Origin of the sequence: Solibacillus silvestris (assembly GCF_051967575.1) — a bacterium.
GTDB classification, from domain to species: Bacteria; Bacillota; Bacilli; order Bacillales_A; family Planococcaceae; genus Solibacillus; species Solibacillus silvestris_B.
Genome location: NZ_JBQCJW010000023.1, coordinates 1 through 52,791 on the forward strand (window position 1 = coordinate 1; position 52,791 = coordinate 52,791).

52 protein-coding genes, 2 pseudogenes and 2 riboswitches are annotated in these 52,791 nt (G+C 39.9%); of the genes and pseudogenes, 27 read left to right on the top strand and 27 right to left on the bottom strand.

What is annotated here, in order from left to right:
* Window positions 1-141: 141 nt before the first annotated feature.
* From ACTHOQ_RS13275 to ACTHOQ_RS13310, 8 genes are all read right to left on the bottom strand, one after another.
* Window positions 142-846 (bottom strand): amino acid ABC transporter permease, encoded by a 705-nt coding sequence (locus ACTHOQ_RS13275; protein ID WP_440496630.1) that lies wholly within the window; start codon window positions 844-846, stop codon window positions 142-144.
* Window positions 847-856: 10 nt separating this feature from the next.
* The gene (locus tag ACTHOQ_RS13280; protein ID WP_440496631.1) at window positions 857-1,555 is read right to left on the bottom strand and encodes an amino acid ABC transporter permease; all 699 of its coding nucleotides are present in this window, start codon (window positions 1,553-1,555) and stop codon (window positions 857-859) included.
* A gap of 17 nt (window positions 1,556-1,572) precedes the next feature.
* Window positions 1,573-2,382, bottom strand: coding sequence for a transporter substrate-binding domain-containing protein (locus ACTHOQ_RS13285; protein ID WP_440496632.1), 810 nt, complete (start codon window positions 2,380-2,382; stop codon window positions 1,573-1,575).
* Window positions 2,382-2,645: a glutaredoxin family protein gene (locus tag ACTHOQ_RS13290; protein ID WP_440496633.1), complete on the bottom strand. Its 264-nt coding sequence runs from the start codon at window positions 2,643-2,645 to the stop codon at window positions 2,382-2,384. Before ACTHOQ_RS13290 ends, ACTHOQ_RS13285 begins: the two co-directional genes overlap by 1 nt.
* A gap of 12 nt (window positions 2,646-2,657) precedes the next feature.
* A complete protein-coding gene (locus ACTHOQ_RS13295; protein WP_440496634.1) occupies window positions 2,658-3,650 on the bottom strand; it encodes an LLM class flavin-dependent oxidoreductase in 993 nt (330 codons plus the stop codon).
* Window positions 3,651-3,662: 12 nt separating this feature from the next.
* On the bottom strand, window positions 3,663-4,415 hold the full coding sequence (locus ACTHOQ_RS13300; protein WP_440496635.1) for an amino acid ABC transporter ATP-binding protein: 753 nt from the start codon (window positions 4,413-4,415) through the stop codon (window positions 3,663-3,665).
* Between the two features lie 22 nt (window positions 4,416-4,437).
* Entirely contained in the window at window positions 4,438-5,766 is a 1,329-nt protein-coding gene (locus ACTHOQ_RS13305; RefSeq protein ID WP_440496680.1) for an LLM class flavin-dependent oxidoreductase, read from the bottom strand.
* A gap of 712 nt (window positions 5,767-6,478) precedes the next feature.
* The gene (locus ACTHOQ_RS13310; protein WP_440496636.1) at window positions 6,479-6,736 is read right to left on the bottom strand and encodes a LysR family transcriptional regulator; all 258 of its coding nucleotides are present in this window, start codon (window positions 6,734-6,736) and stop codon (window positions 6,479-6,481) included.
* A 186-nt stretch (window positions 6,737-6,922) separates the two neighbouring features.
* On the opposite strand from ACTHOQ_RS13310, the gene ACTHOQ_RS13315 reads away from it, so the two are divergent.
* The 3 genes from ACTHOQ_RS13315 to ACTHOQ_RS13325 all read left to right on the top strand — a co-directional run bounded on the left by ACTHOQ_RS13315 (window position 6,923) and on the right by ACTHOQ_RS13325 (window position 9,599).
* Entirely contained in the window at window positions 6,923-7,186 is a 264-nt protein-coding gene (locus ACTHOQ_RS13315) for a hypothetical protein (protein ID WP_440496637.1), read from the top strand.
* Complete coding sequence (locus ACTHOQ_RS13320; RefSeq protein ID WP_440496638.1) at window positions 7,183-8,388, top strand: RtcB family protein; 1,206 nt, start codon at window positions 7,183-7,185, stop codon at window positions 8,386-8,388. The genes ACTHOQ_RS13315 and ACTHOQ_RS13320 overlap by 4 nt, the downstream gene beginning before the upstream one ends.
* Before the next feature lie 170 nt (window positions 8,389-8,558).
* Window positions 8,559-9,599: a nitric oxide synthase oxygenase gene (locus ACTHOQ_RS13325; protein WP_440496639.1), complete on the top strand. Its 1,041-nt coding sequence runs from the start codon at window positions 8,559-8,561 to the stop codon at window positions 9,597-9,599.
* A gap of 46 nt (window positions 9,600-9,645) precedes the next feature.
* Here ACTHOQ_RS13325 and ACTHOQ_RS13330 read toward each other — a convergent pair whose 3' ends face one another.
* Window positions 9,646-10,200 carry a restriction endonuclease gene (locus tag ACTHOQ_RS13330; RefSeq protein WP_440496640.1) on the bottom strand — a complete coding sequence of 185 codons (555 nt, stop codon included), beginning with the start codon at window positions 10,198-10,200 and terminating at the stop codon, window positions 9,646-9,648.
* A gap of 62 nt (window positions 10,201-10,262) precedes the next feature.
* On the bottom strand, window positions 10,263-11,462 hold the full coding sequence (locus ACTHOQ_RS13335; RefSeq protein WP_440496641.1) for a CynX/NimT family MFS transporter: 1,200 nt from the start codon (window positions 11,460-11,462) through the stop codon (window positions 10,263-10,265).
* 142 nt (window positions 11,463-11,604) lie between these two features.
* Window positions 11,605-11,785: riboswitch (Lysine riboswitch) on the top strand.
* Between the two features lie 93 nt (window positions 11,786-11,878).
* On the opposite strand from ACTHOQ_RS13335, the gene ACTHOQ_RS13340 reads away from it, so the two are divergent.
* The 5 genes from ACTHOQ_RS13340 to ACTHOQ_RS13360 all read left to right on the top strand — a co-directional run bounded on the left by ACTHOQ_RS13340 (window position 11,879) and on the right by ACTHOQ_RS13360 (window position 17,348).
* Window positions 11,879-13,336 (top strand): amino acid permease, encoded by a 1,458-nt coding sequence (locus tag ACTHOQ_RS13340; RefSeq protein WP_440496642.1) that lies wholly within the window; start codon window positions 11,879-11,881, stop codon window positions 13,334-13,336.
* A gap of 203 nt (window positions 13,337-13,539) precedes the next feature.
* Window positions 13,540-14,094, top strand: coding sequence for an HD domain-containing protein (locus tag ACTHOQ_RS13345; protein ID WP_440496643.1), 555 nt, complete (start codon window positions 13,540-13,542; stop codon window positions 14,092-14,094).
* Between the two features lie 45 nt (window positions 14,095-14,139).
* The gene (locus ACTHOQ_RS13350; protein ID WP_440496644.1) at window positions 14,140-14,823 is read left to right on the top strand and encodes an RNA 2'-phosphotransferase; all 684 of its coding nucleotides are present in this window, start codon (window positions 14,140-14,142) and stop codon (window positions 14,821-14,823) included.
* 230 nt (window positions 14,824-15,053) lie between these two features.
* A riboswitch (purine riboswitch) is annotated at window positions 15,054-15,155 on the top strand.
* Window positions 15,156-15,388: 233 nt separating this feature from the next.
* On the top strand, window positions 15,389-15,961 hold the full coding sequence (locus ACTHOQ_RS13355) for a xanthine phosphoribosyltransferase (protein ID WP_440496645.1): 573 nt from the start codon (window positions 15,389-15,391) through the stop codon (window positions 15,959-15,961).
* A gap of 73 nt (window positions 15,962-16,034) precedes the next feature.
* Window positions 16,035-17,348 (top strand): nucleobase:cation symporter-2 family protein, encoded by a 1,314-nt coding sequence (locus tag ACTHOQ_RS13360; protein WP_440496646.1) that lies wholly within the window; start codon window positions 16,035-16,037, stop codon window positions 17,346-17,348.
* Between the two features lie 156 nt (window positions 17,349-17,504).
* On the opposite strand, the gene ACTHOQ_RS13365 is transcribed toward ACTHOQ_RS13360, so the two are convergent.
* A complete protein-coding gene (locus ACTHOQ_RS13365) occupies window positions 17,505-17,786 on the bottom strand; it encodes a hypothetical protein (RefSeq protein ID WP_440496647.1) in 282 nt (93 codons plus the stop codon).
* 360 nt (window positions 17,787-18,146) lie between these two features.
* Here ACTHOQ_RS13365 and ACTHOQ_RS13370 point away from each other — a divergent pair, with 360 nt between their 5' ends.
* On the top strand, window positions 18,147-18,755 hold the full coding sequence (locus tag ACTHOQ_RS13370; protein WP_440496648.1) for a hypothetical protein: 609 nt from the start codon (window positions 18,147-18,149) through the stop codon (window positions 18,753-18,755).
* A 508-nt stretch (window positions 18,756-19,263) separates the two neighbouring features.
* Here the strand turns inward: ACTHOQ_RS13370 and ACTHOQ_RS13375 are convergent.
* Genes ACTHOQ_RS13375 through ACTHOQ_RS13385 form a run of 3 tightly spaced genes read right to left on the bottom strand, consistent with a single transcriptional unit; the run spans window position 19,264 to window position 22,104 of the window.
* Window positions 19,264-21,024, bottom strand: a complete 1,761-nt coding sequence (locus tag ACTHOQ_RS13375; RefSeq protein WP_440496649.1) for a hypothetical protein — start codon at window positions 21,022-21,024, stop codon at window positions 19,264-19,266.
* 23 nt (window positions 21,025-21,047) lie between these two features.
* The gene (locus tag ACTHOQ_RS13380) at window positions 21,048-21,653 is read right to left on the bottom strand and encodes a PulJ/GspJ family protein (protein WP_440496650.1); all 606 of its coding nucleotides are present in this window, start codon (window positions 21,651-21,653) and stop codon (window positions 21,048-21,050) included.
* The gene (locus tag ACTHOQ_RS13385) at window positions 21,646-22,104 is read right to left on the bottom strand and encodes a prepilin-type N-terminal cleavage/methylation domain-containing protein (protein WP_440496651.1); all 459 of its coding nucleotides are present in this window, start codon (window positions 22,102-22,104) and stop codon (window positions 21,646-21,648) included. The genes ACTHOQ_RS13380 and ACTHOQ_RS13385 overlap by 8 nt, the downstream gene beginning before the upstream one ends.
* 409 nt (window positions 22,105-22,513) lie before the next feature.
* On the opposite strand from ACTHOQ_RS13385, the gene ACTHOQ_RS13390 reads away from it, so the two are divergent.
* From ACTHOQ_RS13390 to ACTHOQ_RS13430, 9 genes are all read left to right on the top strand, one after another.
* On the top strand, window positions 22,514-23,953 hold the full coding sequence (locus ACTHOQ_RS13390) for a VanW family protein (protein WP_440496652.1): 1,440 nt from the start codon (window positions 22,514-22,516) through the stop codon (window positions 23,951-23,953).
* Between the two features lie 16 nt (window positions 23,954-23,969).
* Window positions 23,970-25,634 carry a GspE/PulE family protein gene (locus ACTHOQ_RS13395; RefSeq protein WP_440496653.1) on the top strand — a complete coding sequence of 555 codons (1,665 nt, stop codon included), beginning with the start codon at window positions 23,970-23,972 and terminating at the stop codon, window positions 25,632-25,634.
* 13 nt (window positions 25,635-25,647) lie between these two features.
* Entirely contained in the window at window positions 25,648-26,694 is a 1,047-nt protein-coding gene (locus ACTHOQ_RS13400) for a type IV pilus twitching motility protein PilT (RefSeq protein WP_440496654.1), read from the top strand.
* The gene (locus ACTHOQ_RS13405; protein WP_440496655.1) at window positions 26,691-27,899 is read left to right on the top strand and encodes a type II secretion system F family protein; all 1,209 of its coding nucleotides are present in this window, start codon (window positions 26,691-26,693) and stop codon (window positions 27,897-27,899) included. Before ACTHOQ_RS13400 ends, ACTHOQ_RS13405 begins: the two co-directional genes overlap by 4 nt.
* A gap of 114 nt (window positions 27,900-28,013) precedes the next feature.
* Window positions 28,014-28,472, top strand: coding sequence for a type II secretion system protein (locus ACTHOQ_RS13410; RefSeq protein ID WP_440496656.1), 459 nt, complete (start codon window positions 28,014-28,016; stop codon window positions 28,470-28,472).
* 120 nt (window positions 28,473-28,592) lie between these two features.
* Window positions 28,593-29,570, top strand: a complete 978-nt coding sequence (pilM, locus tag ACTHOQ_RS13415; RefSeq protein WP_440496657.1) for a type IV pilus biogenesis protein PilM — start codon at window positions 28,593-28,595, stop codon at window positions 29,568-29,570.
* Window positions 29,567-30,160: a PilN domain-containing protein gene (locus tag ACTHOQ_RS13420; protein ID WP_440496658.1), complete on the top strand. Its 594-nt coding sequence runs from the start codon at window positions 29,567-29,569 to the stop codon at window positions 30,158-30,160. Before pilM ends, ACTHOQ_RS13420 begins: the two co-directional genes overlap by 4 nt.
* Complete coding sequence (locus tag ACTHOQ_RS13425; RefSeq protein ID WP_440496659.1) at window positions 30,157-30,999, top strand: potassium transporter; 843 nt, start codon at window positions 30,157-30,159, stop codon at window positions 30,997-30,999. Before ACTHOQ_RS13420 ends, ACTHOQ_RS13425 begins: the two co-directional genes overlap by 4 nt.
* Before the next feature lie 27 nt (window positions 31,000-31,026).
* On the top strand, window positions 31,027-31,782 hold the full coding sequence (locus ACTHOQ_RS13430) for a prepilin peptidase (protein WP_440496660.1): 756 nt from the start codon (window positions 31,027-31,029) through the stop codon (window positions 31,780-31,782).
* Between the two features lie 64 nt (window positions 31,783-31,846).
* On the opposite strand, the gene ACTHOQ_RS13435 is transcribed toward ACTHOQ_RS13430, so the two are convergent.
* From ACTHOQ_RS13435 to ACTHOQ_RS13480, 10 genes are all read right to left on the bottom strand, one after another.
* Window positions 31,847-32,071 carry a hypothetical protein gene (locus tag ACTHOQ_RS13435; protein WP_440496661.1) on the bottom strand — a complete coding sequence of 75 codons (225 nt, stop codon included), beginning with the start codon at window positions 32,069-32,071 and terminating at the stop codon, window positions 31,847-31,849.
* A gap of 88 nt (window positions 32,072-32,159) precedes the next feature.
* On the bottom strand, window positions 32,160-33,551 hold the full coding sequence (fumC, locus tag ACTHOQ_RS13440) for a class II fumarate hydratase (protein WP_440496662.1): 1,392 nt from the start codon (window positions 33,549-33,551) through the stop codon (window positions 32,160-32,162).
* Between the two features lie 407 nt (window positions 33,552-33,958).
* Window positions 33,959-34,270, bottom strand: coding sequence for a hypothetical protein (locus tag ACTHOQ_RS13445; protein WP_440496663.1), 312 nt, complete (start codon window positions 34,268-34,270; stop codon window positions 33,959-33,961).
* A gap of 109 nt (window positions 34,271-34,379) precedes the next feature.
* The gene (locus tag ACTHOQ_RS13450; RefSeq protein ID WP_440496664.1) at window positions 34,380-34,937 is read right to left on the bottom strand and encodes an SLOG family protein; all 558 of its coding nucleotides are present in this window, start codon (window positions 34,935-34,937) and stop codon (window positions 34,380-34,382) included.
* 99 nt (window positions 34,938-35,036) lie between these two features.
* The gene (locus ACTHOQ_RS13455) at window positions 35,037-36,233 is read right to left on the bottom strand and encodes an ornithine--oxo-acid transaminase (RefSeq protein WP_440496665.1); all 1,197 of its coding nucleotides are present in this window, start codon (window positions 36,231-36,233) and stop codon (window positions 35,037-35,039) included.
* A 69-nt stretch (window positions 36,234-36,302) separates the two neighbouring features.
* A complete protein-coding gene (locus ACTHOQ_RS13460; protein WP_440496666.1) occupies window positions 36,303-37,466 on the bottom strand; it encodes an MFS transporter in 1,164 nt (387 codons plus the stop codon).
* A 212-nt stretch (window positions 37,467-37,678) separates the two neighbouring features.
* Window positions 37,679-38,512, bottom strand: a complete 834-nt coding sequence (locus ACTHOQ_RS13465) for a MerR family transcriptional regulator (RefSeq protein WP_440496667.1) — start codon at window positions 38,510-38,512, stop codon at window positions 37,679-37,681.
* 298 nt (window positions 38,513-38,810) lie between these two features.
* Entirely contained in the window at window positions 38,811-39,998 is a 1,188-nt protein-coding gene (locus ACTHOQ_RS13470; protein ID WP_440496668.1) for a YbfB/YjiJ family MFS transporter, read from the bottom strand.
* Between the two features lie 97 nt (window positions 39,999-40,095).
* A complete protein-coding gene (locus ACTHOQ_RS13475; protein WP_440496669.1) occupies window positions 40,096-40,533 on the bottom strand; it encodes a hypothetical protein in 438 nt (145 codons plus the stop codon).
* A 103-nt stretch (window positions 40,534-40,636) separates the two neighbouring features.
* Window positions 40,637-41,911 (bottom strand): L-lactate MFS transporter, encoded by a 1,275-nt coding sequence (locus ACTHOQ_RS13480; RefSeq protein WP_440496670.1) that lies wholly within the window; start codon window positions 41,909-41,911, stop codon window positions 40,637-40,639.
* 807 nt (window positions 41,912-42,718) lie between these two features.
* Here ACTHOQ_RS13480 and ACTHOQ_RS13485 point away from each other — a divergent pair.
* From ACTHOQ_RS13485 to ACTHOQ_RS13520, 8 genes and pseudogenes are all read left to right on the top strand, one after another.
* Window positions 42,719-43,330, top strand: a complete 612-nt coding sequence (locus tag ACTHOQ_RS13485; protein ID WP_440496671.1) for a flavin reductase family protein — start codon at window positions 42,719-42,721, stop codon at window positions 43,328-43,330.
* A 19-nt stretch (window positions 43,331-43,349) separates the two neighbouring features.
* On the top strand, window positions 43,350-44,459 hold the full coding sequence (locus tag ACTHOQ_RS13490; RefSeq protein ID WP_440496681.1) for a mandelate racemase/muconate lactonizing enzyme family protein: 1,110 nt from the start codon (window positions 43,350-43,352) through the stop codon (window positions 44,457-44,459).
* Window positions 44,460-45,137 (top strand): GNAT family N-acetyltransferase, encoded by a 678-nt coding sequence (locus tag ACTHOQ_RS13495; protein WP_440496672.1) that lies wholly within the window; start codon window positions 44,460-44,462, stop codon window positions 45,135-45,137.
* 469 nt (window positions 45,138-45,606) lie between these two features.
* A complete protein-coding gene (locus tag ACTHOQ_RS13500) occupies window positions 45,607-45,789 on the top strand; it encodes an amino acid transporter (protein ID WP_440496673.1) in 183 nt (60 codons plus the stop codon).
* Between the two features lie 218 nt (window positions 45,790-46,007).
* The gene (locus ACTHOQ_RS13505) at window positions 46,008-46,148 is read left to right on the top strand and encodes a bacterial transcriptional activator domain-containing protein (protein ID WP_440496674.1); all 141 of its coding nucleotides are present in this window, start codon (window positions 46,008-46,010) and stop codon (window positions 46,146-46,148) included.
* Between the two features lie 407 nt (window positions 46,149-46,555).
* Window positions 46,556-46,954 (top strand): annotated as a pseudogene (locus tag ACTHOQ_RS13510) (ATP-binding cassette domain-containing protein); the annotation flags it as partial.
* A complete protein-coding gene (locus ACTHOQ_RS13515) occupies window positions 46,947-47,468 on the top strand; it encodes an ATP-binding cassette domain-containing protein (protein WP_440496675.1) in 522 nt (173 codons plus the stop codon). The pseudogene ACTHOQ_RS13510 and the gene ACTHOQ_RS13515, both read left to right, overlap by 8 nt.
* Before the next feature lie 13 nt (window positions 47,469-47,481).
* Window positions 47,482-47,826, top strand: a pseudogene (locus ACTHOQ_RS13520) (ABC transporter permease subunit); the annotation flags it as partial.
* 436 nt (window positions 47,827-48,262) lie between these two features.
* On the opposite strand, the gene ACTHOQ_RS13525 reads toward ACTHOQ_RS13520, so the two are convergent.
* Window positions 48,263-49,204, bottom strand: coding sequence for a carbohydrate kinase family protein (locus ACTHOQ_RS13525; protein WP_440496676.1), 942 nt, complete (start codon window positions 49,202-49,204; stop codon window positions 48,263-48,265).
* Window positions 49,205-49,462: 258 nt separating this feature from the next.
* The gene (locus ACTHOQ_RS13530) at window positions 49,463-50,800 is read right to left on the bottom strand and encodes a hydroxysqualene dehydroxylase (protein WP_440496677.1); all 1,338 of its coding nucleotides are present in this window, start codon (window positions 50,798-50,800) and stop codon (window positions 49,463-49,465) included.
* Between the two features lie 258 nt (window positions 50,801-51,058).
* On the opposite strand from ACTHOQ_RS13530, the gene ACTHOQ_RS13535 reads away from it, so the two are divergent.
* Window positions 51,059-51,991: a hypothetical protein gene (locus ACTHOQ_RS13535; protein ID WP_440496678.1), complete on the top strand. Its 933-nt coding sequence runs from the start codon at window positions 51,059-51,061 to the stop codon at window positions 51,989-51,991.
* 167 nt (window positions 51,992-52,158) lie between these two features.
* Here ACTHOQ_RS13535 and ACTHOQ_RS13540 read toward each other — a convergent pair whose 3' ends face one another.
* Window positions 52,159-52,644 (bottom strand): peptide ABC transporter substrate-binding protein, encoded by a 486-nt coding sequence (locus ACTHOQ_RS13540; RefSeq protein WP_440496679.1) that lies wholly within the window; start codon window positions 52,642-52,644, stop codon window positions 52,159-52,161.
* Between the last annotated feature and the right edge of the window lie 147 nt (window positions 52,645-52,791).

The following is a 52,791-nucleotide window of genomic DNA, read 5'->3' on the forward strand; positions in this document are numbered from 1 at the left end:
GAAAAAGAGAATCCCCCTGAAAAGCCGTTGTCACGACTTTTCTGGGGGATTTTGTAATTGGGTATGAATAATCTAGGCTGAATTATATTAAATAAAGAAATTTGCAGGCAAATGCGATCAAAAAGTATCCAAAGACCAGTTTTATGCATTTTGTACAACACCGCTGCGAACATGCTTTGTGACCTTTTGCTCGATTTTTGCGGAAATAAGTTCAATTAAAATAGAAATCAACCAATATATAATCGCTGCCGCAATGAAAGCTTCCAAAAACTTCAGGTTACTGGCCGCAATAATATTGGCGGTACCCGTTATTTCAGTCACGGAAATTAAAAATGCAATCGATGTTGCATGCAAAAAGGCGGTGCATATATTTGTTAAATTAGGAATGGCGGCAACAATTGCCTGCGGGAAAATAATGCGTGCAAACACTTGACTCATCGTCATGCCGATTGATTGAGCCGCTTCAATTTGTCCTTTAGAAACGCTTAATATGCCGCTGCGTATAATTTCAGATAAAAATGCGCCTGCGTTCAATGTTAAGGCGATTAAAACAAAAACATACAGCGGAATGGCATTGAGCGAAAAGCTGAACAATTCCTGCGCCAAACTTGTGAAACCAAAATAAATAATAAAAATATGCATTATGACAGGGGTCCCGCGGTAAAAAGAAACATAAAAATTCGCGCATGCTTTTAAAATTTTAACATCACTCATCCGGATAAAGGCAATGAGCAGACCGATGACAAATCCCAATACAATCGGCGTAAATGCTAGAGATAGTGTAAAAGGAATGACTTTGCTCAGTTCTTTTAGGGCGTGCATAATAAAGGTAAAGTCCAGTTGCATCGTATTCCTCCTATATCGCCTCTTTTACGAGATAGCGATTCAAATAACGTTCAATAAATTTAAACCCATACTCAAGCAGTAAAACAATGACATAATAAATAATGGCCAGTGCCACATAGACTTCAAGCGCATTCATCGTCGCTGTAATTAATGTCTCACCGCGGCCCATCATATCCATTACACCAATGGAAAAGGCGAGCGAAGTATCCTTTAACGAACTGATAGAAGTGCTCGCAATATTCGGAAAAGCGACACGCAATGCTTGCGGAAACATAATACGGGAGAATGTTTGCCAGCCTGTCATGCCAATCGATTGAGCCGCCTCTGCCTGCCCATAGTCAACCGATTGGATGGCAGCCCGGAAGATTTCCGCGAAAGCAGCAGCATTGCTGAGGGTGTAAGTAATGACGACAAAAATGAAAGCATCCATTCTTGTTATATCAATACCGAACAATCCAACGATAAACGGAAGCCCATAAAAAATTAAAAATAGCTGGATTAAAATCGGGGTCCCCCGAATAAAGGAAATATAGAGTGTCGCGATTTGCTTAAGCAAAGGGATTTTATACAGACGCGGAACGGCAATGATGATGCCAGCAATCAGCCCGAAAAAAATCGACAACACTAATATTTCGATTGTTATGTGTAAATAGCTTACGAGTTTAGGGAGGGCTTCAAACACATAGCCAAAATCGAAAAAGTCCGACATCCATCATTGCCTCCTTTTTATAATTCAACAGAAAAATCGGCTCCGAGCCATTTTGTGCTTAATTCTTTAACAGTCCCATCGCCAATCAGCTCTACTAATATTTCGTCGATATCCGCTGCTAATTGTTCATCTTGCTTGTTCAGCATAAAGAAGATTTCCGAGAAGATCAGCGGGTCGCCTACTAATTTCAGCTGCGCATCAGACTCGCGATTAAATATATCCACTGAAAACGGGAATTGGAAAATGGCTTGGATACGATCCGTTTTTAATTGATTCAGCATATCGGGTGTCGACGTAATATACGTAAGCTTTGTATCCATATTATTTTTCGCCACATAATCCTCAACAAACAGTGCCGCATTGCTTGTCGGTGCAAGTCCGACTGCTTTTCCTTCTAAATCATCAATGGATTGAATATCGGTATTTTTCTCATTGACCACAACATGTGTCGGCACCGCATTGTAAGGCTGTGAGTTGAATAAAAACTTCTCTTCGCGCTCCGGATTTTTCGCCATATTATGCGCGATCAAATCGATTTTTTTTGTTTCTAAACTAAGCAGTAAATTGGAAAAGTCCATTACCTCAAAATCAAATTCATATTGCGGCAAGCGCTGATCGATTTCCTTTAAGAGCTCGATGTCATAGCCCGTTAAGTTGCCATCTTCATCATAAAAGCAAATATTAATAAACTGTGATCCAGTTCCGATAACAATTTTTTCGGCATCCGCATTATTATTCGCCTCTGTTGAAGCGATATCGGCATCGGTACCGCATGCCGACAATAAAGCGCCAGCCAATAAAATGGATGAAAGAAATCGCTTTTTCATTAAGCTTTCACCTCTTGATATGCTTTCAATGCTTTTTCTAAATGCTCAATTCCAAGCTCTGTAACACCGATGTAAGAATTATTCTGCCCGATTTCGACAACCGGCACATAACGGATTCCGTATTTAATATCTAAAATATCACGGTAGGAATCGTTGTTTGTAACATCGACTACGCGGTAATCAATTTGCTTTTGCTGCAAATACGTTTTGACTTCCTCACAATAAGAACAACCTTCTTTAGACCAAACAATGATTTGTGTCATTTCATTTTCCTCCTATACCGTCACTGCTGCAAGCAAGTTTTTGGGGCTAAGCAGCTCATACGATGCGCGACGGGCTTCATGGTTTTTAATCGGTGTATGGAAAACGAATTCCGTAACACCTAATGCATAATAATCGTCCAATGCTTTTTTGATTTGCTCAGGTGTGCCGCTTAAAATATTCGCTTCATAACGTTTCACTTCATACGATTCTCCGGATTGGTGCCCGAACTCTTCAGCTGCTTCTTTTGTATGAAGCGTTAATGTACGACCGCTTTCCAAATGCACTTTATAAATTTCATGTCCTGCCGCATAAGCATGGGCTGTCGCTTCGTCCTTTGCCGCAATAACAGCAAAAGCAACGCCAAATCGGCCATCCGGTGCATGCTTTTTATAAGCGGCAATCGCATCAAGCAGTATTTGCCTGTCGCTGTTGATAAATTGTGCAAATATATACGTAAAGCCAAGTTTGCCGGCATATTCCGCGCTCGAAACACTGCCGCCGAGCAAAATAATCTCCGGCCTGATTTCTGAAGCAGGGGTTACTTCCAGCTTTGCAAACGAATCGTCCTCTGGAAGACTGTTTTCAATAAAGCCTTTCAGTAAACGAAGACGTTCATTGAAATCATCGTTCACTCCAGCGGTACCATATTGTAAAGCCTTTGTTGCTAAAGGAAGTCCGCCGGGTGCCTTTCCGACACCTAAATCCACACGGTCCCCGGCAAGGTTGGTCAAAACGTTGAAATTCTCGGCCACTTTATAAGGGCTATAGTGGGAAAGCATTACCCCACCGGACCCGACGCGGATTCGGTTTGTCTTTGCAAGAATATAGCCGACGAGCACTTCCGGGGATGAACTCGCCACTTCATGTGAGTGATGATGTTCGGAAACCCAAAACCGTTTATAGCCAAGCTGTTCAGCAAGCTCCACTGTTCGTTGAAGGGTTTGTGCGTTTGACGCATCTTCTATAATAGGTGCCTGATCTAAAATAGATAGGTGATATCCCATTTTTCTCTCTCCTTAAATATCAAATGTAAGCTCTGGTGTCAGGCGTTTCAAAAATTGTTTCGTCCGCTCATGTTTCGGTGCATTAAAAATGATGTGTGGTTCTGCTTCCTCTAAAATAACGCCGCCATCCATAAAAACAATGCGATTGGATACTTCCCGGGCAAAATTCATTTCGTGTGTGACAATAATCATCGTAATTCCGGATTTTGCAATTTTTCGGATAACATCAAGCACTTCGCCGACAAGTTCTGGGTCTAAAGCGGATGTCGGCTCATCAAATAAAATCACTTCAGGATTTAACGCCAATGCTCTTGCAATGCCGACACGCTGCTGTTGCCCTCCGGAAAGAGCGCTGGGATAAACATTCGCTTTCTGCTCGAGACCGACTTTTTTCAATAGCTCAAGTGCAATCTCTTTTGCTTCTTTCGCTGATTTTTTTTGAACGATGAGCAAGCCTTCCGTAATATTTTGCAAAACCGTTTTATGCTGAAACAGGTTATAGCTTTGGAAAACCATGGCTGTTTTTTTTCGCAGCGCAATAATATCCTTTTTTGACGCATTTTTCGCATCAACTGATAAACGGTCAATTGAAATAGTTCCTTCATTTGCTTTTTCCAAAAAGTTGATGCAGCGAAGCAATGTCGTTTTGCCTGAGCCACTAGGACCGAGAATGGAAATAATATCACCCTTGTTCACTTCAAGGTGAATGCCTTTTAGAACGTCCAATTTGCCGAAGCTCTTCTGAAGATTTTCTAGCTTGATCATTCAGTGGCTCCTCCTTTCATCGTTAAATAAGCTGTTTCGTATAGCGATTTTCCTTAATAGGCAAGCCTAGGTTTTCGCGTAAAGTCGAAGCAGGATATTGCTCACGGTAGTATCCTTTCTGCTGGAGAATCGGCACCACTTTTTCAACAAAATTTTTTAACGTGTTTGGTGCAACGGTCGTAATAATAAAGCCATCTGCGGCATCTGCTTCAATCCAGCGAATAATCTCGTTTGCAATATGATCAGGTGTCCCGATAAAGCTCGTGCGTGGTGTCGCTTCACGAAGGGCAACTTCACGCAATGACAGTTTTTCGTCCTTCGCATATTGTTTAATGCGATCGGTGAATGCCTGGAAACTGTTACGCCCTATCTCGCCTAATTCAGGGAATGGGGCATTAATATTGTACTGACTGAAGTCATGATGATCGAAATAGCGTCCCAAATAAGCAAGTGCTTTCTCATCCGATACAAGCTCGGCAACTTCCCAGTAACGCTTTTCTGCTTCTTCTATCGTCTCACCGATAATAGGGGAAATGCCCGGGAACAGTTTTAATTGTTCGGAATTGCGACCTGCTTCCAGAGCAGCCTTCGTTAATTTTTGTTTGAAAGCCTTACTTTCTTCAATTGAACTCGGTGCTGAAAATACTGCATCGGCGTCTCTTGCGGCCAGCTCGATCCCTGCAGGAGATGATCCTGCCTGGAAAATAACTGGTTGCCCTTGCCGTGAACGCTGGATATTTAACGGTCCCCGTACATTGAAGTATTTTCCTTTATAATCAAGCACATGGAGCTTATCTTTATCGAAAAACAAATCTTTTTCAATATTTGCGATAAATGCGTCATCTTCCCAGGAATCCCAAAGCCCTTTGACCACATCCAAATATTCCTTTGCAATTTCATAGCGCTCTGCATGTGACGGATGATCCTCAATTTTCTTGCTGAAATTCAATGCGGTACTTTCAAGAGGAGTCGTTACGACATTCCAGCCTGCACGCCCATTGCTGATTAAATCTAGGGAAGCAAGCTGTCGCGCTACATTAAAGGGCTCACTATAAGAAGTGGAAATAGTTCCTACTAAGCCAACATTTTTTGTAGCGGCAGCAAGCGCAGATAAAATCGTTACAGGTTCAAAGCGATTTAAAAAGTGCGGGATTGATTTTTCATTAATGAAAAGCCCATCTGCAATAAAAACAACATCAAACTTACCTTGCTCTGCCAATTGAGCCTGCTCTGTGTAAAATTGCAAATCCACACTTTGCTTTGGATTGACTTCAGGATGTCGCCAGCTTGAAATATTGCCGCCTACTCCATGGATCATTGCACCGAAATGTACTTGCTTTTTCTTCACTATTCCCATCTCCTTTAATTCCTATTGATTTACTATTCTTTTTGGTGAATGAATCGTAACATTATTCTGATAATTAATACAAGAGGGCTGCTGATAGGAAATTTCTATTAGGGAAAAGAGGGGCTTGTGGGATGTTGGGGAATTTTGTTCATTAAAATTTTTAGGGGAAAAAGACTCTTTCTGTTCAATGTGAAAAGAGAGATTTTTATTACGTTTCTAATAAAAGCCCCTCTCACGAATTGAATAAAATTTGCATTTTCCTGATAGAGGTTCATTTTGGCTCGAAATTAAGTAATGAGGGGAAAAATAAGCGGAGATTTTCCGCTTATTTGCGCAATAGGGCTCGTTTCGGGGGAAATAAGGGGAGATTTTCCGGTTATCCAAAGAAAAATCATCCATTTTTATGTTTTTCGGATCAATAGGCGGAATTTCTCCGTCTATTTAGGCTGTTTTCTATTCTATTTTTTTTATAAGGGGAATTTTTCCGTCTATTTATTGTTGGGGGTACTTAAACAGATTTCCCGACCGTTAACAGCAGATCCCCCTTCATTTCAAACTAAGAGAATCTGCCTTTATTTATCGTTGCTGTTTTGCCGCTCCGCTTAAAATAAAATAAGCCTAGATTTCCCCGAAATTTTCAGGGCCTTTGTGTATCCCAAGCGCTTTTTCGCAACAAAAAAACACCATTTGAAAAAATGGTGTCCACGGGATTTATTTAAATTGATTGAATATTCACTTGACTGTTTCGGTAAATATCGACGATTTCTCGGGCATAGGGTAGAAAATACTGTCCTTCTTTCGATAAATTCAACTGACGTCCATTGCGAATGAATAATTTTACGTTCAAACTTTCCTCAAGTGATTTAATGCGTGCTGAAATGGTAGGCTGTGATAAAAATAGTACATTTGCAGCTTTATGTACGCTTTTATACTCTACAACGTATATAAATGATTCAATATAATCAATATTCACATTTTACCACCTCTTTTTATTAAGATTATAAGAATAGTAGGTTTAATTGCAAGCGAAATTAAATAGTTTTGAAGTATTAGCTATCTCCCTTTATTTAATATTCCTGTTTGGAGAAATTTTATGAAACTTATTTTCACTCCATTGCGTAAATAATGGGAATTATTCAATCAAAGAGGGAGGTATTGGATGAAACGCAAAATTTTGTTCGCATTAATCGGTGCACTTCTTTTACATATTCTCTATTTCGCGGCACAAATTTTATTCGGAATTATGCAAACGCTATTGTATCGGCCTCAATTTGCGCCAAATGTTGAGGTGCTGCAATCTGAAATTACATTCGGTGTTATTACGCGCGAGTCGCCGATGCTGTTATTCGGAAGCTATTTAGTCGTCGCACTCTTATTATTTGGTCTATTGATATTAAAAAAAGAAAGGCGTGAACATACTTGATCGAAATTAATGGGAAATATACAAACGCCAAAATTTATACGAATACACCACAAGAGACGGCAATGCGGCAAATTGAGGAGCTTGTCAATCAGTCATTCATGGAAGGGACGAAAGTGCGCATTATGCCGGATTACCATGCGGGAAAAGGTTGTGTCATCGGGACAACGATTCAGCTGAATAATCGTGCCGTGCCGAATTTAGTCGGTGTTGATGTCGGCTGTGGGGTACTCGTTTCCGAAATTGGCACAGGGACAATTGATTTTAATGAGCTGGACCGGGCAATCCGACGCTTCGTCCCAAGTGGAAATGCTATTCACGAAGAGGCTCCAAAAATGCGCCAAGCGGACCTTTTTAACAATGAAAACTTCATAGCGCATGGCTTGCAGAATGATTATACAAATCGCTCTCTTGGCACATTAGGGGGAGGAAATCATTTTATCGAGCTTGCAATAGATGATGAGGGTGTTCATTATTTGCTGATCCATACAGGTTCGCGCTATGTAGGGGCAAAGGTTGCAAACTGGCATCAAAAACGTGCGTTTGAATCTATGCAGCGCGAGGATTTAGCGGAAAAAATTGAAATGCTAAAGGAAGCGGGGCATCACCAAGAAATCCAACCGATGATCCAAGCATATAAGCAGGAAAATCCGAAGGTGCCAAAGGATTTAGCGTATTTGGAAGGCGATTTGTTCAATGATTATATTAGCGATATGAAACTGGCCCAGCGGTTTGCGCATGAAAATCGCCAGCATATCGCCCAAACAATTGCGGGGCAGATGAAATGGGAATATACAACGCAATTCGACTCTGTGCACAACTATATAGATACGGATGCGATGATTTTGCGAAAAGGAGCAGTGCGTGCATCAAAGGATGAAAAGCTAGTCATTCCAATGAATATGCGGGATGGTTCGCTCATATGCATCGGCAAGGGGAATACCGACTGGAATGAATCCGCCCCACATGGAGCAGGCCGTATTTATTCGCGGACGGCAGCGATGAAGAATCTGTCGATGGATGATTTTAAAGAAACGATGCAAGGGATATGGACGACTTCTGTAAGTGAAGAAACGCTCGACGAAGCCCCAATGGCATATAAGCCGATGCAGGAAATCATCGGGCAAATCGGGGAAACGGTCACAATTCAAAAGCATATTACGCCCGTCTATAATTTCAAAGCGAGCGATAAATGGAAGAAATAATGGACCAAAGAAATGCATAAATAAATTTGCATATTTTTTTGTTTTGAAAGAAGCATTACTTTTTGAACAATTTTAGTCATGTATGAAATATACATGTTTGATTTCTGCCTCATTTTATTGAGATTCGTTTAAAACCGGCGCAAAATGAAGGGAGAAGGGGGCTACACTTCATGCATAAGCAAGAATTAAACGAATTTCTGCATTTATATAAACAAGAAATGAAGCAAAGTGAACAATGGCTCGAAAACCGTCTGCATGAAGCAGCAGAGCCTTCGTTTTCGTTAACGACGGAAGAATTAACTTACGGCGCACGTGTCGCATGGCGCAATAGCAATAAATGCATTGGACGCTTGTTTTGGAATAGTTTAACGGTATTTGATCAGCGGCATTTACTGAATGAGCATGAAATTTTCGAAGCGCTCGTCAAACATATTGACTATGCAACAAATAACGGGAAAATACGGCCGGCCATTACATTATTTGATCCGGGCCGTGTCCGAATATGGAACCATCAGCTTATTCGCTATGCAGGCTATGAAACGGCAAAAGGCATTGTAGGGGATTCAGATTCAGTGGGATTTACGAAAGTGTGTGAAACGCTTGGCTGGCAAGGCGCGCACACAAATTATGACGTATTGCCGCTCGTTATCCAAGTGGATGACCGGGAGCCACTTTATTTTGACCTTCCAAAAGAAAGTGTGCTTGAAGTACCGATTATCCATCCGGTTTATGATTTTTCGGGGCTCAATATGAAATGGTATGCAGTGCCGATCATTTCGAGTATGCGTTTTAATGTGGCGGGCGTTGATTTTCAAGCAGCACCGTTTAATGGCTGGTATATGGGGACAGAAATCGGCGCTCGTAATTTAGCGGATACATATCGCTACAATTTTTTACCGAAAGTTGCGGAAATAGTAGGGTTAAATACAACGTTTAACGCATCGCTATGGAAAGACCGTGCACTTGTAGAATTGAATATTGCGGTGCTGCATTCTTATAAAAACGCGGGTGTAAGCATTGTTGATCATCATACAGCAGCCCAGCAGTTTCAGCTTTTCCAGCAGCAAGAGCGAGCAAACAGCCGTGATGTCACAGGAAACTGGGTATGGCTTGTGCCTCCATTGTCGCCCGCAACGGCAGAACTTTATCACGAGCCGATCGCGAACACGATTAAAAAGCCAAACTATTTTTATCAAAATGGACCATATTGAATAAAAGGATTATGTTCAAAGCTAAAATGACTTTGAACATAATCCTTTATCTTTTATTCAGCATAATTTGAATCAGTTCATCACGATCGATTAAATACACATCATTAATGTCGGCCAGTTTTTCGGCTTGGCGCGTAAAATGACTATTGGTCACAACCCATGCTTCTGTTGCATCATACATTTTCACCGCACCGATAATTTCCTGCACAGCTTTTACCCCGACCGTGCTCGAATACCGTTTTGCCTGGACTGCAATGACATCTTTTCCATCCTTTAAAATGAGGTCAGCCCCATAATCGCCACTCGTTGCAGTATAGCGGATTTTATAGCCGCGGCGTTTAAATAATTCGCCTAAAAACTTTTCAAAATCCTCACCGCTCATTTTATCCACTTCCCGAATGCCGGATTTTCGTAGCTTGCTCGTCTTGCGTGACTTCAGCCATATTTTAAAAGCGATATATAGCACGAAATAAGCGGCGATTCCGATTCCGATCCCTTCCAATGTTCTCATCGCATAAAAGCCTGCAGCACCAGCGATTGTGATGAAAAATAACGGAATGACCGGCAACCGTTTTTTATTTCGTTTTCTCTTTTTGCGCAATAGTTCTGTACTCCTTTAATTTACTCATAATGATTATATCATAAAAGGGTACATATGTTTGGTTATATTGTCCGATTGTTTGAGCCCATAAACGAAGTTAAAAATAACAGAATCGAAATTGCGATAAACAATAGAAGCGGTATGGACCAGCTTTCCGTCAAATCGTGCACATAGCCGAATAGTACGGGTCCGATTGCTGCAACGAAATAGCCGACTGACTGCGCGAAACCTGAAAGTTCAGCCGCATCATAAGCAGATTCAGTACGCAATGAAAAGAGCATGAGCACTAAGCCAAATGAAGCGCCGCCTGCAAAACCTAAAAAAATCATCCATAAAATTGCAAGGCTTGTCCATTCCATGAAAATCCCGGCGAAGCCAATTAAGTAGCAAAACGTAAAGAAAAATACGATAGGACGCTGTGAAACGAGCTTTTCTGCGAGAATCGGAATAATAAAGGTCATCGGGATCTGCGAAAACTGCATAACAGATACCATCCAGCCGGCACTTGCCGCATCCAATCCCTGACTAATAAAAATTTCAGGAAGCCATGTAGAGGTGCAGTAGAATAAAAAAGACTGGAAGCCCATTGCGCCCGCAACCGCCCAAGCGAGGGGCACTTTCCACATCTGCTTTTTCTCTGCCTGGGCAGAAGCAGGGCTAAGCGCGATTTTCGGTTGTTTTAAAATCGGCAGCCAAAAGATTAATGTAACAATGCCTAACACTAGGGAAAAGCCTAAAGCGACTTGCCAACCTGAATTTGTAGCCATCGGATAGCTGAAGCCTGCAGCAAAACCCGAAGAAATATTCATCGATACCGAATAAATCCCTGTTAATAACCCGATATGTAATGGAAATTTCCATTTAAAAAAACTTGGAATAAGCACATTGCCAAAGGCGATTGCCACCCCGATTAAAATTGTTCCAACAATCAGCAAGGATGTCAGGCCTATCGAGCGCAGTATAATGCCGACGCAAAGTAAAATGACCGAGTAAAATAATGTCCACTCCATTCCGAATTTGCGGGCAATGCGCGGTGCGAAAGGTGATACGACAGCAAAGGCAAGCAAAGGAATAGTCGTTAAAAAACCTGCCAATCCGTTCGAAATGCCAAGTCCATCCCTAATAAAGGAAATAATCGGCCCAACAACGGTAATTGGTGTCCGTAAAGTTGTGGCGAATAGGAAAATGGCAATTATAAAAAAGAGAAGCGATTTATTGGATAGTATTTTTTTGCTGTTTGGTATTTGTTGTTTAGCGTCCATTATAAACTCCTTTATATTTAGTTTTAATGTCATAATAGTTGGAATAGTCGAAAGAAAAGGGAAAAGGGAAAGGCATTGCGATCAAAAAATTGTTATGTTAGACTATGAGACATTATTGAATTTAATAAAATTACCTCATATTGCATGAGGTAGAGGTCGCAACCGTTAAAACTAGTATAGCAGAGATTGAGAAGAATCGATGAAGCTTTATGAAAGGAATGGTTGCCGAAGTGTTATTCTGCTTCTAAAGAATAATGCTGGGGCTGTCTCCGATAAGGAACAGAACTGTCACATGTGTGAGCATGTGTTGAGCTATCTTTCAAGTTTGATGGGGTGTTATATAAGCCGTCACATTAACTTGTGGCGGCTTTTCGTTGTTTTTAGCACCATCAGAAGCGATTTAAAGGAGAATTTAAATGAGTGAAATAAAAATAGATCAGCCCGGCTCTAAAAATGAGCTGAAAAGAGGGCTGAAAAGTCGCCATGTAACAATGATTTCGTTAGGCGGCACGATTGGTACAGGTTTATTTTTGGCATCAGGGGGAGCCATCGCACAAGCAGGTCCAGGTGGAGCACTGCTGGCTTATGCATTAATCGGGGTTATGGTGTACTTTTTAATGACATCATTAGGAGAAATGGCTGCTTATATGCCGACATCCGGTTCATTTAGTACGTATGCAGCGAAATTTGTCGACCCGGCGCTTGGCTTTGCATTAGGATGGAATTATTGGTACAACTGGGCAATTACAATTGCGGCTGAAATCGCAGCCGTATCGTTGATTATGAAATATTGGTTCCCGGAAAGCTCGTCGATTTTGTGGACCGTTTTATTTATCGCAGTCGTGCTGACATTTAATTTAGCGTCTGTGAAAGCTTTTGGTGAAGCGGAATACTGGTTTGCTATGATTAAAGTTGCTACAGTAATTGTTTTCATCATTGTCAGCTTTTTAATGATTTTCGGAATTTTAGGAGGAAATGATCCAGTTGGCTTCAAAAACTTTTTTGAAGGTGATGCACCATTCAATGGGGGCTTCCTGGCGATGTTCGGTATTTTTTTAGCTGCTGGTTTTTCATTTCAAGGAACGGAAATGCTTGGGGTGACAGCCGGCGAAACAGATGACCCGGGCAAAAACATTCCAAAGGCGGTACGTTCGGTGTTTTGGCGTATTTTGCTGTTTTATATTTTCGCAATCGGGGCAATCGGTTTGCTTATTCCGTATACAGATTCCCGGCTTTTGTCAGAAGACATCGCCACAAGCCCCTTTACATTAGTGTTCGAAAACTTGGGCTTTGCGTTCGCGGCTTCTGTAATGAATGCGATTATTTTAACGGCGATGTTATCTGCCGGCAACTCGGGCCTTTACGCTGCTAGCCGTATGCTATACCAATTGGCGGTGGACGGGAAAGCGCCTAAACTGTTTATGAAAGTCACTGCGCGCGGCATTCCGATGTATGCGTTACTAGCTACTTTAGCAGTCGGTTCGTTGGCGTTTTTAGCATCATTTTTCGGTGATGGCGTCGTTTATATTTGGCTGTTGAATGCTTCGGGTATGTCGGGCTTCATCGCATGGCTTGGCATTGCTATTAGTCATTACCGCTTCCGCCGCGCATATGTCGCACAAGGAAAGTCATTGAGCGATTTGCCGTACGTATCACGCTTCTTCCCATTCGGCCCGCTGTTTGCATTCACATTATGTATGATTGTCGTATTGGGCCAGAACTATATGGCATTTATAGGCGGTACGATTGACTGGTATGGTGTTGTCGTTTCCTATATCGGCTTGCCACTTTTTGCCGCTTTATGGTTTGGCTATAAAGTAAAGCATAAAACAAAAATTGTCCCATTAATGGACTGCGATTTATCGAATAAATGAATTTTAGGAACGTAATGTGAGCATAGGCTTTCGTTACGTTTCTTTTTAATATCGGCGTAAAATATATAAAATGCGAGCCGCAATTAACGACAAAAAAGCGCCGATAAAAATTCTTTTCCAAAATAATGGTTATAGATGGAATGCCCCATTTATTTTCCGAATATATAACCGATGAATGATATAATAAAAGAGGGGGATCGACTATGAATATAGTGGACAAAGCGACACAATATGTTGCGCTTAAATATGAAGGGAAACATCGTACAGCGATGCAAATTCCATATGCAACACATTTATTCGGAGTGGCGCGAATTTTAAAAAGCAATGGATATAATGACACAGTAGTAGCAGCAGGCTTGCTGCATGATATATTAGAAGATGAGCTTGTTGCAGAGCAGGAATTGTTGTCACAATTTGATGAGGAAATTGTAGCATTAGTAAAGTCTTTGACGGAAATGCCGAAAACTTATTCTTGGCAAATCCGTAAAGAGGATGTAATTGCGCGGGTTAAAGAAAGGTCATCTGATGAAATGGCCATATTATTAGCGGAAAAAATCCATAATATAAAATCTATTTATACAGAGATGCTGCAATTTGGCGATAATATATGGAATAATTTTAATGCGCCAAAAGAAAGCCAAGAATGGTACTATAGAAGTATTCTGGATGAAACGAAAATCTATCATCCTACTGCAACATTAGTATTGCCGTTTGAACAAGCAATAGATAAGCTATTCGGGAAGGTGCAGCTACTTTAGCGGAATGCGCCGACCGATATGTAATTGATAAGGAAGTGAATAAAGATGCCTATTTCAGCAGGGTTTTATAAAAAAATGCATCAATGGCTAATGGGGGAAGACGGAAAAACTGTGGCATTTCGTCCGTTTTTAACAAAAGGCAATCCGTACAAATCCCGCGTCTTTTTAATTAGTGCAAATGCCGTGCCCTTTTTTAAAGTAGAGGATAGAAGCGAGCAGATTTTTGCAGAGTCATTAGTAAATAGAGAGCTATTTCAGGAGCTTTATTTTAGTGAAATAATGGGAGCGCCGCGCGAGTTTAAAGGATTCTTGCAATTCGAAGCATGGCTTGAAAAACAGCATAATGAATCTCTTATTTATACTTCTTTAAACACGTATCAGTTAGAAGCGGCTAATAACGCAAAGTTTGCTAAAGAACAGGACAAAGCAAATTTTGAGCAAGGGCAAATAATTTTTAAAGAAGTATTGAAGGAATTTCAGCCAGAAATTATCATTTTGCAAGGGACAGCAGCATTTGAACAATTTAAAGCATCATATGCAGATGATTTAGTTATTTATAATGCAGACGTATCGAAATTGCAGCAGCTGGAGGAAGCGGGTCCATTTGCCGAGATGCACTATGGCAACGGGAAAAAGGTTTTTGTTTTCGTCACACGCAGTATGGGCTACTTCGGTCCAGAAGGTGCAAAGTTCGAACATTTTAAAGAAAATTTAGCGGAATTATTATAAAAAGTGTCTAAAACCGAACGTTCGACTTTTTGTATTTGCCATTTTGATCAGATTTCCGAAAAATAAGAATAATTTTATTATTTTAAAGTTATTGCAATTCGGATTTTACATGCTTATAATTGGAACATTCACAAACTTAAATTATCTTCTTTCTATAAGGGTTCAAACATTCCCTGAAAGAATTTGAAGCTTTTGGCTGATGTTGCGGATGCGCACACAATATGCCTAGGCGTAAATGATATAATTTTACTCATATAATAGCAGGGATATGGCTTGCGAGTTTCTACCGATTTACCGTAAATAAATCGACTATGGGTGAGGCATGCTTAACGAATGGATTTGTCCAATTATTGTTTAATATTTGTGCTTACCATTTGTTATTACTTTTGATTTTTACTCGGAAGTCTTGCTCCACTCATTGTAGGGGACAAGACTTCCGAGTTTTTTTATGGATAGGTAAATACTGGTACTTTAATGGAATCTATATAAAAAGCCACCATTTTACATTATTTAGTACGAAATACGTTTTTTTATCGAATATGAATATAGAAGGGAGCTTTTAATAATGAAGCTTTTAAAGGAGAAAATTGAAAAAGAAGGACAAGTGCTTTCGGATGTTGTCTTGAAGGTGGATTCATTTTTGAATCATCAAATCGATCCGATGCTAATGAAGGAAATCGGAGAGGAATTTGCAAATCGCTTTTCCGATGAAGTGATCACGAAAGTATTGACGATTGAATCATCCGGGATTGCACCGGCAACATTTTTAGGTTTAACACTTGGAGCGCCGGTCGTATTTGCACGCAAACGTAAATCATTAACTTTAACAGACAATCTTTATACATCAAAGGTGCATTCATTTACGAAAAATGAAACGAATGAAATTTCTGTATCAAATAAATTTTTAACAGCGGATGATAATGTCGTTATTATCGATGACTTTTTAGCGAATGGAGAAGCATTGAAGGGCCTGATTGATATTGCGAATCAAGCAGGTGCCACTATTGTTGGTGCTGGTATTGTCATCGAAAAAGGCTTCCAGCAAGGCGGGGAAATTTTACGTGAGCAAGGGCTGCGCATTGAATCATTGGCAAATATTAAATCATTGGCAAACGGCAAAGTGAAATTTTACGATTAAAAAGTAAATTAATATATACAGTACAAAGCATGTAATTGACTCATCTAAGCACATATTGGAGGAAAACTTTCTTATGAATAACACAAAAGCGACAATGCTTGGTATTCAGCATTTATTGGCAATGTATGCAGGAGCGATTTTAGTACCGTTAATTATCGGTGGGGCATTAGGCTTTAGTTCGGCGCAAATGACGTATTTAGTAGCGATCGATATTTTCATGTGCGGTGTAGCGACACTGCTGCAAGTTTGGAAAGGGAAGGTAGTCGGAATTGGCTTACCTGTTGTATTAGGCTGTACATTCACGGCAGTAAGTCCTATTATCGCAATCGGCTCTGGCGGCAGTTTGGGCGATGTGTATGGAGCGATTATCGCATCAGGTATCATTATCGCATTAATCGGCGGTCTGTTCGGCAGATTAATTCCGTTTTTCCCGCCTGTTGTAACAGGCTCGGTCGTAACAATCATCGGGATCAGCTTAATTCCGGTAGCTATCAATAATATGGGCGGCGGTCAAGGGGCCGCTGATTTTGCATCAGGATCGAACATTGCTTTGGCGTTCATTACGTTAGTAGTCATTTTAGTCATCTACCGCTTCACAGTGGGCTTCATTCGTGCAATCGCGATTTTATTAGGGATGGTGACGGGAACGATTATCGGCATTTTCATGGGCAAAGTCGACTTCGCACCAGTAGCCGAAGCTTCTTGGCTGCATATTATGCAACCATTCTATTTAGCTACACCGACATTCAATGCTTCAGCGATTTTAACGATGACATTAGTCGCAATGGTTTCACTGGTCGAGTCCACAGGTGTTTACTATGCATTAAGTGATATTTGCAAAAAAGATTTAACTTCCAAAGATTTATCTAAAGGATACCGTGCAGAAGGGCTGGCATCGATCATCGGTGGTATTTTTAATGCTTTCCCGTATACGACATTCTCGCAAAACGTAGGCCTTATCCAAATGTCGGGCGTACGTGACCGCAAAGTGATCTTCATTACAGGCGGTATGCTCGTTGCACTTGGCTTCCTGCCGAAATTGGCAGCCATGACGACAATCATTCCAACACCAGTGCTTGGTGCCGCGATGCTGGCAATGTTCGGAATGGTCATTACACAAGGCATCCGCATGCTGGCACCGGAAATCGCTAAATCGATGGAAAATGCCATGGTTGCAGCTTTGGCAGTCGGTTTAGGTATCGGTGTCGCAACTGTCCCAGATGCATTTGCCAATATCACACAAGGCTTGCCATCATGGCTGGCGGAGGTGGTTGCCGTAATGACATCAAACGGGATTGTGGCAGGTGCGTTAACGGCCATTGTACTCAATATTTTATTTAACATGATCGGATTGACAAAAAGAGATCCGATGCATGTGGAGTCATAGGAAATTAAATATAAAGTTCTAATGAGTACCCCACATTCTCGTTAGAATTAGAACGTTGTCGCCTATTTTGACTATTAATTTAGTTGAGGTAGGCGATTTTTTTGCGTAGAAAAGTTTATAAACGTGATTTTGAAGAGGAAGCAGAAGTATCTAAGTTTACGTATGACCATTCGTATAGAGTATTTTTGAATGGGAAAAAGGCACTGAATGTTCGTAGACCGACAATAGTTTCACCAAAGGACTTGTGGTAAGATAATCTGAATAGTAATTAGAAACTGCCTCTTGAACATTCGGTAAAAGTAGTGAAAAAAACAAGTCCATCATGAGTTCTTCTTTTGACTCTTCAGCAGGCTGATAATAATCCGGTTCAGCATAAGTTAATATTGTTGGTATTAGAAGTAACAGTAAAAAAGAAGGTACTATAATTATTTTTTTCATTTTCACACCACCCTTTAATATTTATTTTGTTCAGAAAAGATTATCTTATCTCAAACAAATATTTCATTTTTATAATGGAAAAGTCTTCAACTAACAGGTGCTTTAGTGCATCAAGGATTTATAAATTATGAAAAATATGCCCAATAATGGTCCCAAATCGAAGCTTGGGAACTTTCGATTCAGCAGCTAAGACTCATACAAAGTCTTGGCCGCTTTTTACTTTAATTCGTTTACTAAACGTCGCAGGGTAGTTTAGGCAAGAACTTTTTTATTCTTTTAAAAAAGCAATGGCATGCCTTAAAAAAAGGAGGTGTTGTTATAAAAAAAGGGAAAATTAGTGTAATCAGCTTGATCTCACTATTGTTGGTAGTAGTGTCCTTATTTTTATATATACAGGTTTCTGGTAAGGAAAAAGAAGGTACGAATAGTGGTTCTCATTTATCCGAAGAGGAAAGAAATGAATTAAAGAGTTTGATGTGGCAGATAAGAAGTAACTTACATGGCGAAAATTATGGGTTTGTTTTAGACCATGCTGTTTTGCCTAACGGAAACATTGAAGTAATCGTGAAATTAGGAGTTAACGAGATTGATAAAAAGACCAAAGAAGATATACAGCAAATAGCAACTGACGTCATTAAACAAAATGATTTTGATTCTGATTTATTTCAATTTAACATAACAAGTTTTTATAAATCCGAAAAAGAAGGGAATCGTATTTCACAAAGGCTAAGTTACAATGATTTAATGGGAGACATCATGCTAAGTTTAAATGAATTAGGCTATGATGTTGTCGTACAGGGGGAAGTATCTTCAGACAAAAACGTTATAATATCATTAGTATTACCACACGATAAGTTCGATGAAAACACCAAAAAAGAAGTACAACAGTTTGCAACTGATATTATTAAAAAATATAATTTTGCAATTGAAATTTTCCAATTTAACATAAGAAGTTACTATAATTCTTAAGTACAACAAGAACTAATTACGTATACAAAACAAACTAAAATAACGTTCCCAAATGAAAGTTTGGACACGTAAGAAAAAGCGACAAACGCTGTTAAAACCGTGTTTGTCGCTTTTTTGGTGGAACATTGTTTATACAGGCTATTATGCATTTTTGATAAACTCCAGTAAAAGTAATGGTTTAGACGATTGCAAAGGATTGCTGCGTCATGATTGTCACTGAATAAAATCCTGCATATGCTATCGTTCTAATCCTCATTTTTCTGACGCTACCCCTATATAATCAAACTAAAAACCTTTAAATATAAGGTCTGTTTTTATTTTATTATACTATTTACCCTATATTCATACTTGAAAAGTGGTTTTTTCGGTGCGCTATGATTATAATTTTTAGTCCTTCACTAAGAAACGAGCCTGTCTGTTAATCTAATGAAAAATTTGTTAATCAAAGTCTTCTCCATTAAAAAATAATCTATTTTAAAAATATCGCACCTTCGTTTATATTCATATTTTAATATCTTTCAAGAACTTCAGGCGGATTGATGGATGTGATCGCTTCATCCTTTTCGTCGCGTTTAAATTCTGTGTACTGGCTGATTAATTCTTCGTCATAGGTAATTTTCAGCCTAGAATTTTTCGCAGGCAAGCTGGTAGAGGAATTGATGGTTTTTTGTGCTGCCCCCGATTCATACCTGCTGTTGCTGGACTTCCCTCGAACGGCGGTCAAAATAAGCCTTTTAGCCGATAAACCGCCATACAAATTAATATTTGAACCAACCCCGTACATGATCATGTCCTGTTTAGAGTAAAAGAAGCCTTTGATTGTACTAGGGGTATCCTGATCGACGGAAATATTGCTGATGGAAATATCTCCGGTAGCAAAAATGAAAATCGTACTGTTTGCATCGATTCCGTTTAATGTGCTGTCCGATATGGTGACATTCCCATCTACATATAAAATGGCATTGCTTTTCAAATTTGTTTTATAAATCTTCAAATCTCCGTTCACATAGTAAGTTCCAGAAAGTTTAATATCTTTGTTGCTGGAATTTGATGATGCATCAGTGTTAATGTTAAAATTCGCTTTGCTTAATATTTGATTGTAATTCCATTCCCAGCAAATAATAATTAGTACTTTACAAGAACCTCGAACACTTTCCTCTCCATGAATAAAAATAACATCTTTAGGGTCGTACTTTGAAGTTTCATGGGTAGTAGTATTGACCGTCAATCCATTATTGTAATTTTTTTTGTATTGTTTCGTCGTATATAAAGGAGTGATTTTTTCGGCGATTTCCACCTTATCCGGTTCAAGGTTTCTTGAGATAATTGATAATCCTTTTGTCGAGAACAGTTTATTTTGAATTTCCAGCGCGGTATTTGGCTGATTAGGGATATATTTTGTATAACGGCTTGTATTCAAATACTCTGTCCGGTTTTCGACTCGATTTTCTATATGCTTAAAGTAATCAATAGAGGTCCCGCTGTTTACTACATAAATATTTTTCCCGGATTCCTTCATAATAATTTTCGGGCTTACACTTTTTGAATCAGCCACCATTCTTAAAAAAGTGCTATCTTCCCAATTGGCGGTTTCAGTACCGTTGCTGCTTCGCGAAATCCAATGAGCTCTTTCGGAGAGAATCAAGTGGCCATCCGTTTTTATGTCCCCTTTAATTTCTATACCGCCATGCAAATAGAGATTGCCTTCTTCATTCGTCGAAATGGCGTATCGCAGCTGGTCGGGCACGGCATCTGTTCCAATAATGATTTTCGAGCGAGTAATATGCTCCTTTCCATTGACGTAGCCGATGCTTTTAAATGTGACAATTCGTTTGTAGGCATTTTTTTCGTCAGCTAGTCCATTAGTTAAAACAGGTTCTATCTTTTCGATGCAAACTTTCGTATAGCTGCTATTATTGCCTTGAATTTTATAGCCGATCGAATCAGAGAATGGCTGACCGGCAAGAGGGCATTGCAATGCCGGCTTTGACAAAATCCGCACCAGCTCTGTTTTGAATTTTTCTTTCCCGACTTTTATGGTAGGATGGCTAATTAAATCCGTCAGCTGCTTTTGAATATCATTGACGGCAAAATCAATCCCTTTGTCCGCCAAATCCTTCGACTGCACAATGTTTTCGCGTGTTTCATTTTTCTTTATTCCGTTTGTCGTCAATGTCAATAATGCGAATCCGAGAACAGTAAAAAGCATTAAAACTGCGACAGCCAGCAATAGGGCGGACCCAGTTTGATTTTTTAAATACTTGTGCATCTTTATACTCCTCTCTTTCGGGACTATTTCGATATAACAATAGGTTGTACTTCATTTTTAAACGTCATTTCTTTTGTTACCGTATTATTTCCGCGTTTTGTTGTGCTTGCTAAATTCAGCATTATTTCGTATACCGTAGTCTCTTCCGGATTTCCGTTGATTTTTGAAGTGGGGAGTATTTTTATTCCTTTATTTATAATTGCATATTCTTCATTCAGAATATGAATTTTTGTCGTCCCGTTTGTCGTTTTAAACCCAATGGGCTGCAAGGTTGGTCGGCAATAGCTGTCATTATTCAGCGGGTTTCCGTCTTTATCCAGAAACTTGCCATTTTCATCTCTCCTGCATTTTGATAAGTCATTTGTTACTTCTATATAGCTATTTCCGTCAGTGGTCGTAATATTGCGGATAATATGATCTTGCCGCGTTGAATAGAGCGTTTTAATGAACTTGCTGACGATAATATCAGCTTCGTCCCGCAAAACCGTTTCCTGGCCAATAATATTTGTGTTTTCCAATGCTTTTGTTGCAATGGAGAATAGCAAAAGAGAAACAATTGCCGTCAATACCATCGTTGCTAAAAGCTCCACTAATGTCAGGCCTTTTTGGTTCGTTATGTTTTTACTCAAGTGCAACAAATCCTTCCGAAGATCCTTTTGTTTTTCCGTCCGGGGCCGTTACGGTGACAACGACTTTGATCAGCTTCAAATCCTTCTCCGAGTAGGAAGCATTCGTAATCATTTGATTATTTTGAGAGGCATTATAGCTAACTTCATAATCTTTATCGTTCATCCTAATTAATGTGGGGGGCTTCTTTTTTGTACGATCGGATTGTGTTGTATCGATAAAATACTTATTCGGATCGGTGATGGTGCTGCTATAAGTGAAAGATTCGGCTTTCAATCGCACCAACATAGCGTCGGCCAAATTGACGGTTATTAGCTTTTCATTGTTTTTATGCGCAATCTTGTTTGACTGGATGAATAATTGCGAAAAACTGACGAGCACAATCCCGACGATGAGAATTGCCGCTACAACTTCTATTAGGGAGAAGCCGCGTTCTTGTTTTAGTAGTTTCATTACAAGAATCCCTCCTTAAAATTATCTGCAGTTCAATTCATGCATACCCGGTAATTAAGCCTCATTTTATAAATGGCAAACATGAAAGTATTGGAGATTTATTATTTAGTCCCATCTATGAAAGGCGATTTTGTTTGAACTCAAATAAAAAATTAATAAAACATATAGTCTAAAAGTCTTTTGCTGATTTTGCTAAATAATAATAAAAAGCATAAATATAGTAGAATTGAAATATTTTTTTTGGTTATGAAGGGATTTTTGATCTTCAAAGAGAGAAATCTGCCTGGTAATTGAACATTTAAGTTTACTATACCCACATTTTGAGGAAAGAAGAGTAATATGACTTGTATTTTTTATGGATAGCTTAAGTGGCTTCATGAAAATAAAGGGAATGATGCGGGGTGAGCATATGAAAGTAATTTTCAAATCGATTGTACTTTTATCATTGATGGCGGTGTTATTAGCAATTTGGGTGCCGCATTTTATTGCTGGACCGAAAGATTCGGCTAATATTGCCCCGAAAGGCTCCACAATAGGAGGGGTCGAGGTAGGGGATTTGAAAGGTGATGACTTAAAAGAGATGCTTACAAATGCTGTGAATGATTGGTATACGCATAATTTAACCGTATTAGGCGGGGAGGATTCCATTGAGGTCAGCTCTTCTACGTTCCGGTTTGATATCGAGGGCACGGTAAATACATACGAAGATAATTACCGTAAGCCATGGTACGCATTTTGGGCTAACAAGGCAACTGTTCATCTTCCATTAAATGTTCTGCCAAATGAAATCGTCAAAAACGAGATTAGTACCGTTTCGTCTTGGGATACGGATTTAACTTACGAAAAAGTACATCAAAATGCTTCCTATTTGAAAACCGAAGATGTGGAAGCGGTAGTTATCGATTTATCGATTTTGGAAACGGATCGTATTTCATTATCGGTGGAAGCGATTCCGGAAGGGGCAATGGGGGTTAATGAGCTCCTATTCGCATTGAATGATACGGTAATTGAGCCGCAAATGCCGTTTTCGATGATTGAAAAGCTAGGCGATGCGATTAATCTGGCGAATCGTGAGGCAATCAATTTTATCGCTTCGAATATTTATAATGCAGCAATTCAAATAAATGGCGAAATTTTAGAGCGTCATTCACAAAATAAAATTCCTTCCTATTTAAAGCCGGGTTTAGAGGCTAAAGTGGACCCTTTAGCAAATGAAGATTTAAAGTTTGCAAATACCTTATCAACGCCTGTTTTGCTGAAGCTTTCAATGGAGGATGGAAAATTGCTGACAGAAGTATATGCACCAGCAAAGGAAACTGAAGTATCTGTAACGGTATCGCATGATGAAGAAATTCAACCGCGTACAATTACACGTTTTTCAAAGGACTTGGCAATTGGACAATCAGAGCAATTACAACAAGGGCTGGAAGGGCTGCGTGTTTCTGTATATCGAACAGTCTATGAAGAGCAAAAGTTAGTAAGCCGTGATTATTATCCGCCTGTGAACCGGGTGCTTGTAAAATCTTCACGACAACCCGAACCGCAAATCACACCAGATGATATGAACAATGATCCCGATTATCAAATTGATCTAGATGGTGACGGTTTCCCGGATGGCGATCTGAATAATGAAAATTTGCAGAATGGTGATGGTGGTTCGCAAAATTCTGGCTCAAGCTCAACGAATAATAGTTCGCAAAATTCAGAATCAGGTTCAGCAAATAATGGTTCTCAAAATTCTGATTCAGGCTCAGCAACTAATGATCCGGAAAGTGAAGATGGGGAGGAAGAGGAAAATCTCCCGCCTGGCAGTTATTACGATAAAGGCGGGAATTTAATAACTCCATAGCAAAGGGGAGAAAAAAATGAAAGCGATGTCCAGGAAACGCTTAGGGGATTTACTGCTTGAAGCAGGAGTAATCAATGAACAGCAACTGAATTACGCTTTGGAAAACAAAAGCCGGGATGAAAAATTAGGCGACTTTCTCATCAAGGAAAATGTGCTGACAGAACAGCAGTTAATCGAAGTATTAGAATTCCAGCTAGGTATCCCGCATATTACGCTAAGCAAATATGCCATCGAACCTGAACTGTTGCAGCTCGTGCCAAGGGAGCTTGCGAAGCGTACGAATATTATGCCGGTGCGTCGCGATAAAAATAAGCTGTTAATTGCGATGTCAGATCCTATGGACTATTTTGCCATAGAAGAAGTTCGCATGGCGACAGGCTGTCAAATCGAAACAAGTATTGCAGCGAAGGACGATTTATATCGAACAATCACAAAATACTATGATTTGCAAGCTTCTATGGACGCGGCATTGTCCGAAGCATCTGTAAATACAACAGAAGTTGAACAGGAAATTACCGATGAAGACTCGGCTATTGTCCGCCTGGTTAATCAGATTATTGCCAATGGTGTAGCCCAGCGAGCATCTGATATTCACTTTGACCCACAAGAGACCGAATATAAAGTGCGTTATCGTGTAGATGGCGTGTTGCGGACAGAGCGTTCCTTGCCGAAGCATATGCAAAATATGATGACTGCCCGTGTAAAAATTATGGGAGGTTTAAACATTACAGAAAACCGGATTCCGCAGGATGGCCGTATTAAAGTCAATATTGATTTTAGAAGCATCGATATTCGTCTTGCTACATTGCCTACTGTATATGGTGAAAAAATCGTTATGCGTATTTTAGATATAAACAATGCCGCAACAGATATTTCTAAGCTTGGCTTCACGGAAAAAAACGCAGCATTGTTCAAAAAGTTGATTGCTGCTCCTAATGGCATCGTCTTAATAACAGGTCCAACTGGTTCTGGTAAATCTTCGACATTATATGCAGCACTTACAAACTTAAATAATGAAGGCGTCAATATTATTACGGTTGAAGACCCGGTCGAATACCAGCTGAATGGTGTGAATCAAATTCAAGTGAGGGAAGAAGTAGGATTAACGTTTGCCGCTGGTTTGCGTTCCATTTTACGCCAGGATCCGGACATTATTATGATTGGGGAAATCCGGGATTTGGAAACAGCGCAAATTGCGATTCGCGCCTCGCTTACTGGACATCTTGTTTTGAGTACATTGCATACGAACAGTGCGGTGGAATCGGTTTCGCGCCTGCAGGATATGGGAATTGAGCCGTTTTTAATCTCATCTTCGCTCGTTGGCATCATGGCCCAGCGTCTCGTCCGCAAAGTATGCCGGGACTGTGGTATAGAAATGGAACCAACTGTCCGCGAAAAGGAAATTTTCACTGCTAACCGGTTAGTCGTTGAAAAAGTGCGGAAAGGGCGTGGTTGCCCGGCATGTGCAAACACCGGATACCGGGGGCGACTTGCTATTCATGAATTACTGCCTGTTGACAGGGAACTGAAGGAATTAATTTTAAATAGGGCGAGCAGCAACGAAATTAGCGATTATATGCATGAGGCAGGATACAATACATTATTGCAGGATGGATTACTGAAAGTTTTGGAGGGTGTCACGACGACGGAGGAAGTCCTGCGCGTGGCGATGATTGATTAGGAGGGAGCATGATATGGTGATATTGAAAATTCAGGATTTATTGCGGCATGCGTATGATGAGAAGGCTTCGGATTTACATGTAACAATCGGCATTCCTCCTGTTTACCGCGTGAATGGTCAATTGAAGCAGTATGGCGATGTCATCGTTACTTCGGAAATGGTCCATCAAATGATCCAAGCAATTTTGCCGACATATAAAGTGACGGAATTTGAAGATAAGGGCGAAACCGACTTCAACTATTCGTTGGAGGGGCTTTGTCGATTCCGTGTAAACGCTTATCATCAACGGAATGCTGAAGCGATTGCCGCCCGTTTAATCCCAAGCAAAATCCCAACAATCGAATCATTGAATATGCCAAAAGTGCTGTATGATTTAGCGGAAAAACCCCAAGGGCTTATTTTGGTGACAGGTCCTACAGGCTCGGGGAAATCGACAACATTAGCGGCGATGATTGACTATATTAACGAAACAAAATCAAAGCACATTATTACACTTGAGGACCCGATTGAGTATTTGCATTCCCATAAAAAATCAATCATTAATCAGCGGGAAATTGGTGTAGATACAGGTTCATTCGCAAATGGGCTGCGCGCCTCGCTACGTCAGGATCCCGACATTATTTTAGTTGGGGAAATGCGTGATTTAGAGACGATCTCAACAGCGATCACCGCAGCGGAAACAGGTCACTTAGTATTTGGGACATTGCATACATCAAGTGCCCCAACGACTATTGACCGCATTATCGACGTTTTTCCTCCATATCAGCAAGGGCAAATCCGTATACAGCTGGCAAACGTATTGCAAGGAATTATTTCACAGCGGCTGTTTATCCGCAAAGATAAAGCAGGCCGAATTGCAGCAACTGAAATTTTAGTAAGTGTTCCGGCGGTGTCTAATTTAATTCGCAACGAAAAAATCCATCAAATTCCCAGTATCATGCAAACGAGCAGAGCACTTGGAATGCATACACTGGAAACATCGATCCAAGCACTGATTTCTTCAGGAAAAGTCTCATTAGAGGAAGCACGTCCATATATGAACGTAGGTGATTATAATTGACGGTATTTAAATATGTAGGGCGAACGAAGATGGGAGTCACTCAAAAGGGAATAATAGATGCGACAAATAAGGCAGCAGCGATTATAAAACTTCGAGAAAAAGGGATCAATCCACGCGAAATTGAAGAATCGAAAAGCTTATTGCATCGAGATATTAGCTTCGGCAGCAAAAAAGTTAAAGCTCAGGATTTCGTTATTTATTGCCGTCAGTTTGCCACATTAATCCGTGCTGGTGTTTCGCTTGTGGAGGCGACGAGTATTTTAGCTAAACAGGCGACAAGCAAGCCATTAAAGAGGGCTTTAGAAAAAGTGGAGGAGGATATTCGGACAGGCGTGCCTTTTTCAGATGCGGTAAGAAAGCATCCGAAAGTATTTCCGGAGCTGTTCGTCAATATGATGAGATCCGGTGAAGCAACCGGGAACATTGACGAGACATTGGAGCGTTTAGCAAACTCGTATGAAAAGTCGTTTCGATTAATCAAAAAAGTCCAATCCACATTAACATATCCCGCGATGCTGCTAGTCTTAATTGTAATCGTTGTGTTTTTCATGCTGATTTTCATCGTCCCTACATTTGTAGAGTCGTTTGAACAAATGGATGCTGAACTCCCCGCCATTACTGTTATAACAGTAGCATTAGGCGAGTGGCTACGACAATATTGGTGGCTGCCGATCAGTGCTGTCGCAATTGCTGTTGCTGTATTTCAATATTTTTATAGAAATAACGAGCGGTTTTATTACACCATACATTATATGCTTCTGAAGCTGCCAATATTCGGCCCGCTTTTACAGAAAACAGCGATTGCAAGACTAACCCGCAATCTATCATCGTTATTTAGCAGCGCAGTGCCCATTTTACAAGCATTGACGATTTCCGAAAAAGTTTCCGGAAATCCAGTAGTGGGAAAAGTCATATTAGATGCCCGGGCAAGCCTGGAAAAGGGGAGTACATTAACAGATCCCCTTGAGCAAAGCTGGATTTTCCCTCCTATGGTGACAAGCATGACGAGAATTGGAGAATCTACCGGTTCGCTTGATTATATGCTTGAGAAAATTGCCGACTTTTATGAAGAGGAAGTCGACCGGTCTGTAGACACATTAAAATCCCTTATCGAGCCGTTGATGATAGTTCTGCTGGCAGGGGCAGTAGGCATTATCGTGGCAGCCATCTTCCTGCCGATGTTTAGTCTTTACGAGAATATGTAAACGAAAAAGGAAAGGGAAAAGGAAAAGGCGTTTTGCAAGGGGGCATCAAAGCAAGACAAAGCGTCAGTGCAAAAAAAGCAACATATAAAATACAATCTAAAGGAGGTTTTTAATATGTTTGAACTTTTAAAGAAGCGTATTAAAAATGAAAAAGGTCTATCTTTAGTGGAGCTTTTAGCGGTAATTGTTATTTTAGGTATTGTAGCAGCAATTGCAGTTCCGGCAATTGGAAATATTATTGAGAATTCACGTTATAATGCGGTGAAGGCAGATGCTATTAATGTAATTAATGCTGCTAACTTGTATTATACTGATGCTCCAAAAGATGCTACTGCTTCAGTGACTGTAAAACAATTAATGGATAATGATTATTTAGATTCAAGAGGTAAAATACCTGAGGATGCAACTGTGAGCCGAGACAACCCCCGAGCTTTAACAACGAAAGGAATAACTTATACAGGTTCAAAAAATGTAACTTTTAGTGGAGCGACAGTAGATTCTATCAATGCAGATGATAGAAAAGGTAGCGGAGATGGTGGTTATACTATTACAGGAACACCAACAGGAGGCTAGTATCATCCCTCAAAGAACACCCAAACCTTTTGATTGGGTGTTCCATTGGGCGATGATTTCGCTGTTGAAATGGCGAGCTCGGAATATAAAAGACAAGTATAAAAAGAGGAGGGTCCCTCTATGTTCAGCATGAAAAGAAAGTCGCATGTTTCGGTCATTTTTGATGACTATGTATTGCGTGCGCTCGTTTCAAAAGGGCAAAAGCTCGATCAACCATTAATCTATGAAATGCCGCTCCCTTCAAATGTCGTGCAGGAAGGTGTGATTGTTGATGAGATGGCGATGTTTAAATTGATTAAAACTAATGTGGCGAACTGGGGAGGGAGAAGGCAAAATGTGCGGTTTTTAGTACCGGATACATCCGTGTTATTGAAAACATTTGAGCACCCTGTTGATGTAAGTGGAAAAAAGCTTAAGGAATTTGTACAGATGGAGCTTGGACAGTCTATTCATTTACCGTTTCAGGAACCCCTTATTGATGTATATGATCCAATAGAGGAGGACGGTAAGGCAGTGCTTTTTGCTGCACCCCCGGAAGAAGTAGGAAAATGGGTTGGCTTAGTGTTGGACAATCATTTACATCCACAAGTTGCCGATATTCGGGCATTATGCAATTTACGGTTTCTTGAACATATTCAGTTTGTCGATCGAAATCGTACATTTTTAGTGACGGACTGGTCGATTAATGAATTGTCTATTTGCATTTATTCGAAAGGGAATGTGGAATTTTTGCGTTTTCAGGCAATTGATACGGATCTTGCAAAGTGGCAGCAAGACATGCTTGAAAGTGGTGAAGTGCAATTTAACTACACAGCAGATTTAAATGATTTCCGTGCATCGGCCACAGATCAAATTCTTGAAATTGACCGTATGATGAGTTTTTTTAAATTCTCGCTCCATAAAGGAGAAAAGGCTGTTGATGAAATAATTGTGATGGGTGACCATCCATTACTTAGCACAATCGAAATACTTTTAATCGATAATTTATCGACGCCTATTCGCATTGTGGATGATGTGATTGTGGAAAAGCACTTTCCGAATTGCAAAGCAAAGCATGCAACATTGTTGGGGCTCGCTTTAAAGGAGGTTAACGAATGATTCCGGATATTAACCTGATGCCCAAAATCGCAAAGGTCGAAACAAGCCTAAAGTTCGCATTTATTTTAGTCGGAATTTTATCATTAATAACAATCGGAATTTTAGCCTGGATGTTTTACAGTGCAAAAAATGAAATAGCGAGCGCAACACCGGAACGCAATTCATTAATTACCGCGCACGACCAATTGCAAGCGGAAATGGCATCATATGAATCGCTGAATCAAGGCTCTTTAGAGGAGTCGGTCGTTTTCGTTGAACGAATTTCATATCCGGTTACCCCCCTTATTAGTGAAACACAAAACCTATTGCCCCCGAATACATATTTACGTTCCTATGTATTTTCCGAAACAGGGGTACAGGTGGCAGCCGATTTTGAAACATTAAACGCGATTTCCACTTATGTAAACAATCTCGAAAATAGCTTATATTTTATTGATGTTCAAGTTGGAACGATTCTTAACTTTGAAATAGACCCTTCTGGCGAAGAGAAAATTGAAAATCAGCAATTTACTGAGCTGCCCCGCTATAATGTGGAAATTCATCTCATCATTGATCATGCATACGCAGTAGCTGGAGGTGCACAGGAATGAATTCCATCTCGAGCAATAAAAATACAACATTATTAGTCGTCATTGCTTTAGCGATGGCATTGTTATTTGCACTCTATTATTTTGCCGTAAAGCCAAAGCAGGACGACGCACAAGCGATTCGTACGGAAATAAACTATTTGGAAACAGAGATTGCAACATTGGAGCAAAATCTTGGAGATATACAGTCACAGAAATCCCAGACAAGCGAGAATGGATTTTCATTGCACAAAAAAGTACCGGATAACCGTGCGATTGACTCGCTTATTCTGACGTTTGAGGAAATTGAGTATGTGTCAAACTCTCTTGTTCAAAGTATTGAGTTTAATAATTATGACATTCTCGTATCGGAATCGGGCTTACAAGATCCAACAGCGGATGCTGAAACGGAGGAAGAGCAAGCGATAGCTGATGTGGGGAATGAAACAACAGAAACAACAGAAACAACAGAAACAACAGAAACAACAGAAACAACAGAAACAACAGAAACAACAGAAACAACACAAACAATAGAAACCACAGAGACAACGGAAACCGCAGAAACCACAGAAACCACAGAAGAAATAGAGGAAAGTGCGGAAACGACAGAATTGCCTGTTTCAACAATTGCTGTGGAAACATTGCCACCATCATTAAAATTAGTTACATTTAATGTAAGTGTTGTTTCGCCAAATGATGTGAATTTGCTGCAATTTATTAAGGAAATCGAAAATGCTGAACGTGTTATGCACATCGATATGATTGATTTTTCTCTTCCTGGAGAAGAGGATATGTTCGCTGAAGATGGAACGGATGTTGTTACCGCAGATATCCAAATTACGACATTTTACTATGAACAATAAGGGCGGTACAAGTAAGGAGTGTATGCAATGGCAATTATGTACACAATTTTTGCAGGGATTCTAGGATTGGTTTTCGGTTCATTCTACAATGTAGTAGGGTTGCGTGTGCCGAAAAAGGAATCCATTGTGGCACCGCCATCCCATTGTATAAGCTGTAATCGACGTTTGCATGCACTTGAACTTGTGCCTGTTTTTTCGTATTTATTTTTGCGCGGAAAATGTCGGACATGCGGGGCGAAAGTGTCTCCGATTTATGCATTTACAGAGCTCGTAACAGGGCTGTTATTTGCTTTTGCCACATGGCAGCTTGGACTGACGGCGGAATTAATGGTTGCGCTTCTTTTTGTTTCATTATTGGTCATTATTAATGTTTCAGATATTGCCTATATGCTAATTCCGGATAAAATTTTATTATTTTTTCTGCCGTTATTAATAATTGGAAGAATCCTTTCGCCATTGGAGCCGTGGTGGGATAGTATTATTGGGGCTGGGCTTGGATTTTCGCTTTTATTATTAATCGCGATTATTTCAAAAGGTGGCATGGGCGGCGGGGATATTAAGCTATTTTTATTGATTGGTCTCGTTTTAGGAACTTTCAATACATTGTTAACATTATTTTTAGCATCGATTATTGGGATGATTGCAGGGTTAATCATGTTGAAAATTCGCCGACAAGGGCGTAAAACCCCAATCCCGTTCGGACCATCCATCGCCATCGCCTCGCTGATCGTATACTTTTACGGAGAGCAAATAATCAGTATTTATTTAAATTTCCTTCAATAATCCGCGTAAAAGGGGTGTCCTGAAATTGCTTCAGGCACCCTTTATGCAATATAGAGAATTGAATTTAATAGTCTTTCGCAATTTGCTCAAATGGATGATTTGTCAGCAGCTCCTTTGTCGCCATTTCCACGGCCTTTTCTTCTGAATTTGCTAAAACTAATATGCGGTATTCATCAAAATCTTTATAATAGGCATCCGCTTCGATAAATTCAGAATCCTCATGTCGTCCGCTTTCCGGAATTGCCACAACAATCTCATAGCCGTCTTTTATGAATTGGATTTTTTTCATAAAAAAACACAACCTCCTTGTTTTTAGTTTATTACCTTAAAAGAACAAGTTACTAAACATTTGGAAGGTTGTGTCATATTTCTTTTATTTATTCAGCATTTGGATAAATCATCGTTTTCGGATCTACGTAGCGGTCAAATTCTTCTTCTGTTAAAAGACCCGTCGCAATGGCGGCTTCTTTCAATGTTGTGCCTTCTTTATGTGCCGTTTTTGCGATTTTTGCCGCGTTTTCATAGCCGATATACGGGTTTAGTGCAGTAACGAGCATCAATGAATTTTTCAGGTTTGCTTCTAACACTTCCATATTCGGTTCGATACCGATTGCACAATTGTCATTGAATGATTTCATCGAATCGGCCAAAAGACGTGCTGATTGAAGGAAGTTATAAATGATTACCGGCTTGAATACATTCAGTTCGAAGTTCCCCTGTGATGCTGCGAAGGCAATTGTAGCGTCATTGCCGACAACTTGCGTTACGACCATTGTCATCGCTTCACTTTGGGTAGGGTTTACTTTCCCCGGCATAATCGATGAACCAGGCTCATTTTCCGGAATCGTAATTTCGCCGATACCGGACCGCGGACCGCTTGCAAGCCAGCGAACATCATTGGCGATCTTCATTAAATCAGCGGCTAATGCCTTTAGTGCACCGTGTGCTGTAACGATTTCATCATGACTTGTGAGCGCATGGAATTTGTTTTCGGCAGATGTAAATTCAATGCCGGTCAGGTTGCTGATTTCCTTGGCTGTGCGGGCACCGAATTCCGGATGTGCATTAATGCCTGTGCCGACAGCTGTCCCGCCGATGGCAAGCTCCTTCATGAACTGCGTATTTACCATAATCATTTTTTCGCATTTCAGGAGCATATGGTGCCAGCCGCCAATTTCCTGCCCAAGAGTAAGCGGTGTCGCATCCTGCAAATGGGTACGACCGATTTTAATAATATCGTTAAATGCTATTGCCTTTTCTTTCAGTGTCGCCTGTAAAAGCTTCAAACGCGGCATTAAATAATTTTCGACGATTTCCACTGCAGCAATATGAAGAGCAGTCGGGAAAGTGTCATTCGAGCTTTGAGATTTGTTGACATCATCGTTTGGATGTACTTTCTCTTCTGAGTCGCTTGCAGCTAATTTCTCATTTGCCAAGTAGGCAATTGTTTCGTTTACATTCATATTTGTCTGTGTACCGCTGCCTGTTTGCCAAACGACAAGTGGGAAGTGGTCATCCCATTTGCCTGCAAGAATTTCATCGGCTGCCTCGACAATCGCGTTTGTTTTCGTATGAGACAGTTTGCCTAATTTATTATTTGCGATTGCGGCTGCCTTTTTTAAAATCGTCATGGCACGAATAATTTCAATCGGCATTTTTTCCGTGCCGATTTGGAAATTTTCTTTGCTGCGCTGTGTTTGGGCACCCCATATTTTATCCGCAGGTACGCGAATTTCTCCTAAAGTGTCCTTTTCAATGCGGTATTCCAATTAAACCAACTCCTTTTATATATGTATACCCAATTTTACGATGAAAAAATGGCAAATCGTGTGAGGGGATTTGCCATTCTTCCAGGAGAAAAGATAAAGTTCATCATCTTTTCGAAATATGAGAAAAGTAATTAATGAGTTTCGAATCTGAACTGGGGGGAACAGTATCGAAAGTATGTTAACAACTAACATGTCTGCCTTACAATGATAATGATAATCTTTATCAATTGAGAAGTCAATAGTTTAGTCGAAAAATTTTTAGAAAATATAATTAACTTCGGAAGTGGGGAGGAAGCATAAACTATATCACATTAAAATTAAACAACGTCCAAAGCATCGAATCTTGTACGATGCCCTAGACGTTGCTAAAATCGGCGTTCACTTAGGAAGTCATCCCCTTATTGTCATTAAGTAATTTTTACGTAAAAGTCCCGGCCGTTCGTCAATTCCAAAATTTCGATCCCTTTTTCACGCTTATAATAGTCTGAAATAATATTTGCTAATCCTGCATAGCCATTTAATAATGTACCGGATTTCATTTCTTTTGCGATATTATGAAATTCAAAGTAGGCTAATGTGTCTTCATTCATGCCATTTAAAATATTTTCTATATCTGCAAGCGGTATTTGAATTCCTCGTGTATATCGGCATTCGCGCTTATACGTATGATGCTGAATGTTTACTGGTGTTGTTTCTTTGATCATCGTCATTTGATCCATAGTTTATCCCCCTTAGGCTTCAAGAAATACAATTCTATAATTTATTATACCAAAAAATAAAGTTTATTAATCTGAAAATTGACTGAATTTAGAAAAATTAAAGATGCTTTTACCATTCATCCCCGCGTTGCATCTCTTCTGCGACAGTTTGTAAATCATAGGCATTAATGATGAGCAATTCATATTCCTCATGCTGTTCCTTATATTTTTGAATGAGACGATGCACATACTTAGGGGAGCCTTCGTTTTCTTCGTCATAAACGAGCAAAGCGGCGTCAGTATTGGCGATGATGAATTTATCCTTCTCGATAAATTGCCATGGTGCTTCATAAGGGCGCTTCGTCACAGCTGTCACAAAATCCGCCTGGTTTACTATATGCATATACGTCTCTTGTTTATGCTCATTCCAATTTTTTTCTTGTTCTAAAAAAGGAGTGATGATGGAATATTTGAGTGCCGGATAGTCTTCTTTTAAATGCAATACGACTTGGGCTGCCCATGTTTCAACACCTTGCTGCCCGCTAATGACGACCCATTCAAGCCCGTCTTCCACAAGAGTGCGCAGCTGGTTTTCTATTGCGGTTTTAATGATCGCGACACCGGGATGCTTATCATTGAATATGCCAAGCTCATGCGGCCGATATCCGGTAACATAAAGTGATTTCATAGTCGATCTCCTTGCTTTAAAGTAATAGAAAGAATTTAGAATGCCTACAAAATAAAAATAAGGGCACTATGTATACACAGCGCCCTTAAAATACAGCATTTATTCACTAAATACAGCTTTGATTTGCTCAATTGCCCAATCCAAATCTTCCTTTGAAATGATTAACGGCGGAGCAAAACGAATTACTGTATCATGTGTTTCTTTGCAAAGCACTTTTCGCTCTGCAAGCTTTTCGCAATATGGACGAGCCGATTCGTGCAGCTCAACACCGATGAAAAGACCACGGCCGCGCACGTCTTTAATAACCGCATTGTCGATCGCTTCTAGCTGCGCTTTAAAGTAATTGCCAAGCTCAAGTGAACGTTCTGTCAGTTTTTCATCGAGCAATACGTCAATCGCTGCAATGGAGACCGCACATGCCAGCGGATTGCCGCCGAATGTGGAGCCATGTGAGCCAGGGTTGAATACACCGAGAATGTCGTCGTTCGCCACAACGGCAGAAATCGGATATACGCCACCGCCAAGCGCCTTGCCTAAAATATAAACGTCCGGTACAACATTTTCCCATTCGCATGCAAAAAGTTTCCCCGTACGTGATAAACCTGTTTGAATTTCGTCTGCGATAAATAGAACATTATTTTCTTTGCATAATTCATATGCCGCTTTTAGGAAGCCTTCTGTCGGGATGAGAATGCCTGCTTCCCCTTGTATAGGCTCAACAATAAATGCGGCTGTATTCGATGTAATAGCCGCCTTCAATGCATCAATATCACCGTATGGAATTAATTTGAAGCCTTCCAGCATTGGACCGAAGCCGCGCTTATATTCAGCTTCTGATGATAAAGATACAGCGCCCATCGTACGCCCGTGGAAATTGCCGTTACAGCCGATAATTTGTGCTTCATTTGCCGGTATGCCTTTAACTTCATATCCCCAACGGCGTGCAGTTTTAATCGCCGTTTCTACAGCTTCAGCACCTGTATTCATCGGCAGTACCATGTTTTTGCCGGTTAGCCGACAAAGCTTTTCATACCATACACCTAAAGTGGCACTATGGAATGCCCGCGAAGTAAGTGTGACCGCATCTGCCTGATCCTTTAATGCTTGAATAATTTTAGGGTGGCGATGTCCTTGATTTAGAGCTGAATACGCTGAAAGCATATCTAGGTAGCGGTTTCCTTCAGGGTCTGTCACCCATGCGCCCTCTGCCTTTTCGATAACAATCGGCAGCGGGTGATAATTGTGCGCCCCGAATTTTTCCGTTGTTGAAATAAGTTGCTCTGATCTTGTTGTCATGATGAAATCCTCCTTAGTAAAACATATTTACGTAAAAAATAGGAAAATCAAATACAAAGAACAAGAAGTCTACCTATAGGAGGCAGGCTTCTTCCAAATTAATGTTAACAGAATACCGAAGACGATGACAACTGTCGCAAAGTAATACGGGTAGTTAATATCAATATCGAACAGCATACCGCCTAAAATAGGACCGAAAATATTCGCCAGACTCGTAAACATGGAGTTCATGCCACCGACAAATCCTTGTTCATTGCCGGCAATCTTTGATAAATAGCTCGTTACTGCTGGACGGAATAAGTCAAATCCGACAAATACGATACACGTAACGAGTAAAATGGCAAAATAGGAGCTTACAACGGTCATTAAAAACACTAATACGCCTGATAATATTAAACTGTAGCGGATAAGCTTAATTTCCCCCCATTTTTGGGCTAATCGATCAAACAGCGCTACTTGTGCAACAGCCCCAAAAATCGCACCGCCTGTAATAATGATGGCGATATCCGTAGGAGTGAAGCTGAATTTGTGATCGACGAATAAGCTGAAGAATGATTCAAAAGCCGCTAATCCAAATGATGCGACAAAAATCAAAATAAATGCGATCAAGTACATTGGTTCTAAAATACGCTTGAAGCCGGATGTTTGCTTAGGTGCATTTTCCAGATTTTCTTCGTTGCGCTGTGGCTCGCGCAGTAAAATAATCGATAAAATGGCAGCCGTTGTACCAAGCGCCCCCGCAAAGTAGAATGGCACACGTGTACCAAAATCCGCTAAAAAGCCCCCGATGCCAGGTCCAATGATGAAGCCGGTGCTGATTGCTGCACTCATATAGCCAAGCGCTTTCGGGCGTGTCTCCATTGTCGTAATATCCGCGATAAATGCCGTTACAGCAGGCATAATAAACGCCGCACTAATCCCGCCCAATACACGAGAAATAAATAATACTTCGATTGTTTTTCCTAAACCGAATAAAAATTCTGACATTCCGAAAATAAATAAACCAAGGACGATCATAATTTTACGTCCGTATTTGTCAACCGCTTTACCAGCGAGTGGTGAAACAATTAATTGTGCAATGGCGAATGCTGCCGTTAAATAACCAACAACAGTTCCATTTATTTGCAGTTCGTTCATTAATGTCGGGAGCACTGGAATGACTAAACCGATTCCTAAAAAAGCAATAAACAAGTTTAACAGCAGTAGCCCCAATGTTACTTTATAGTCTTTCATAGTTGTTACTTCTCCTTATTTAATTGTAAAAATCAAAGTATTAAAGCGACCGTTCAACTTCAAATGATATGCCCGATAATGCTCTTCATTTGAAACCGGACCATTGGAGAACTTGCCGCTTTATATAAAAAATGATAATCCGTACTATCTAACATAAACCTTATAGTAGCTATAGAGTCAATGAAACTGTTTTAAATTATTGTAAAAAATAGTTAAAGAAGCTTGATCTTCAGTTCCACGATAAACTGGTCTTCTTCATTAGGGGAGTAATTGAGCGGCATAAATATTTCATAGACGACAGGCCCGACATTTAACTGCTTTTCTTCTATATAATGGTAAAGCTTTTGGTAATGTGTTAAATACGTATCTTGTTCAAAGATAAAAGCGATACATGCATAGCGCCCCGCACGGATAGTTTTGACCTCCATATCGGATGTTAAATGTGTAATATATCGATCTGTAAGAAGCGGAGTGAAAATATGGCTGTAATGCAGTTCATCTAGGCTGTCGTATTGCCGGAAAGGATAAATACAGCCATAGCGATTGCTTAATAAGCTGTTTTCAATTTCCAATGTTTTGATTAATGAGCTGTAGTAAGTGTTTGGAATATGATACGGTGTCAGCTCATTTGTGTGAATCGACAAAATACGGAGGGCTTCTTCATTTTTAATATAAACCGTATCCATGACATCAATGGCAAGCTGTTCCTCCATTTGTCTTTTTGTTTTATATAAAGATTGCCGAATTTCATACATGCGATTAATTTGATTTTCAATGACACTTTCTTGTTTCTGTAAAAATGAAAGGAGTTCCGCAGGTGTGAATTTTTGGGCAGCTTTAATTTCCTCTAAAGAAACACCGATATATTTGAGGGATTTAATAATATCCAAATAGTAAAGCTGTGCGTCTTTATAGTAGCGGTAATTTGTTTTTGGATCGACATATGAAGGCTTAAATAAACCAATTTGATCGTAATACCGTAATGTCTGGACCGATATATTCGTCAACTTAGCAAGCTCGCCGATTGAGTAATGTTTTTCTTCCATAATGAGTCCTCCGAAATACGTTGTTATCGGTATCGTAGCATTAATGATGGGGCGGGTAAATTAATTTAAGGAATAGGGAGAGAGGACCGAATAATAAAGCTTATCAATAAAGTTGTTTCTTGCCATGCCAGCGTATAGCAATATGAAAACTTTCATAAATATCCTTTGCTTGCGATTCAGAAATATTAGCCTTATTTTAACTTCTATAATTTATGCAAAGGACACTATCCGGATTTGCCGCTAAAATGTAATGAAGCGCCGTGCAAACACACAGCGCCACATTAAATCCTGAAAATAACTAGGATTGCAATATATGCCCGGCAATCCGAACATGTTTCTTTCTGCTGTAAAAATATCCGGCCAGCAAAATAATAAGCGCTATTGTGACCGTCCCGCCTGCAAATAGAAGAGGGGCTTTATATGTATGAAAATGCATTTCCATACGGCTCGCGATAACTGGACCGATAATTTGCCCAAACGCATAAAAGGTCGTAAGCATTGATACGACATATGCGCTCTGTTTTGGGAAGAGCTGTCTCGCATATGCTGTAGACATTGTGACAAGACCAACAAACGTAAAACCATATAAAAAGGCGGAGAGCAATACGCTCCAAACCGATTGTGAAAAGACAGGAAGCAAAATACCTAGAATTTGCAATGCATATGCCACAGCCATCATCGAAATTGAAGAAAAGCGCGACATGAGCTGCATCCAAATTGGCGCAGATGGAATAGCGGCTAAACCGACCATGACCCAGCTGTAGCCAGCGTATGCACGCAAAGGCTCAATATTATAAATAATATCTACTAAAAACGTGCCCGTCACGATATAGCCTAATCCTTCCAGCCCATATGCAATAATGAGCCAAGGCATGAAACCGCGCCAAATATTTGTATCATCGGATTTTGGCTGCTTTTCACGATCCTGCACTTGCAGATGGCGCCATAAAAAAAGTGTCGTCACTAAAAATAAGGCGGACAATGCCCCAAGTCCGAGCCATGAACCTTGCCAACGAAAGCTCGCTTCAAAAAACGGCACGAGTAGGCCTGAAAACGCAATTCCGATGCCGATTCCGCTAAATACATAGCCGCTCCAGCGCGACAATAAATTTGCCGCCAAATAATCCATTACGATGCTCGATGTCAGGACGAATATAAAACCGCCTGTCAACCCGGCAATAAAGCGCAGAATTATCCAAATTGAATAGGATTCAATCCACCCCATTAAAAATACCGAAACGACATTCAGGAGCATATTCAATAATAGAAAGTTCTTTTTCGATTTAAAAATAAAACCGGCTCCTAATGCCCCGATAAAATAGCCAATATAATTGCTTGATGCAAGCAAGCCGCCTTGCGTAAATGATAAATTTTCATCGACACGCATGAACGGTAAAATCGGCGTAAAAGCGAAGCGGCTAATCCCCATTGCAACGGCTAAAAATAATATTCCCCCTAAAATCACACTCATATGATGACGATCCATGAACATCCCCCTTTAAAAAACCTCTTCCATTGATTGTAACATTCCTAATTTTGAAAATAATAGAGAGAATTTTAATAGAAACGGGAAAAAACCTAACTTATCCCCAAAAGTTAGGTTTTGCGACCATGAGCCAAAGAAAGAAGCCCATTAAAATGATGTATTTCCAAGTAGCGCTTTTTACCATATGTATAAACTGCTCTTTCGTAAAGTCAGCACTTTCCGAAAATTTCATGGCAGGTTTAAATGCACGTGCCATAAAGAAGAGGGAGCAGACCATAACAACATATGTCACAATAAGCCAAGGAGATGTCCAAGACCAGCCGCTAAAATAAATTAGAATCAGCCCGGTAGGCACGAGGAAATGCCCGCCATTCGCAACTGCCCGCAGCAATCCTTTGAGAGAAGTGATATAGCTGTGGAGTTCAGGCTGCTCTGCATGCTCCATACGTTTCAATATAGGAAAAATAGCGAAAAGGGGACCGGTAGCAACGATGACACTTAAAATATGTAAGTAAAGCAAAATAGTGAAAAGCAATATAATCCCTCGCTAAAATATAGTTAAACACATCATAACATGAACAAAAGGAAAGGGATGTGTCGGAAATTTTTCATTTCCGGCACATCCCTATATAATCCCCTTATGAATGAGCAGGTGCTCCTTGCTCCCCTTTGTGGTTTAAGCTTTCTTGTTCTTTTGCGCGTTGTTTTTTCATTTTATTCACATCTGAACGCAATAGTAAAGAAATACCTAATGAAATTGCGATTAAGAAACTGAATAGGTAAAATACAGGCACATAGCTGTTTGCAGCTTCGTGAATTGTTGATACGATAATCGGTCCGAAAATACCGCCAAGTGACCATGTCGTCAATAAATAACCATGAATTACCCCAAGCTGCTTCGTACCGAATAAATCACTCGCGAATGCTGGCAAGTTCGAGAATCCGCCGCCATAACAACTAACTACTAAGAAAATGAATAGTTGTAAAAGAATCGCGTTTGTCGTGAATGGTAACGTAATAAAGGCAATCAACTGAATCGTGAAGAAAATAACGAATACGTTAGAACGCCCGATATAATCTGATCCTGCCGCCCAAAGTAAGCGACCGCCACCATTGAATAATCCCATTAAACCAACCATTGCTGCAGCAGCGGCAACAGATAGACCAGCGATTTCCTGTGCCATTGGAGAGGCAACTGAAATCATCATTAAACCGGATGTTACATTAATCAAGTGCATTGCCCAAAGCATCCAGAATTGCTTTGTGCGGACTGCTTCACGAGCAGACATTTGTGCAATTTCCTGTGTTTTTGACTTTCCTGAAGCGACCGTTTCTTCCACTTCACCTGGTTTAGGCGGTGCAATATAAAGTGCTCCGATTATCATTAATACAAAATAGCTAACTCCTAAAATGAAGTAAGTGTTTGAAATCCCGACAGCTTCCATTAATCTTGCAGCAACTGGCGCAGTAATTAGCGCACCAGAACCAAATCCTAATACAGCCATCCCTGTCGCTAAACCGCGACGATTCGGGAACCATTTAACAAGCGTCGACACCGGTGCAATATAGCCGATCCCCATACCAAGACCACTTAGCAGCCCGTATGTCAACCAGTATAGAACAACCGAATCCATAGCGATTGCAATACCTGCGCCGCCTTGTCCTAAACCAAATAGCACCGCGGCAACCATCGCTGCTTTTCTCGGTCCTAATTTTTCTACTGTACTGCCAAATAGTGCGGCAGCAAAACCAGCTAATCCCATCATAATTGTAAACGCAATCGTAATTTGCGAAGCATCCCAACCAAGCTCTGTAGCAATTGGATTTTTATACACACTATATGCATAAGCTCCACCAATTGAAAGGTGAATAGCAATAGCTGATGCAGCAATAAGCCAACGATTCTTTTTCATCTAAATTCCCCCTCACACATATTAAAATATCGTTTTTACGATAATTTTCTACTTGAAGTAGATGTGTCGAATATATGAACATCCATGTACAATAACTTAACATTAAATTATTATGTTGTGCAAGTGGAATTTTAAAAATAAATTATGTCGAAAAAACATATATTTCTCTTTTGTGTAATAAAATCGTACTTGAAGTAATGATTTATTATAAGAAAAACAGTGTAATAACGTTGTTAAATCAAGGTTTTGATAATATTATCGATTTTGTAGGGTATAACAATATTGAAATAACAGGATAATATTGTAAGTTGGTATATATTCTACTTGAATAACTAATTTTGCTTAGTTTGGCTATTAAATTCTGGTAGGTGCATAATTTTAAATATCGAAAATTGCTATTGAACTCATAATATAACAGTGACTAATACACAGGAAAGTGATGTGAAAATCGTTTTATGCATTGGTAAATCAAGGTTTTGGCAGAAGTAAACCCGAAATTATACAGTGGTTTTCTTTTTGTTTTAACTTAATGGGTAACTGTTTATAACAGTTTGAAAATAAGGAATTTACGAAGTTTCGCTGGAGATTTTCTCTTAAAAAAGAAATAAATTTAACAAAAGAAGGAATTTATTTGAATTGGGGAATGTGAAAACTTCTTATAAAAACATAGGGAAGCCCACAAAAAAGTGGCTAGTATTTAATATGTATAAAAATACTAACGTTCCATTGCGATGCAAATAAATTATTTGACGTCCAGCGATCTGTTCACTAAAGTCAAAATAGTGATAAGAAAAGAGGCGAAATTTTATGAAAAAAATAGATCCGAAACAATTATCAGAACATGAAAACTATAAATTTTTGATTGGTTCAATTATTCCAAGGCCAATTGCATTTGTTACGTCCATTTCCGAAGAAGGTGTAGTGAATGCAGCACCGTTTAGCTTTTTTAATATTGTATCATCGAATCCTCCGATGATTTCGGTGAGCATTCAGCGCAAATCTGGTGAAATGAAGGATACAGCAAGGAATATTCGTGCAAATCGTCAATTTGTCATCCATATTGTCGACTCCGAAAATGTGGCTCAAGTAAATGAAACAGCGGCAAATTTGCCTCCACAGCAAAGCGAAGTAGAGCATGCCCAAATGTCATTAGTCAGGAGTGTTAAAATCGATGTCCCAGGTGTAAAAGAAGCGAAAGTGCGGCTTGAATGTGTACTTGAAAAAGCATTGGAACTTGGGGGCGATTGGAAAAATCCCGGCTGCGATCTTATCATTGCGAAAGTAGTGTACTATCATATAGAAGAAAGTATTTTCGAAAATGGCCGAATTGATCCGCATGGACTTGGGGCGATTAGCCGTTTGGCAGGAAATGATTATGCAAAAATCGGCGAGCAATTCACGATTGAACGCCCGCAGTAATAAAGGAGGAAGGCAAATGTTGCAAATAAAACAAATCGAACTATTTAATATCGAATTGCCATTGATCGAACCATTTATCGTAAGCTATGGCACTTACCCGAATATGCCGTCGATTATCGTAAAAATGACGTCCGAATGCGGATTGGTCGGATGGGGAGAAGCGGTACCTGATGAGCATGTCACAGGAGAAACGCTGGAAGGTACGTATGCCGTGCTGAAACATACGTTGGCACCAGCGATGATCGGCGAAAATCCGATGAACTTTGAAAAAATTCATGCACAAATGGATACCCTCATTTACAGTGCACCAGCTGCTAAAGCGGCAATTGATATTGCTTGCTTTGATATAGCGGGGAAAAAGCTTCGTGTGCCAGCATACCAATTAACTGGTGGCCGTTATTACGAAAAATTTCCGATTACACATGTATTAAGTATTGGAACACCTGAAAAAATGGCTAAAGAAGCGGCAGAACATGTGGAAATGGGCTACAATTCCTTCAAAATGAAAGTGGGCCGTGATGTAATCAGCGATGTAGCACGTATTAAAGCGGTGCGTGAACGCGTTGGTGACGATATTGCGATTCGTGTTGATGTGAACCAGGGCTGGGGAAATAGTTCAACAACGATGCAAGCAGTGCGGGAGCTGGAACATCTGAATATCGATTGGCTAGAACAGCCGGTGCGTGCAGATGACATTGATGGCATGGTTGAAATCAAATCTAAAACATCAATCCCTGTCATGATCGACGAAGGTTTACGCGGTGTAAGGGAAATGCGTGAAATCATCGCAAAGCGTGCGGCGGATAAAGTGAACATTAAATTAATGAAATGCGGCGGCATGTATCCTGCGATGAAGCTTGCCCATATGGCGGAAATGGCAGGAATCGAATGCCAAATCGGGTCAATGGTCGAGTCATCAGTCGGTTCGTCGGCTGGTTTCCATGTGGCATTTTCGAATAAAGTATTCAAAAGTGTTGAATTAACGGGTCCTTTGAAGTTTTCTAAAGATATCGGGAATCTTCAATATAATGTGCCGTATATCCAGCTGAACGAACAAGCGGGATTGGGCGTGGATGTGGATGAAGCGATTTTAGCGGAATTGACGCGTGAAAAATGTGTGGTGCGGTAAATGATTGGGACGGGATTTTTAGGTATTGATGCATATGAAGTGCATTTATTGGACGAATCACATATTCCCGAGCTGATGACGCTGCAGCAGGAAGTCGTTAGTGCATTGCCTAATAAAGCGATATTACAGCCGCTTGATGAAGATGAGCTGGGCTTTATTTTAAGAGGGAACGGGCTGATGATCGGCGTGTTTGTAGGAGGGAAGCTAATTGCATTCCGGGCTTTGCTGGAGCCTGTAATTGATGATGAACATTTAGGCTATGATATCGGGTTGCAATCAGAAGCCGAACTGAAAAAAGTGCTTTATCAGGAAATTTCAAATGTGCATCCGAAATATCGCGGTTTTGGATTACAACGTACGATGGCGGATATTATTATGCAGCAAATTGATTTAACGAAATATAATATCGTTTGTGCAACGGTAATGCCGGGAAATATCGCCAGTATGAAAGATAAATTTTCGCAAAATATGCATATTGCTGCATTGAAATTGAAGTATGGCGGAAAGCTGCGCTATATGTTTATGAAACAATTGCCTGAAGCAAGGAGTTATTGGACTGAAGAACGATTTGTTTCAATGAACGATTCAAATGCACAACAACAGCTTTTAGAAGCTGGGTTTATTGGTTTTTCAATGAAAGCGGAAGGGCATGACTGGTTTATTCAATATGTAAAATAATAAAGGATGTGGCGATTATTATATATTCGCCACATCCTTTATCGATTTAATCCATACCATGTCGTGTGAGTGCTCCTTTAAATATCATTGTCGTCAAAGCTGTCTAAATCGAAGAAGTCACTGTCATCTTCGAATAAGTAGGATACATCGTTTTCATCTGATGCCAAGTATGTGTAATTTGTCATTTGTATCAGCTCCTTTTTATAACTATACAATATTCAGAAAATTATGTAAAGTAAAATTTCCTCTTTTTAATTGACTGTCAATTCATAAAATCCATTGGAATCTATGTTTTGTGCATATGTCTCCGCTTACATCTCGCATGAAAAAATATTTTATAAAGCGTTTTCATACATGTTTTCATACATTTCAATCTATAATTTTATCGGCATTATATCGAAGCAATATAATTATTGGAACTTTTTATTTTGTTGAATGTATATATACAAAAGGGAATGGAGTGATTTTGATGGAGAAAAAACCGTTTAACGATGCAGATGCGCAATATCAAAAGCATGTAGGCACACCAAGTTCTTATAATATGAAGCAAATACCGAAGCCGATCCGTATAATCGGTTATTTTATGATCGGTTTTATGGCAATCGCCGCTGCATTCATCATTTTAGCGATCATGCTGGATAAAGTACTCTAGCATTGTGTGAATATACGTGAGTTTCTTTTTCTCGAACTGCCTATAATATTCAACACTGTATATTAATAAACTATATATTAGTAAATGAACAAATACTGCTCATTCTAGAGCGAGTGGCACAAAATTGCGTTCGTCTTCAGCAGTTCGAGAAAGTGATCAGATGGGCAGGCCGGATTATTGCAATTGATGATGGTCATGAAGAAGGTTAACGGTTATTAATGCTTGTCCATTACTATTCAGGAAATTGCCGGGAAGCGATCAAACATTATGAGTGCTGTGTAGATGTGCTGGATGACCAATATAAAATCACGCCGATGAAACCGACCGAGCGACTATATGAGCTTGTGTTGAAAATGTGAATAGATTGATTGGGAACTATGTTGCAGATGCCATTCAACCAGGCTTTTTTATTGGGGTGCAGGAGCGTTACTGCTTTTTTTATTAGAATAATGGAGCGGGTTATTAGAAGAAATCAGAGCTTTATTAGAAGAAATGGAGCAGATATTAGAAGTTGGTTGAAATTGAAGTGGAATGGAGCATTGATTGCCGGTAATCGGAGGGAAAAGTCTTGCCGTAGTTTGTTATTAGAACAATTGAACAGCTTATTAGAACAAGACGGAGGGATATTAGAAGATTGAGAACCGATATTAGCCCATTTCGAAGTGATATTAGAACAACCGCACGATATATTAGAAAATCGCAATTATATTAGAACAAAATATTATTTATTAGAATAAATCAGCTTTTATTAGAACAAATCTTCAGCTGCAAAGAAATTATGAATAAAGCGGTTGGAATTTTGGAACAAGTTCTGTTAACCGAAAAAATGCATCAGGTGTAGAATCAGCTTTCACACGGTGAAAAAAGAAAACTGGAAATCGGAATTTTACTGGCAATTGATACTGGAATTTTACTGTTGGATGAGCCGACAGCCGGTATGTCATTGGAGGAAGTACCTGCAATATTGGATGTGATTCGTTCGATTAAGGAGCGCGGTGATATAACGATTTTATTGATCGAACACAAAATGGATATGATTATCGATCTGTCCGACTCCATTATGATGCTGTTCAACGGTGCGCTTTTAGCTGACGGGTCATCTGAGGAAATCATGAACAATGAAATGGTCCAACAAGCGTATTTAGGAGACCTTGCATATGAGTAATATTTTAACGCTGGAGCGTGTGGAGACATTTATTTCACAATATCATATTTTGCTAGGCATCAATTTTGAAGCAAAAGCTGGAGAAGTATCGGTTTTGCTAGAGCGGGATGGCGCCGGGAAAACGACGACACTTCGCACAATTATGGGATTGACACTGGCATCAATAGGGACGATTCAGTTATTCCCGGATTTGAAAAAGCAAGGCGGCAATCTATCGGGTGGCAAAATGCAAATGCTTGCGATGGCAAGGGCTTTTGTCAATGACAGCAAACTGCTTTTAATCGATGAACCATCCAAAGGTCTTGCATCAATTGTTATTGAGAAAGTAATAGAAGATATTACCAAAATGAAAAAGCATACTTCGATCGTACTTGTCGAACAGAACTTTATGGTGGCGAGTAAAATCGGCGATATATTTACATTGATTGATGATGGGCGGACTGTGCAATCAGGGAAAATGCAAGGTTTAATTGAAGGCGAACAGCTGAAGCGTAAATATTTAGGGATCGGATAAGGAGGGAAAGCAGATGGAACTAATAATCAGTTTAACGATAAATGGACTAGCGACAGGAATGCTTATTTTCTTGCTGGCGGCAGGATTGACGATTTTATTCAGGTTAATGGACGTGCTGAACTTTGCGCACGGCGGACTGTTCGTATGGGGTGCCTATACTGGGGTATTCACTTATTTATGGAGCAACAGCTTTTTAGTCGGAATTGTTGTCGCGATTCTCACAGGACTTGTTCTAGGGTTTATTACGGAACAGCTTATTATTAAGCCGGTTTACGGAAATCACGTACAGCAGAATTTAATTACGCTCGGGTTCATGCTCGTGCTGCAGAAAATGATTAAAGTAGTTTTCGGTCCAAACGTTATTTGCTTTGCAGCGGTAAAGCATTTTTTGGAAGAAGGCGCAAAAGCAGCCATCGTAGACTATGACAAACAACAAGGCGGAAAAATTGAAACAGAGCCGGGGAGAATGTCGCTTTCTTTGCATTTGCGCAATTCCTGTTAATAAGTTCAAATGAGTTTTATAAAGCTTAAATAGCGGCCTCTTTATACAGTTATTACATCCAATTACCGTGTGGGTATGAGCTAAACCTCGTGCATTTGCTTTTGCTTCAGGGCAAAACTGAATGCTGCGGTTGCAGGCTTAGGCTAAAAATGCAGACCATTTATGACCGCTATAGCTATGATGATGGCAATAAAGTGCAGCTTTTACTTGAAAAAGCTCTGTTGTTTTATGTGCAATATGCTTGTGAACAGCGGAATATTGCAAACGCTGAAAAATATAACAGCCAAATTTTTTATGATCGCAGTTCCTCTAATGCCGACAGTGCTTCAATTGCACCGACTTTCTCGCATACTTTTGATGCGGCAAGATTGGCGAATTCAATAATCGATACCCATTCATTGAACGATAGATTCATTACATCATGTTTGCTCAGCTGATATAAAACAGCACCGACAAAGGCATCACCTGCACCAGTTGTATCAATTGAATTTACAGGGTTTGCGGGGATAGACGTGATTTGGCCATTTAGAATGAGCAATGTACCAGAAGCCCCTTGTGTAATCGCAATTGTTTTGCCATCAAACTGTGTCAGCCATTCCACTGCCAGCTCAAAGTTGTCTGTACGTGCCAATAATAATAATTCTTCATCACTCATTTTAATGAAATGGGCTGCTTCTATGAAAGGTTCGCATTTTCGGATAAAACTTTCTGTATCATGCTTCCAAAGGTCTGCGCGGTAATTCGGGTCGAATGAAATAAAATGATTTTGCAATAATAATGTTTGCATTAATTGCTCGTAAGTTCTGCTAAATGGCTCGCTTAAAAGAGCTGTTGCTGAACCGAAATGAATTATATCAATCGCCATTAATTGCTGTAAATTCACGTCTTCAATGCGAAGTAACTCATCGGCACCACGGTTGAAAATGAAATCGCGCTCTCCATTCGCCTCTCTTGAAACAAAGGCTAAAGTAGTAGGTGCAGACGGATCTAAAATAAGCTGATCTGTATGAACACCTGCTTTCTCGAGCGTTTGTTTGAGGAAGTGGCCAAATGCATCATCGCCCACTTTTCCGCAAAAATAGGAATGCCCGCCAAGTTTTGCGATTGCTGCTGCCACATTTGCCGGAGCTCCGCCTGCCTGTTTTTCAAATGTCGTTGCTTCTATAATCGATTGTTCGGTTTGTGTTGTGAAAAAATCGATTAATAATTCACCGATACATAAAATATCCTTCATATGCGTTTCCTCCAAAATTATGTGTTTCATTAAATTTTGGCATAAAATAGGCGAAATTAAAAATAATTGCACTGATATAGTTTATTTATATATTTTGAATTGAAATCCGATAAATGCGATTAGCCAGAAAGACAATCAATTGCGCCACAGCATCAGACCTATGAATTCTATTGTTGATTCCTTCGCTCCTTCAAAACGCTAAAGGAAGGATGAAACATTGAATACCTAGGGAAGGGAGAAACTGTTTTCATAAGTCCGTTACTGTTCACCCAATATTAATTGTGCGGCATTCAATCCTGATATGACAGCACCTTCCATCGTGGCGAAAAATGGCTGACGAGTATAATCCCCAGCCAATATTAAACCTTTAATGGGCGTTTGCTGTTCAGGACGCAGATGATCGTAATTCGGCTCAAGGCTGTGAAAATCTTCGGGATGGCTTACAACTCTGTATTGGATTAAACCAGCCTCCAAATCCAACCCTAATTCTTTTCCATCCTTTTGTACATTTTTTAATATATCCTCATGATTCATTTTAAGGAATTTTTCGGGTGGCGTCAGTATAATGGAAATTCTGCCTGGGACATGCTTAAAAGTGGAACGGGACTGCTCGGCAAAGCTTGCAAGTGAAGTGAGGGGGCCGAATGTCGTTCGATCAACAGGAAGCACAGGCTTTTCAAACTCCATTTGAATCGTTACTGCGGGCATTGTTGGTAACCGGAATAAATTCTCGAAGAACGGATGTGTTGAAAAATGGTTTGCCAATATCTTTTTGGCCCCGCCTAGATTCGCTGTGATTACTGTATGTTCTGCCCTTACCTCGTTGCCACCATCCAACTGGACTCCGGTAATAATCCCTTGATCCATAATTAAATTCTTAACGCCTGAACCGGTCTTGATCACCCCTTTGTTTTTGACGATTTGGTGTGCGATCGGGTTAGCCAGAATCTCTGTCATACCACCTAGATAAGCGCCGATCCTTAATTTATAGAACCGCTTGACGCCTGGTAGAAATAATCCGAAAAATGCTTTTGCTGAATATCTTTCGGGAGGTAGGAAGAATATCCCTGAGCTTAGTGGGATAACGACAAAATTCAATGCATCCTCACTTACATGATACTTTTCAGCAAATTCCCTTACACTGAATTGGTCCAATTTATCGGGATGCTTTATATATTGCAGAAATCCATTTGTGAAAAAAGAAATCAGTGAAAGCTTATCTTCTAGCGAGAGGAGATCATTGTTGCCGATAGCGCCTTTAATTGTTTCAATTGGGCCGTAAATCGGTGAAATTCCAAAGGATTTCTTTTCTTTGCTACCTTTTATTCGAATATCGATTTGCTCTTCCCACTGAATGATCTCATCAACTTCAACTCCAACCTTTTTCAGAATTTTCGGCAAAGCTTCATAATAACCTATATGTCGGTGCAAACCGGATTCAACGACCATCCCATTCTCATCCCAAGAAGACGTTCTGCCACCGATAACTTCATTCTTCTCGAGCACAATAACGGATTTTCCGCTTTCGCTTAATTCCAAAGCTGTTGTTAAACCAGCCAAACCTGAGCCCACGATAATGACATCGAATTTTTCCAAAATGCATCCTCCTCATGTATATAGAAATCCAAGTCTCTTCATAATTAATCCCCATAAATGCAAGGGGGCTAAACATGTATGGGGTTACTCACTTAATTAAACTATCATGCACATTTAGTTTAATTAGCATTACTCTTTAAATTATTAATAGAATTTGATTTAGAGCATTTTCCAAACGGATGACCAGAAGGAGATCATTTTGACATTGAACAACAGATCATTCCTATGTTCGGTGCCGATTGGGATGAGGAAGAGCGATTGAAATTACAGGCTATGTATGAAGCAGAGATCCTAGTGGCAGATGCGTACTTAGCGAATGATCCAGAAGCGGTTGCTTTAAGTATGGATAGTTATGAAAAGTTTGAGAATCATAAGTACGAGAATGAGGAGCAGCATGCTTATCGTAACAAAATTGTGTTTGAGAGTAACGTAGATTTTCCTTGGCGCTTTCAAGCATACGAATGGTATTTAAAGGAAAATCAATATAGAGAGGAAGCGATCATTGCGTATATGAACGATGAATCTGAAGGCCAGAAAAAGAGACTGCAGCAACTTTTAGATGAAAAGCGATTTGCTGTATATTCAGATGTTGTAACAAGTAATTTTAAAACGTATAAAACTTCGATTGCGATTGCGATTTTTGTAAGTATTGCCATCCTGGTCTCACCGGTTTTTATTCGAGATCAAATAGCGAATGTTGTGCCGTTACAGTATTCATCTGCAAAAGGACGCAGATTGTACCGAACGAAATGGTTTGCTGGGCTTTTCAGCGGCACTTTACTTTCGGCTACCTTATTGCTATTTTATATGGCGCTGTATGGAACGAATGAGACGCAGTCACATTTTGATTTACCGTTGACATCATTTGGCTGGAATTATCATTGGTATGACATAACGTTTTGGCAATATATTATTCTTTCGGTCGTTGTAATCTTTGTACTTTCTGTTGTTTTGACGATTTTAACAATGGCCATTTCAAGTGTTGTACCGAATAGGATTGTCTTAATCGGCGTGCAAATCGTTATGCTATTTTTGATGATTGCTGTTGGAGCAGTCTATGTAGTTCAGGATGTAATTGGTCTAAAATACGCACAACAATTTGTACCAAGTCTATTTGGCGGGTTCACGCTGTTTACAGTGTTAATAATGTGCGCTATTTGGAAGAGAGAGTCAAAAAGAGACATTGCATAAAAACCCGTATAAACAATGTTCCAATAAAAAATCGGTAAACGTTGTTATAGCAGTGTTTACCGATTTTCCTTATGCCCCAAACTTTAATTTAAGAACGTTATTTAGGTTTGTTTTGTATATGCTATAAATCGTTTGTTTCGCAAAAAAATCCGTTAATACAATTATATTTAACTAATCCAAGTCATTTTCACTTCTTTGGGTCTCCATTTATTACCTTTATAATGAACTTTAACTTCTATTCCAATTGCCCCTAAACCCGAACGATACTTAGAGCCTTCAAATAAGATTTTATTGTTGAACTTAAAATCAATTTTTTCTATTTTAAGAAGTACGCCGTCCAAACGCATCATATCTGGATTATATAATCCCTTTTCTTCCAGTTGTTCAAGAGTAGCGTCCATTACTTCGACTTTATATTTTTCTTTAAAGTAGTTTAAAATTTCCTTTTTATCGCTTGCATCTACTTCCTCAGAATTACTCAAATCAATGGCTATATACTCCATATCACTATTTAATCCTTCATCCTGTTTCATTATTGAGTCCAATGCAACGATATATATTTCTCCTAAATGTTCCTTTGGTTCTATTCCAGCAGTGCAAGCGGAAAGCAATATCGATACAATAATCAAAATACTAAAAAATTTAAACTTCAAATTTACCACCTCCTACACATATAGACATGTAGAACTCCCTAAAAGTTACATAAATTTCAATAATTCGGCCCTTCACCAAAAGTTGGGGATGACAAAACTTCATGCCAAGGCGAGTTGATTGGAATGGAGGGGAGGCGACTCCAGCGG

Coding starts and splice junctions, on each gene's coding strand:
- ACTHOQ_RS13275 (WP_440496630.1), bottom strand. CDS start 846: ATGCAACTGGACTTTACCTTTATTATGCACGCCCTAAAAGAACTGAGC.
- ACTHOQ_RS13385 (WP_440496651.1), bottom strand. CDS start 22,104: ATGAAACTACTAAAACAAGAACGCGGCTTCTCCCTAATAGAAGTTGTA.
- ACTHOQ_RS13515 (WP_440496675.1), top strand. CDS start 46,947: ATGAGTAATATTTTAACGCTGGAGCGTGTGGAGACATTTATTTCACAA.
- ACTHOQ_RS13365 (WP_440496647.1), bottom strand. CDS start 17,786: ATGAAAAAAATAATTATAGTACCTTCTTTTTTACTGTTACTTCTAATA.
- ACTHOQ_RS13295 (WP_440496634.1), bottom strand. CDS start 3,650: ATGGGATATCACCTATCTATTTTAGATCAGGCACCTATTATAGAAGAT.
- ACTHOQ_RS13285 (WP_440496632.1), bottom strand. CDS start 2,382: ATGAAAAAGCGATTTCTTTCATCCATTTTATTGGCTGGCGCTTTATTG.
- ACTHOQ_RS13500 (WP_440496673.1), top strand. CDS start 45,607: ATGGAGAAAAAACCGTTTAACGATGCAGATGCGCAATATCAAAAGCAT.
- ACTHOQ_RS13455 (WP_440496665.1), bottom strand. CDS start 36,233: ATGACAACAAGATCAGAGCAACTTATTTCAACAACGGAAAAATTCGGG.
- ACTHOQ_RS13395 (WP_440496653.1), top strand. CDS start 23,970: ATGAAAGCGATGTCCAGGAAACGCTTAGGGGATTTACTGCTTGAAGCA.
- ACTHOQ_RS13280 (WP_440496631.1), bottom strand. CDS start 1,555: ATGTCGGACTTTTTCGATTTTGGCTATGTGTTTGAAGCCCTCCCTAAA.
- ACTHOQ_RS13460 (WP_440496666.1), bottom strand. CDS start 37,466: ATGAAAGACTATAAAGTAACATTGGGGCTACTGCTGTTAAACTTGTTT.
- ACTHOQ_RS13375 (WP_440496649.1), bottom strand. CDS start 21,024: ATGCACAAGTATTTAAAAAATCAAACTGGGTCCGCCCTATTGCTGGCT.
- ACTHOQ_RS13345 (WP_440496643.1), top strand. CDS start 13,540: ATGAATATAGTGGACAAAGCGACACAATATGTTGCGCTTAAATATGAA.
- ACTHOQ_RS13300 (WP_440496635.1), bottom strand. CDS start 4,415: ATGATCAAGCTAGAAAATCTTCAGAAGAGCTTCGGCAAATTGGACGTT.
- ACTHOQ_RS13485 (WP_440496671.1), top strand. CDS start 42,719: ATGAAAAAAATAGATCCGAAACAATTATCAGAACATGAAAACTATAAA.
- ACTHOQ_RS13420 (WP_440496658.1), top strand. CDS start 29,567: ATGATTCCGGATATTAACCTGATGCCCAAAATCGCAAAGGTCGAAACA.
- ACTHOQ_RS13470 (WP_440496668.1), bottom strand. CDS start 39,998: ATGGATCGTCATCATATGAGTGTGATTTTAGGGGGAATATTATTTTTA.
- ACTHOQ_RS13445 (WP_440496663.1), bottom strand. CDS start 34,270: ATGGATCAAATGACGATGATCAAAGAAACAACACCAGTAAACATTCAG.
- ACTHOQ_RS13480 (WP_440496670.1), bottom strand. CDS start 41,911: ATGAAAAAGAATCGTTGGCTTATTGCTGCATCAGCTATTGCTATTCAC.
- ACTHOQ_RS13360 (WP_440496646.1), top strand. CDS start 16,035: ATGAATAACACAAAAGCGACAATGCTTGGTATTCAGCATTTATTGGCA.
- ACTHOQ_RS13495 (WP_440496672.1), top strand. CDS start 44,460: ATGATTGGGACGGGATTTTTAGGTATTGATGCATATGAAGTGCATTTA.
- ACTHOQ_RS13425 (WP_440496659.1), top strand. CDS start 30,157: ATGAATTCCATCTCGAGCAATAAAAATACAACATTATTAGTCGTCATT.
- ACTHOQ_RS13450 (WP_440496664.1), bottom strand. CDS start 34,937: ATGAAATCACTTTATGTTACCGGATATCGGCCGCATGAGCTTGGCATA.
- ACTHOQ_RS13430 (WP_440496660.1), top strand. CDS start 31,027: ATGGCAATTATGTACACAATTTTTGCAGGGATTCTAGGATTGGTTTTC.
- pilM (WP_440496657.1), top strand. CDS start 28,593: ATGTTCAGCATGAAAAGAAAGTCGCATGTTTCGGTCATTTTTGATGAC.
- ACTHOQ_RS13325 (WP_440496639.1), top strand. CDS start 8,559: ATGCATAAGCAAGAATTAAACGAATTTCTGCATTTATATAAACAAGAA.
- ACTHOQ_RS13350 (WP_440496644.1), top strand. CDS start 14,140: ATGCCTATTTCAGCAGGGTTTTATAAAAAAATGCATCAATGGCTAATG.
- ACTHOQ_RS13315 (WP_440496637.1), top strand. CDS start 6,923: ATGAAACGCAAAATTTTGTTCGCATTAATCGGTGCACTTCTTTTACAT.
- ACTHOQ_RS13410 (WP_440496656.1), top strand. CDS start 28,014: ATGTTTGAACTTTTAAAGAAGCGTATTAAAAATGAAAAAGGTCTATCT.
- ACTHOQ_RS13465 (WP_440496667.1), bottom strand. CDS start 38,512: ATGGAAGAAAAACATTACTCAATCGGCGAGCTTGCTAAGTTGACGAAT.
- ACTHOQ_RS13505 (WP_440496674.1), top strand. CDS start 46,008: ATGCTTGTCCATTACTATTCAGGAAATTGCCGGGAAGCGATCAAACAT.
- ACTHOQ_RS13390 (WP_440496652.1), top strand. CDS start 22,514: ATGAAAGTAATTTTCAAATCGATTGTACTTTTATCATTGATGGCGGTG.
- ACTHOQ_RS13355 (WP_440496645.1), top strand. CDS start 15,389: ATGAAGCTTTTAAAGGAGAAAATTGAAAAAGAAGGACAAGTGCTTTCG.
- ACTHOQ_RS13335 (WP_440496641.1), bottom strand. CDS start 11,462: ATGGACGCTAAACAACAAATACCAAACAGCAAAAAAATACTATCCAAT.
- ACTHOQ_RS13290 (WP_440496633.1), bottom strand. CDS start 2,645: ATGACACAAATCATTGTTTGGTCTAAAGAAGGTTGTTCTTATTGTGAG.
- ACTHOQ_RS13435 (WP_440496661.1), bottom strand. CDS start 32,071: ATGAAAAAAATCCAATTCATAAAAGACGGCTATGAGATTGTTGTGGCA.
- ACTHOQ_RS13400 (WP_440496654.1), top strand. CDS start 25,648: ATGGTGATATTGAAAATTCAGGATTTATTGCGGCATGCGTATGATGAG.
- ACTHOQ_RS13340 (WP_440496642.1), top strand. CDS start 11,879: ATGAGTGAAATAAAAATAGATCAGCCCGGCTCTAAAAATGAGCTGAAA.
- ACTHOQ_RS13525 (WP_440496676.1), bottom strand. CDS start 49,204: ATGAAGGATATTTTATGTATCGGTGAATTATTAATCGATTTTTTCACA.